We start from the raw sequence: 57,149 nt of genomic DNA on the forward strand, positions 1-57,149 counted from the left end.
GCCCAGCGGCTCGGCGCTGTCCAGCAGGCGCAGGCCCTCAGGGCGCAGCAGCCAGTGCTCGATGAACTCGGCCGCCACCTCGCGCTGCGCACTGGCGCGGTTGATCAGGAAGCCGCGCACGCCGATGAACGGTGCGGCGCGGTGACCGGCCACCGCCGGGATGCGGCTGACGCCGAAATCGATGCCGGCGCGCTGCAGGTTCACCCAGGACCAGGCGCCGTTGATCATCATCGCCGCGCGGCCCTGGGCCATCGCGGCCTCCATCTCGGCGTAGCCCGAGCCGGGCGGCATCACGCCCTCGGCCACCAGGCGCGCCAGCAGCTCGGCGCCGCGCAGCGCGCCGGGGTTGGCCACGCCCACGTCGTTCGGGTCGTAGCTGCCGTCCTCGCGCTGCCGGAAGGCATAGCCGCCGCCGGCTGCCAGCAGCGGCCAGGTGAAGTAGTTGTTGGTGTAGTCCCAGACGATGGCGTGCCGACCCTGGCGCGACAGCCGCGCCTCGATCTCGAACACCTCGTCGAAGCTGACCGGCGGCCGCGGCACCAGCGCCTTGTTGTAGATCAGCGTGACCGCGTCGATCGCGTACGGGTAGCCCCAGTCCCGGCCGCGCCAGCGCATCGCGCGCCAGGCCAGCGGGTCAATGTCGGCCAGCAGCGCGCGCGACGGGCTCACCGCATGCACCAGGCCGCCGGCCACGTACTCGCCAATGCGGTCGTGCGGGAAGGTGCAGATGTCCGGCCCCTTGCCGCCCGAGGCCGCCTGCTGGAAGCGCGCCGGAATGCCGTCGGGGGTCTCCACCACCACCGGCACACCGGTGGCGGCGGTGAAGGCCTCGCCGATGCGGCGCACGGCCTTGGCGCCTTCGACGCTGTACCAGATCACCAGCGGGCGGCGGTCGGCGGCGCGGACAGGCGCGACCACCCCCGCGGCCAACAAGAGGCTGGACCAAGCCACATGGCGACGTCGAATCATCAGATGTGGAGTGTAGTTTTGCTACATTTTACTCAGATAGGCCCAGCAATCGAGATCGCACTTCATAGGTAGAAACCCGCCGATCGCGACGCGTTTCAGCCAGCCATTCGCAAGTATCTTTACTACATTCGAAGGCAACAAGTGCCGTCAGTCACAGCTTGCGTAGCAGGCAGGAGACAAGATGCCAAACCAACCGCAGCAACTATCGCTTACGGGTACCAGTACCCAACCCGAAAGCAATTGGTTTCAGTTAAATTCGCGTTCGCCAATCAAAACATGCTTGGCGCAAATCAACTAGGGAAAAAATGAGATTTTTAAAAGTTATAGCGATTCTGGGGTCTGTATTTTTTCTTGGCAACACGGCAGTTGCCCAAAACTATACGTTCACAGAAAAATGGCCAGCCAACATCAAGATTGTACCGACCAATGCTGTCTCAGAGTATCTAAAGGCAAATTTTGGACGCATCGGCGAAGTCGCCGCAGGATCGCTTGACAACTGCCTTGCCGACCCAAAATGCAGAGCAAAGATGTCGCGATTCGGGGCAGATCAGATGTACAGGATTTTCACCAGTACAAATAAATCCAATGATCAAAAGGCGAGTGAACTCTTGTCGCTGATTGAGAATGACCTTGGGGGATACTCCAGCACGAAGACTGCCACTCTCGGCTTGGTGGCCAGCTATGCCCCGAGTTACTCGGTCGCTCGCCTCACCTGGGAACGGCGGACTCAACGGCTAGCCTGCCAGAAAACCACCTGCACCTGTCCGCCGTACGGAACCAAGGTTCTTCCAGGGACTATGTGTTCGTGGACCGAGATCATCGGAGGAGTTCGATATGATCGGAACGCACCAGCATCGTGCACCATCAGCACCGATACGGTTGATAACGAAGCCGGCTACCGGATTTACCGAGGCGACAAGCTTCTAAAGGTTTTCGAGTCCACCAGTCAAGTGGTCTCAGGAACCGGAGGAATTCCGTTCAGCTTTGACTTCCTGAAACTGCAACTGAAGTTGGGGATTCCCGCTTTGTCGGACCTTCCGACGGGTGTTGGCGGCCCATTTTACGACTATGATCCGCAGTTCGTTCCCCTTGGGAAACCGCTGACCTACCGCGTCGAAGCTTTCAGCGATGGATGCGGAATGGCGTATAATAATTCATGGACTGGATTGCTTGCTGCCACCGACACAATCACAGTCGACGGTGATGGCGACGGGCGAGCTGATTTCTTTCCTAAGACGGCCTGGGACAAGAAGCTTTCAACCCTTCCGGGAGGTTTCGTCCCCGGAGAGGGAATGCTCAGCGTGTCAGGTTATGGCGGACCAGGCTATATCAATTTCCAAGTAAAGAATACCGGATCTGGAACAATCAGCGGCCTTGCGGTGGCCTGCACGGCAGGCCCAGCAAACATAGTGGCTTTCCCCGCGAGTACGCTTGCTCCAGGCGCAACTACCTCCGTAGGCGTTTGGCGTTCTGATGGCGCCTTCTGCAAGCCTAGGTTTTCTGGCACCAACATGACCAACTCGCCACTCCTAATCACCGCAGACTAAAGAGCTACCGAGGGTCAGGAAAGCGCGGCGCTCATCGCGCCGCGCAGTTCTCTGCGATGTAACGGTTGTGGCTCGGCATCACTTCCACACAGGCCGCGATGACACCTGACACCTCATCCAGATAGTCCGCGATCTCCTTTTCATCCAGCAGGTCCGTAAGCGGGTGGTAGGCCTGAGGCCGGATGCGCTGGCCGTGCATCACCTGCAGCCAGCTGACCTTGGTGAACAGCTCGTTGCCCTCGCGGAAGACGCGGCCGTGGGTGCGGAACAGGTCGATCCGGTGCTGCAACGAGGCCGGAATGTCCATCGTGCGGCAGTAGTCCCAGAACGGCGTGTCGTTGCGCTCGGTGGCCTTGTAGTGGAGGATGATGAAGTCGCGCACCCACTCGTACTCCAGTTGCATCGTCCGGTTGTACTCGTCGATGTCGGGCTGCGAGAAACCCGTTGCGGGAAAGTAGGTGAGCAGGTGGGCGATGCCCATCTGTACCAGGTGGATGCTGGTGGATTCGAGGGGCTCGATGAAGCCGCTGGCCAGACCGATTGACACCACGTTGCGATCCCAGGTCTTGCGCCGCCGCCCTGGCACGAAGCGGATGGCCCGGGGCTCGGCCAGGGGCGCGCCGTCCAGGTTGCCCAGCAGCACGCCACGCGCCTCGTCGTCGCTCATGAAGCGACTGGCATAGACCAGGCCGTTGCCCGTGCGGTGCTGCAGGGGGATGCGCCACTGCCAGCCGGCGTCGCGCGCGGTCGATCGGGTGTAAGGCGTGATCTCGGGCACCGAGGCGCAGGGCACCGCCAGCGCGCGGTCGCAGGGCAACCAATGCGACCAGTCCTCATAGCCGGCCTGCAGCGTCTGCTCGATCAGCAGGGCGCGCATGCCTGAGCAGTCGATGAACAGATCGCCCTCGATGCGTTGCCCATTCTTCAAGGTGACGGCCTCGATGTGCCCGTCGGCGGGGCGCACGGAGACATCAGTGATGATCCCCTCCACGCGGCGCACACCGCGCTGCTCGCTGTATTGCCTCAAGAAGCGCGCATACAGGGAAGCGTCAAAGTGGAAGGCGTAGGCAATCTGGGACAGCGGTGAATTGGGCATGTCCGCCCGCGCCCGCATGAACTTGTTGTGCCGACAGGCCAGCGTGTTGATCGAGTAATGCTCGAGTTCCTTGGCCTTGCCGGCCAGGTATTGCTTGAGCCAGTACTGATGGAAGTCGACCGTCCAGTTGTCCTGCCCGATGACACCGAACCCGTGGATGTAGCGGTCTCCCAGGCGGCCCCAGTTGACGAACTCGATGCCGAGCTTGAACGAGGCCTGGGTCTGCCGCACAAACTCGTTCTCATCAATCTCGAGCATCCGGTTGAACACCGAGATCATCGGGATCGTGGCCTCGCCGACCCCGATGGTGCTGATCTCCTCGGACTCGATCAGGGTGATCTCGTAGCGGCCCTTGAGGACCTTGGACAGCGCCGCGGCGGTCATCCAGCCGGATGTGCCACCGCCAACGATGACGATGTTGCGCAGGGGGGTATGGTCCATGATGTCAGCAGGAGTGATGCAAGCCGTCAGAGCCGATTGTCAACCAGCGCCGCCATGAAGAAGCCCCTTGCCGGGCAAGCCGGACAAGGGGCTGGTTCAAGACGCCCGGTCGGGGATCAGAACTTGTAGTTGACCTTCAACGAGAGCGAAGCACCAGTCTTGGTCTCGGTGTCGACGGTCTTGCCATCAGCCTTGAGCTGACGGTAGACCGGCTTGTTCAGGTTGTTGCCCTCCAGGCGCAGACCCAGACCCTTCAGCGGCCCCTCCTGCATCTCGTAGCCCACCTGCGCAGACACCCAGGACGAGCCCTCGATGTAGCGCAGCGTCGGGTAGCCGCCCACGGCGTCGTTGGCCACGCTGCCGATGTAGGTCGAGCGGTAGTTCTGCGCGACAAAGGCACTGAAGCCGGCCTTCTCATAGTAGAGCATCAGCTTGGCGTTCTTGCGAGACAGACCCGGCAGCGGAATCTCGCCATCGGCCTTCGACACCTGCTGGTTCGGGTTCTTGCCGAGCACGTTGGGCAGCTTCACCGAGCTCTGGGTGTCGGCGTAGCTGATGCTGCCACCGAAGCCATCCAGGAAGGCCGCCGCCAGGTTGAACGGCACCGAGGCCGTCAGCTCGACGCCATACAGGTTGCCGCCGTTGCCGTTGACCGAAGTGGTCAGCGTTCCGATCGGGCCGGCAGGCGGGATCGTCAGACCCAGGGCTTGTGCGTACTTCGTGAAGTCGTAATTGACCAGCGTCTGCGGCGTGATGTAGGTGTCCAGCTTCTTGTAGAAGGCCGCGGCACTCAGGTAGCCCTTCTTGCCGAAGTACTTCTCGTAGGACAGGTCCAGCGCCTTGGCCTTGAACGGCTTGAGTTCCGGGTTGCCCGCGGAGCCCACAAACTTGCCGAACGTCGAGTTGGCCGCATTGGTGTCCACCGACGCCGCGAACGAATTGCGCATGTCGGTCATGGTCGGCCGCGCAATCTGCTGCGACACCGACAGACGCACCTGGTTGCCATCGCCCAGATCGCCGGTCAGGTTCAAGGAGGGCAGCACATCCAGGTAGGTGGTACCGGCCGTGCTCAAGCCCTTGGCGGGGTTGTTCAGCACCACGCCAGAGCCGACCTCGGCGCGGTAGCCCTTGGAGCTTTGATCCGTGTTGACCAGCTGCAGGCCCACATTGCCGCGCACCGGGATGCCCGACAGCTCGGTGTCAACGTTGAGCTTGGCGTAGGCCGTGGTGACCTTCTCCTCGACGCCCCAGGTCTTGGACAGGATGTCGTCGTTGTACTTGCGCAGCAGCTTCGCACCGGCCCACAGACCCGCTTGCGGATCAAAGGTCAGCATGTCGAGACCGGTGCCGCCAACGTTCTTCTCGATGTAGGAGCCCGCGGGGAAGGGAATGCGGTCACGACCCACGCCGCTGGCGGAGACGATCAGGCCTTCATCGCTGGTGCGGTCCTTCGTGCGGACCGTGTAGTTGGCACCAAACTGCACGTCGGTGAACATGCCGCCAGACAGATCCTTGGTGAAGTCCACGCGGATGGCGTTGACCTTGTCCTCGATCGTCGGGCCCTTGGTGTAGCCCGCCTGCGGCACCGGCGTGCCGTCCGGGTAGTTCACACCGCTCCAGCCGGTCTGATCACGCACGGCGATCGTGTTGGCATTGGTGTAGTTCAGCGGGCTGCCCAGCGTCAGGCGAGGCGTGCCGCCGCCGGTGTGGTCAAAGGTCAGGGTATCGGTGGTCAGCGTGCCGGCGTAGGCTTCGACATCGCGCTCGATGCGCTTGGCGGAGTTGTGGCTCAGGTCCACCGACGCCTTCCAGCCGTTCTGCAGCTTGAGCGTGTTCCGCCAGCCTGCCGACATCACCTCGTCGTTGTCGCTGATGCCCTCGATGTAGTCGACCAGCGACACATTGCTGTAGGTGCCCTTGGTGGCCACACCGTTGACCACCGTGGCGTTGGTGATCGGACCTCCGAGGCCGCCCTTGACGAACTGCTTCTTGGTGTAGGTCTTGATCTTCGAGTAGAACAAGTCCAGCTGGCTGTTGAAATCCTTGTTCGGACGGTAGGCCAGGATGGCGGCCACACCGTCACGGTCGTCCTTGACGCGCTGGCTGCTGAAGTCCAGACCCGCACCCCAGGGGGCCGGGATCTTGACGCCATTGACCACCTGGCCATTGGTCAGCGTGGCATCGACCGTGGCCTCACCCCAGCCGCCGGTGCCCAGCTGGTTGGTCGTGCCATCGGAATGGACGAAGCCCAGAGCCAGACCGATGGTGCGATCGGCGAACTGGTCGATGTAGGACAGGCTGTAGCGCTTGCCACTGCCTTCGTTGGGCAGGCCCCGGCCGGTGCTGTCTTTCTGCACACTGCCGTAGATCACCCGGTTGGGGAAGTCCAGCGGATTGATCAGGCGCGTGTCGATCGTGCCGGCCAGGCCGGCGGTCATCAAGGACGCGTCACTGGTCTTGTAGACGGTGGCGCCGCTGATGAGTTCGGCAGGGTAGACGCTGAGGTCAACACCGCGGCTGTCGCCGATGCTGGTCTGCTCGCGCCCGTTCAACAGGTAGCCGTTGAAGTCGGGACCCAGGCCACGGATGCTGATGCTGGAAGCGCGGCCGTCCTTGGTGCGTTGGGTGGTCAGACCCGGCAGCCGGGACAGGGACTCGGCGATCGTGGTGTCGGGCAGCTTGCCGATGTCCTCGGCACTGATGGCTTCGACGACACCATCGGCATTGCGCTTCACCGAGATCGCGTCTTCGATGCCCTTGCGGATGCCGGTGACGGTGATGGTCTGGGTGTCCTGGGCCTGGGCGGCGAACGCCGAGACCAGCAGGGCGGCGCCCACCGCGGTGGCGGTCAGCGGGGTGGGACAGTGGCGGCGCGAGCGCGGGTGGGACTGGGGCTTCACCGGGGTACTCCTTCTCTGGACGAAAGGTCTCTTGGCGGGGGCGGGCGCCGACTGTGGTGGCGCCCGGACAGGGCACGACACAGATCGCGCCAACGATTGGAACGACGCATTTGTACCAAAACTAGCTGAGCGTCAAACTTTGTGAAAACCCTAAGAGTGGCCGTCCAGCGACACGGAAAAGCCCCATCTTCCTCGGTAGAACAGGTAGGATTCCACACAGACGGCGGTTCTCCAGCAGAGAAAGCGCCGTCGATATGTAGCCCAACTACATCTTCACGTGCGTCCCATGAAACTCCTTGTCTGGACCCTGCTCGCCACCCTGGGCGCGGCCACGCCGGCCACTGCGGCCCCCGTCGACTGGCGCGACCAGGTGCTGTACTTCGTGCTGACCGACCGCTTTGACGACGGCAACCCGCGCAACAACGACCAGGGCCGTGGAGAGTTCCGCCCGGGCAGCCTGGAGCATTACCAGGGCGGCGATTTCGCCGGCCTGCAGCGCCGGCTGGACTACGTGCGGGGGTTGGGCGCCACCGGGGTGTGGATCACGCCGCCGGTGGCCAACCAGTGGCTGGACCCGTCGGGCCACAGCGCGGGCTACCACGGCTACTGGGCCGAGCACTTCATGAAGGTGGACCCCCACCTGGGCACGCTGGCCGACTACCGCGCACTGGCGCGTGCGCTGCACGGCCGCGGCATGACGCTGGTGCAGGACATCGTGGTCAACCACACCGGCAACTACTTCGGCTACCGGCCCGCCGAATGGCGCGCCGACGACCCCACGGCCGGCTACTGGCCCCACCCGGACAGCCCGCCGGTGGCCCGGCCCAGCCAATGGCCGTTCTCGCTGAACGACCCGCGGCGTGCGGCCGACCGCCGCGCCGGGGTCTACCACTGGACACCGGACGTCAGCGACTACGCCGACCGCCAGCAGGTGCTGAACCGGCAGATGTCCTCGCTCGATGACCTGAACACCGAGAACCCGCTGGTGCGGCAGGCGCTGCGCCGCTCCTACGGCTACTGGGTGCGCGAGGTGGGTGTCGACGCCTTCCGGGTGGACACCGCCCTCTACGTGCCCCCCGAGTACTTCACCGATTTCATGCACGCCCGCGACCCGCAGGCGCCCGGCATCGCCCGGGTGGCCCGCGCCGCCGGCAAGCCCAGCTTCTTCACCTTCGGCGAAGGCTTTGGCATCGACGGGCCGGGGCAGGACACGCAGACCCGGCTGATCGAGTCCTACGCCGGCCCCGACAAGCTGGGCGGCATGCTGAACTTCCCGCTCTATGGCGCGCTGGGCGCGGTGTTCGCCAGCGGCCGCCCCCCGGCCGAACTGGGCGAGCGCATCCAGACGATGATGCGCCTGCACCGCGACCCCTGGCGCCTGCCCAGCTTCGTCGACAACCACGATGTCGACCGCTTCCTGGCCGGTGGCAGCGAAGCCGGCCTGAAGCAGGCCCTGCTGGCGATCTACACGCTGCCCGGCATCCCGGTCATCTACTACGGCACCGAGCAGGGCTTCACCGTGCCGCGTGCCAGCATGTTCGCGGCCGGCGCCGGCTCCGGCGGGCGCGACCGTTTCGACACCCACACCCCGGTGTACCGGCTGCTGGGCGAGCTGGCCGCGCTGCGCGCCGGTGATGGCCGCGTGTTCTCGCGCGGCACACCCACGGTGCTGCTGGCCCAGGCCGAAGGCGCCGGCGCCGTGGCCTGGCGCACCGACCACGGCGGCCAGCGCGCGCTGGTGGTGATGAACACCGCCGAGCACGAGCTGCTGCTGGATGCGTTGGACACCGGCCTGCCGCCCGGCACCCGGCTCCGGGGCCGCTTCGGCCTGCACGGCCAGCCCGGTGACCTGCAGGTGGACGCCCAGGGTCGGCTGAGCCTGCGGCTGCCGCCGCGCGCCGGCATGGTCTGGCGGGTGGCGGGCCCGGCCGCGTCAGTGGCGGCGCGCAGCGCCGCGCTGAGCATTGACGCCCTGCCGGACAGCATCCAGCAGGACAGCGTGCTGCTGAGCGGCTGCGCCGACAGCGCGGCACCCTTCCAGTTGGTGGCCGACGGCCGCCTGGACCGCGCCGTGACGGTGCAGCCCGGCCCGGACGGCCGCTGGCAGCAGCGCTGGGACGCTGGCGACTGGACCGACCCCGACGCCCGCCACCGCCTGGTGGCCTGGCGCGCCAGCGATGGCGCGCTGTCCGCCCCGGTGACACTTCGCCTGTGGCAGCCCTGGCTGCCCGCGGCCGAGCACGCCGACCCCGCCGAGGACGACCGCGGCCCCAGCGGCCGCTACCGCTATCCGCTGGATGCCAGCTTCGGCACGACCCGCCCCGGCGACGTACGCGCCCTGCGCGCCTGGCGCGCCGGTGGCGCCTTGCAGGTGGAGGTGGAAATGGCCTCGATCAGCCGCGCCTGGAACCCATCGCAGGGATTCGACCACGTGGCCTTCACGCTGTTCGTCGAGTTGCCCGGTCAACCTGGCGGCGCCCGCGTGATGCCAGGCCAGGATGCCACGCTGCCCGAGGGCATGGTCTGGCACCGCCGGCTGCGTGTGCACGGCTGGTCCAACGCGCTGTTCAGCCCGGCGGGCGCCGACGCACGGCAGGAAGGCACGCCGGTGGCGCCCTCAGCCCGGGTGCAGGTGGACGCCGCGCGGCGCCTGGTGCGCTTCACGCTGGACGCCGATGCGCTGGGCCGCCCGGCCAGCCTGCAGGGCGCCCGGCTCTACCTCAGCACCTGGGACTACGACGGCGGCTTTCGCGCGCTGGCGCCCGAGCCGCTGGCCTGGTCGTTCGGCGGCGGCGAGCCGGGGGCGCCGAAGGTGATGGACGACACGCCGGTGCTGACGCTGCGCTAGGGGCGTCCCAGCTCAGGCGGCCGGCCGCAGGCGCCGATGCGTGGCCCGCGCATACGGCACCCAGCGCAGCCGCACCCAGCGCCGCCACATCAGCAGGCCGCGCAGCCACTCGTCGGCCGCGTAGGCCACCCACAGGCCGGGCAGGCCCCAACCCAGGCCGATGCCCAGCGCCCAGCTGCCGCCGGCCAGCACCACCAGCATCGACGCGGTGCCGGCCATCACCGGGTAGCGCGCGTCACCGGTGGCACGCAGTGCATTGATCACCACCAGGTTGAAGGTGCGGCCGGATTCGACGGCCACCGTCAGCCACAGCAGGCGCACGCCCATGGCGATGATCGCCTCGTCGCGGGTGAACAGCCGCATCAGCCACGGTCCGGCCAGCGCCACCGCCAAGGCCAGCCCGGTGCTGACCGCCAGGCCCACGCCCATGGCCCGGCGCAGCAGGCGGTCGGCCTCGCGCAGCCGGCCGGCCCCCACCAGGTGGCCGACCACGATCTCCACCGCGATGCCGGTGGCCGCGCCGAACAGCAGCACGCCCATCATCACCTGCATCACGTAGGCATGGGTGGCCAGCGCCGCCGCGCCCAGCAGGCCCACCACCGCCAGGCTGGCCATGAAGCACAGCCGCCAGGCGATGTTCTCGGCCGCGCCAGGCAGGCCGATGTGCAGCACCGCGGCCAGCTCGGCGCGCGGCAGGCGCCACCAGTCGGCGGCCCGCGGGCGCAGCTGCAGACGCCGGCCCCACAGCAGCAGGTGCAGGCCCACGCCCAGCGCCCGCGACACCAGCAAGGCCAGCGCAAAGCCGCTCAGCCCCCAGGCCGGCAGCGGTCCCCAGCCCAGCATCAGCGGCAGACTCAGCGCCAGGTGCGTGGCATGCATCGCCACGATCACCATCAGGGTGTCGCGCGCCCGCAGGTGCGAGCGCATCACCGCCGCCATCGACGCGTTCCAGGCGTCCAGCAGCAGTGAGGCGCCCAGCAGGCGAAGGAACGGGGCAGCGAGCGGCAGCACCTCGGGCGGCGTGTTCAGAAGCGTCAGCAAGGGGTGTGCGAAGAGCACACAGGCCAGACCCGTGCCTCCACCCAGCCAGGTGCTGGCGCCCAGCGTGGCCAGCGCCACCGCATCGGCCTGGTCGCGCTGTCCGGCGCCCAGGCGCTGGGTCAGCACCACGCTGGCACCGGCGCCAATGATGCGAAACAGCACGAAGAGCATGGCCGCCAGCTGGTGGGCGATCGCGAAGGCGCCGCCGGCCGCGTCGCCGCCGCGCGCCGCCAGCGCGGTGCCGACGATGCCCACGGCCACGCCCAGCCACAGCTCCAGGTACAACGGCCAGATCAGCGGCAGCAGCCGCGGCCGCGGCGCTGCGCCTGGGCCGCTCAAACGCCGTCCTGCTCGATCGCGAAGGCGGCTCCGGTGAGCGCGGCCAGCGTGTCGGTGATCAGCGCGGTCGGGATGGCGTGCAGGTAGCCGCGGAAGCGCCCCTTGGCCTCGAAGCGCTCGCGGAAGCGCGACTGGAAGAAGCGCTCGCCCAGGCGCGGCACGATGCCGCCGCCCACATACACGCCGCCGCGCGCGCCCAGCGTGAGCGCCACGCTGCCGGCGAAGCCGCCGAGCATCGCGCAGAAGGTGTCCAGGGTGCGCTCGCACAGCGCATCGGCGCCGGCCACGCCGCGCTCGACGATCTGTTCGGCCGGCAACAGCTCGACCGCCTGCCCCATGGCCTCGGCCACCGAGGCATGCAGCACCGGCAGGCCGATGCCCGAGAGCAGCCGCTCGGCCGAGACATGATCGAAGCGGGTGCGTGCGGCGGCCAGCACCGCGCTCTCGAACTCGTCGGCCGGCGCAAGCGTGGCATGGCCACCTTCGCCCGGCAACGCCACCCAGCCGTGGCGGGTGCGGGTGACGCCACCCACGCCCAGACCGGTGCCCGGGCCGATGACGGCCAGCGTGCCCTCGGGCCGCGGCAGGCCGGGGCCGATGGCGCGCAGCTGTCCGGCCCCCAGCCGCGGCAGCGACAGGGCCAGCGCCTCGAAGTCATTGAGCACCTGCAGGCGCTCCAGGCCCAGCGTCTGCTGCAGCGCACGGGCGGAGAAGCGCCAGTGGCTGTTGGTGAAGGCCACCTCGTCGTGTCCCACGGCGGTGGCCACGGCCAGCGCGGCGCGACGCGGCACCGCGGGGCCGTCGACCAGCGGCCCGACCTGGTCCAGGTAGGCCCGCACTGCATCGTGCGGGTGCGCATGGCCCAGCACCGGCAAGGTGCGCACGTGGCGGATATCGCCACCGGGGCCTTCGACCCAGCCCAGGCGTGCGTTGGTGCCGCCGATGTCGGCAACCAGCCAGGGGCCGTGCGGGGCGGCCATGTCAACAGAGGCGAGGTGCGCCGGACTCATGAAGCAACTTTAGCAAAACTACACCCGTTTGAACCCGGTGTGTCGGCAGCACTTTCCGGTAAGCTGGTCGGTAATGTAGTGAAGCTACCAACAAAATCCATCCCCGACAACCCCAGTGCGATGCGCCGGCCGGCCCCTGGCCGGCTGGTGGACAATCGGGCGAACCCAGCCCCCGCGGCCGCCGTCCCATGACGCCCTTCGAGCACCCTCGCCTGATCGCCGACATCGGCGGCACCTACGCCCGCTTCGCGCCTGGAAACCGCGCCAGGCCGATTCGACCACGCCGCGTCGCTGCGCTGCGCCGACCACGCCGATTTTCACGCCGCGATCAGCGCCTTCCTGGGCGGGCTGCCCAGCACCACGATCCGCCACGCCGCGGTGGCGATCGCCAACCCGGTGGATGGCGACCTGGTGCGGATGACCAACTACCACTGGCAGTTCTCGATCGAGCAGATGCGCGAACGCCTGGGCTTCGAGACCCTGGTGGTGGTCAACGACTTCACGGCCCTGGCGATGGCCCTGCCGCGCCTGAGCGTGGAGCAGCGCCGGCAGGTGGGCAGCGGTGCGCCGCGCGAGCCCAGCGTGATCGGCCTGCTCGGTTCCGGCTCGGGCCTGGGCGTGTCGGGCCTGATCCCGGCCGCCGACGGCTGGGTGGCACTGGGCACCGAAGGCGGCCACACCAGCTTCGCGCCGCACGACGAGCGCGAGATCGCCATCCTGCGCTTCGCCTGGAAGCAGTTTTCGCATGTGTCCTTCGAGCGCCTGTTGTCGGGGTCGGGCCTGGAGCTGATGTACCGCGCGCTGGCCGAGCACTCCGGCGTGAAGGCCGAAGCACTTTCCGCGCCAGACATCACCCAGCGCGCGCTGGCCGGCGCCGACCGTGTCTGCATGGACACGCTCGAGGTCTTCTGCGGCCTGCTGGGCACCGCGGCCAGCAACCTGGCGGTCACCCTGGGTGCGTTCGGTGGCATCTACATCGGCGGCGGCATCGTGCCACGCCTGGGCGAGTACTTCGACCGCTCGCCCTTCCGCGCCCGCTTCGAGGACAAGGGCCGCTTCACCGACTACGTCAAGGCCATCCCCACCTACGTGATCACCGCGCCCAACGCCACGTTCGTGGGCGCCTCGGCCATCCTCGAGGCACAGCTGCGCTCGCTGGAGACCGGCAGCGGCAGCGCCATCCTCGACCAGATCCGCCGCGCCATCCCGGGGCTGTCGCCGGCCGAGAAGCGCGTGGCCGAGCACGTGCTGGCCCAGCCGCGCACGGTGCTGGGCGACCCGATCGCCGAGATCGCCCGCGCCGCCGAGGTGAGCCAGCCCACCGTCATCCGCTTCTGCCGCTCGCTGGGCTGCGAGGGCCTGTCGGACTTCAAGCTGCGCCTGGCCTCGGGCCTGACCGGCACCATCCCGGTCAGCCACGTGCAGGTGCAGCAGAGCGACTCGATGAACGAGCTGGGCGCCAAGGTGCTGGGCAACACCGCCTCGGCCATCCTGCAGGTGCGTGATCAGCTCAACCGCGAGTCGATCGAGCGGGCCATCGAGCTGCTCAACGGTGCTCAGCGCATCGAGTTCCACGCCAGCGGCCACTACGGCGTGGTGGCCCAGGACGCGCAGTTCAAGTTCCTGCGTTTCGGCATTGGGTGCAATGCCTGCACCGACCCGCGGCTGCAGGTGCTGGCCGCCGGCGTGCTGGGGCCGCGCGACGTGGTGGTGGTGATCAGCAGCTCCGGCAAGGTGCCCGAGCTGCTGGAGGTGGTCGACATCGCCCACGCCCGCGGCGCCGCGGTGGTGGCCATCACCGCCAGCCAGAGCCCGCTGGCGCGCAAGGCCGATGCGGTGCTGATCGTCGACCACGACGAGGACGTGGCCACCCATGTGCCCATGGTCAGCCGCATCCTGCACCTGCTGGTCATCGACATCCTGGCGGTGGGCGTGGCCATGCGCCGCCAGGCCCCCAACGAAGACGGCACGCAACCCGCCGTGCCAGCGCCGGGCCGCCGCCGCGTGGCGCCGGGGGTCAGCGCGTCGACGCCGCTGGCCAGGTTGACCTCGCATTCACGCTGAGCGAATCACCCGACCACGGCCGCCGACAGCAAACTGCCCAGAGCAGCCAGTCGAATGGATTGACTGCAGAGTTGGTGGCGCAGACAAGGCCCGAGCGGCCAGGGCCTGTCGTCGCAGACGGTGGCGGTCGGCTGCGCCGACTCCCCTGCGGTGCTCGAACTGCAGGGCGGCCCACAAACTCGCTCCGCTCGCCTGCGGCTCGCTGTGCTCAAACAGTGTGGGCCAGTCAGATGGGATTGCCCTGCAGCCCTGCGCTCCTCGGCGCCCCCGACAGCGCCACCAGTCCCTGGCCGCTCGGTCCTTGTCTGGGGCAGCCGTTGCGGGACTGCTCGCGTGGGCAGTCTCAAGACGGTAGCCAGCGAGGTGGGGGAAAGGGGTCGAACGAAGTCAAGGAGGAGGCCGCAGGCCGGGGGACATGAGAGAGACCCCTTTCCCCCACCTCACGCCCACCACATCTGCGGGCAGTGACTGCCACGGGCAGAAGTCAGTGCATCGCGGCTTCGTCCAGCCGCTGCTGGATCTGCTGCTGCAACGCAGCCGCCAGCGCCCGCCGCTCAGCATGCGCGCTGGCCTGCGGCGGCAGGAAATCGACGTCGACGCTCAGGCCCTGCGCGGCCAGCACGCGCCACAGGCTCTGCAGCAGCGTGGTGTCGCCGATGTACTGCGCCGCCACCGAGAAGGGTTGACCGGGCTCGGCGAAGCGCAGGGCCACTGGCTGGATCGGTGCGGCCACCGCGATCGCGGCCTGCAGCAGGTTGGCGTGGAAGGGCAGCACGGTGGCGCCGGCGCCGGTGGTGCCTTCGGGGAACACTGCCACGGTCTCGCCGCGTTGCAGCGCGGCAGCCATCTCGTGGACCATGCGCATCGCGTCGCGCTTGCGCTCGCGTTCGATGAACAGCGTGCCGGCGCCGGCGATCAGCCAGCCCAGCAGCGGCCAGCGCTTGACGTCGGCCTTGCTGACGAAGCGCGCCTGCGGGCAGGCGGCGTGGATGGCGGCGATGTCCAGCCAGCTGACGTGGTTGGCCACCAGCAGCGCACCACCGGGGCGTGGGGCGCCGCGCACGGTCAGCGTGAGCCCGGCGCGGCGCAGCAGCTTGGCGCTCCACCACTGAATGCGCTGCTGCCGGCCCGACTCGTCCAGGCGCCGCCACAGCAGCGCCATCAGCAGCATGCCGTGCAGCACGTGAAGCACCAGGCCGACGCTGCGGCCCAGCGCACGCAGCGCCGGCATCAGGCCTGGTAGGCCACGGTACCGGCCACCACGGTGGCGCGCACCCGGCCCGGCAGCGCGGTGCCGCTGGTGGTGAAGTCGAAGGGCGTGTGCTTGCCCTGGCTGCGCAGGCCGGCGGGCTCGACCTGCCAGATGGCGGCGGGGTCGAACACGCACAGGTCGGCCACGCCGCCCTCGGCCAGGCGGCCAGCGCTTTCGGCCAGCGAACCCAGCGCCTCGCCCAGCACCGCCACCGGGCGGCTGGTGATGCGCGACAAGGTCTCGCCCAGGCCCAGGCCACTGTCCTGGCCCCATTTCAGCGCCATGCTCAGCAGCAGTTCCAGCCCGGTGGCGCCGGGCTCGGCCTCGCCGAAGGGCAGGTTCTTCGCGTCGGCCTCCACCGGCGTGTGGTCGGAAACCAGCGCGTCGATCGTGCCGTCGGCCAGCGCGGCGCGCAGTGCGGCGCGGTCGGCCTGCTGGCGCAGCGGGGGGTTCAGGCGCATCGCCGGGTTGAAGTAGCCGATGTCGACGTCGGTCAGGTGCAGCGAATTGATGCTGACGTCGGCCGTGACCTTCAGGCCCTCGGCCTTGGCGCGGCGCAGCAGCTCAACCCCGGCGGCGCTGGACAGGCGGCACAGGTGCACCCGCGCGCCGGTCACCCGCATCAGCTCGAAGATGGTGTGCAGCGCGATCGTCTCGGCCGCCACCGGCACGCCCGACAGGCCCATGCGGGTGGCCACGGCGCCGCTGGCGGCCACGCCCTTGCCCAGCCAGCTGTCCTGGGGACGCAGCCACACGGTGTAGCCGTAGGTGGCGGCGTACTGCAGCGCGCGCTGCAGCACCAGGGTGTCACGGATCGGCACCTCGGCCTGCGAGAAGCCGACGCAGCCGCTCTCGGTGAGCTCGGCCATCTCAGTGATCGCCTCGCCCTTCAGGCCACGCGTCAGCGCACCCAGCGGGAACAAGCGGCACAGGCTGAGCTTGCGGGCGCGGAACTTCAGCATGTCGACCAGGCCGGGCTCGTCCAGTGCGGGGTCGGTGTCGGGCGGGCAGACCAGGCTGGTCACGCCGCCGGCGGCGGCCGCGTTGAGCTCACTCTCGAGCATGCCCTCGTGTTCATGGCCCGGCTCGCGCAGGCGCGCCGCCAGGTCGACCAGACCGGGCGCGACGATGCAGCCGCTGGCGTCGATCACGCGGGCGGCGTCGAAGCCGGTAGGGGTCTGGCCGATCGCCACGATGCGGCCGGCCGCCACCGCCACGTCGGCGGGCTCGTCGCGGCCGGTGGCCGGGTCGATCACCCGGCCGCCTTTGATCAGGATCTTCATGCTTCGTTACCTGCAATGATCGACATGACCGCCATGCGCACCGCGATGCCGAAGGTCACCTGCGGCAGGATCACGCTGTGGGTGCCGTCGGCCACGGCCGAGTCGATCTCGACGCCGCGGTTGATCGGGCCCGGGTGCATCACGATGCAGTCGGGCTTGGCCAGCGCCAGCTTGTCGGGCGTCAGGCCGTAGTGCTTGAAGTACTCGCCGGCACTGGGCAGCATCGCGCCGCTCATGCGCTCGTTCTGCAGGCGCAGCATGATGATCACGTCGGCGCCGCGGATGCCCTCGGCCATGTCGTGGCACACGCGCACGCCCATCTCGCGCAGGTCGCCCGGCACCAGGGTCTTGGGACCCACCGCGCGGATGTCGGGCACGCCCAGCGTGGTCAACGCGTGGATGTCCGAGCGGGCCACGCGCGAGTGCACGATGTCGCCGACGATGGCCACGCTGAGCTGGGTGAAGTCCTTCTTGAAGTGCCGGATCGTGTACATGTCCAGCAGGCCCTGCGTGGGGTGCGCATGGCGGCCGTCACCGGCATTGACCACATGCACGTGCGGCGCGCAGTGCTGGGCGATCAGGTAGGGCGCGCCGCTCTCGGAGTGGCGCACCACGAACATGTCGGCATGCATCGCGCTGAGGTTGGCGATGGTGTCGAGCAGGCTCTCGCCCTTGGACGCGCTGGACTTGGCGATGTCCAGGTTGATGACGTCGGCCGACAGCCGCTTGGCGGCGATCTCGAAGGTGGTGCGGGTGCGCGTGCTGTTCTCGAAGAACAGGTTGAACACGCTCTTGCCGCGCAGCAGCGGCACTTTCTTGACCTCGCGGTCGTTGACCGACAGGAAGGTGCCGGCGGTGTCGAGGATGTGGGTCAGCACCGCGCGCGGCAGGCCCTCGATCGACAGCAGGTGGATCAGCTCGCCGTGGCTGTTGAGCTGCGGATTGCGTTTGGAGAGCATCAGGTCACGCCTCCCGGTCGTTCACGGTGAAGGTCAGCGCACCCTCGGCGGTGCGGGCCAGTTGCAGGCTCTGGCTGACCGGCAGCGCGACACGGGCAGCCGCGAAGGCGGGCTGGATCGGCAGCTGGCGCCCGCCGCGGTCGACCAGCACCGCCAGCTGCACGCTGGCCGGGCGGCCGAAATCGAACAGCTCGTTGATCACCGCGCGGATCGTGCGGCCGGTGTAGAGCACGTCATCGATCAGCAGGATGTGGCGGCCGTCGATGGCAAACGGCAGGTGGGTGGCATCGGTGGTGGCGGCCAGGCCGCGCTCGCCGAAGTCGTCGCGGTGCAGCGCGCTGCTGATCACGCCGTGGGCGCCGGGCAGGCCCAGGTCGGCCTGCAGGCGCTGGGCCAGCCAGGCGCCGCCCGACCAGATGCCGACCAGCGAGGTGTCGGGGCGGAGCAGCGGGCGCACGCCGGCCAGCAACTCGGCGTAGAGCGCGTCGGCGTCCAGGTTCAGGGTACTCATGCGCAGTGTTCCCGCAGGAATTGGGACAGGATGATCGCGGCCGAGGCCGCGTCGGCATCGGCCGCGCCGGCGGCCAGGGCCTCGGTGGTGGTGTAGCGCTCGTCGACCTCGTGCACCGGCAGGCCGAAGCGGCCGTGCAGCTGGCGGGCGAAGCGGCGCGCACGGCGGGTATTGTCGTGCTCGGCGCCATCGGGGTGGAAGGGCACGCCCACCACCAGCGCGTCGGGCTCCCACTCGCGGATCAGCAGCCCGATGGCGGCAAAGCGGGCATCGCCTTCGGCGGCGATGGTGCGCAGCGGCTGGCCTTCGCCGAGCAGGCGGTTGCCGCTGGCCACGCCGACCCGCTTGAGGCCGAAATCGAAGGCGAGAAAGCGGGAGCCTGGCGGGGGGACGGTGGCGCGGGCGGCGGCGCTCGGCGCGCTCACGCGTGCCCCGCTTCCTGCGACAGCATGCGCGGATCCACGCCCAGCAGCTGCATCGCCCGCTGGTAGCGCTGCTCGATGGGGGTGTCGAACACCAGCGCGGCATCGGCCGGCACGGTGAGCCAGCCGTTGCGGCCGATCTCGTCCTCGAGCTGGCCAGCGCCCCAGCCGCTGTAGCCCAGCGTGACCAGCAGGCGCTGCGGCCCGTGGCCGGCGGCAACAGACTCCAGCACGTCCTTGCTGGTGGTCATCGCCAGTCCGTCGGGCACCGCCAGGGTGCTGGCGAAGCCGGGGGTGTCGGCGCCCATGGGTTCGTGCAGCACGAAGCCGCGCTCGGTCTGGACCGGGCCACCGAAGAACACCGGCTGGGCGGCCAGCGCCTCGTCCGGCAGGCTCAGGTCAACCTTCTCGAACAAGGAACCGAGCGTGATGTCGGTGGGCTTGTTGATCACCAGGCCCATCGCCCCCTGGGCGTTGTGCTCGCAGAGGTAGACCACCGAACCGGCGAAGTGGCCGTCCAGCATGCCCGGCATGGCGATCAGGAACTGGTGGGTGAGGTTGATGCCGTCCGAGGCCATGCCCACGATTCTATTTCACCCCGCCTGCCAGGGCTGGCCGATCCGGGCGACACTCGGCCGATGCACAAGGCCCTGGACCATGCGCTGGTCTGGTTCCGACGCGACCTGCGCGCCGAGGACCACGCCGCCCTCTACGCCGCCTGCCGCTCGGCGCGGCAGGTGCATGGCGTGTTCATCTTCGACACCGCCATCCTCGACGCCCTGCCCCGGCGCGACCGCCGCGTGGCCTTCATCCGCGCCAGCCTGGTCGACCTGGACAGCCAGTTGCAGGCGCTGGGCCGAAGCCACGGCGTGGAGCGGGTGCACCTGATCGTGCGGCACGGCGACGCGCGCGCACAGATCCCGCAGCTGGCCAGCCAACTGGGCGTGCAGGCGGTCTATGCCAGCCACGACGACGAGCCCGACGCACTGGCCCGCGACGCCGCGGTGCGCGGGCGCCTGGCCGACCTGGGCGTGGTGCTGCACACGATGAAGGACCACGTGGTCTTCGAGCGCAGCGAGGTGCTGACCGGCAGCGGCACCGCCTACAGCGTGTTCACGCCCTACAAGAACGCCTGGCTGCGCCAGCTCACCGACTTCTACCTCAAGGCCTGGCCGGTCGCCCACCACGCGGGGGCGCTGGCGCCCTGGCCCGATGCGCTGGGCGAGCCCGGCGTGCCCACGCTGGCCGAGATCGGCTTCGAGCCGCCGTCCGCCGATGAGCCGCACCTGCCCGCCGGCAGCGCCGGCGGCGCCGAGCTGCTGGCCGACTTCCTGGGCCGCATCGACCGCTACGACCGGGCGCGCGACTTCCCGGCCGTCAAGGGCCCGAGCTACCTGAGCACCCACCTGCGCTTCGGCACGCTGTCGGTGCGGCGGCTGGCGCGCGAGGCCTGGCACCGGATGCAGGGCGGCTCGCGCGGCGCCGAGGTCTGGCTGTCCGAGCTGGTCTGGCGCGACTTCTACCACCAGATCCTGCACCACCACCCGCGGGTGGTGGGCCACGCCTTCAAGCCCGAGTACGACGCCATCCATTGGGAGCACGGCAAGCATGCCGACGCGCTGTTCGCCGCCTGGTGCGAGGGCCGCACCGGCTACCCGCTGGTGGATGCCGCGATGCTGCAACTGGCCCGCACCGGCTACATGCACAACCGGTTGCGCATGGTCACCGCCAGCTTCCTGACCAAGGACCTGGGGATCGACTGGCGGCGCGGCGAGGCCTGGTTTGCGCTGCACCTGAACGATTTCGACCTGGCCGCCAACAACGGCGGCTGGCAGTGGGCGGCCAGCACCGGCTGCGACGCCCAGCCCTACTTCCGCATCTTCAACCCGGTCAGCCAGAGCGAGAAGTTCGACCCCGAGGGCAAGTTCATCCGCCGCTACCTGCCGCAACTGGCCGGCCTGCCGGCCCGGTCCATCCATGCGCCCTGGCTGGCCAAGCCGCTGGAGCTGGCCGAGGCCGGCCTGCGCCTGGGGGTGGATTACCCGGAGCCGGTGGTGAACCACGACGAGGCCCGGCAGCGCACGCTGGAGCGCTTCGCCGTGGCGCGTGGCGCCAAGGCCTGATCAGAAGAACTCGACGTCGCTGGTCTGCACCAGGTCGCTGAGCTCGCCTTCGCGCACCAGCGCGGCGTGCGAGCGGACCTGGTTGCGGCCGTGGCGCTTGGCGTAGTAGACCGCCATGTCGGCGCGCTCGACCGCCGCCGGGGGCGTGTCGCCGGAGCGCACATCGGTGTAGCCCACGCTGACCGTGACGTGCTGCACCCGCGGGAAGACGAAGGCCTCGACCTGGGCGCGAAAACGCTGCAGCGCGGCCATGGCTTCGTCCTCGCCCGGGCAGCGCAGCAGCACCACGAATTCCTCGCCGCCGAAGCGGTAGAGCTTGTCCAGCGCGCGAAAGCTCTGGCGCATCACCCGCGACAGCAGCAGCAGCACCTCGTCGCCGATCAGGTGGCCGTGCTGGTCGTTGACCTGCTTGAAGTGGTCGATGTCGACCACGCCCAGCCAGTAGCGCTGCTCACGCACCACGCGCCGCTCGGGCTCGTCGCCCATCTGGCTCAGGGGCAGCGCCGAAGCCCGGTAGAAGGTGTCGTCGAAGCTCTTGCGGTTGAGCAGGCCGGTCAGGGTGTCGCACTCGGTGTAGTCGAGCAGGCTGACCAGGTTGCGGTAGATGTCCAGCAGGCCGCGCACATCGGCCAGCGCGGCCTCGTCCGGCGCCACTGCCGTGCGCGCCTCGACCACGCCCAGCACCCCGGCACTGCCACGCAGCGGCAGCAGCGTCACGCCGGGTGTGGGTGCCGGCGGCTCGGGGGCGCGCATGCAGTCACGCCAGTCGGGGTGCTGGTCCAGAGGCGGCAGGTCGAGCAGTTCGACCCAGGATGGATCGGCGCAACTGGCCTGTTCGGCCGGCCCGACCTGGGCGCCCACCAGCCAGCGCTCGTCGCCCGCGTCGCCCAGCAGGCGGGCGATGCGCACCTCGTCGGCCGCCAGCCGCAGGCGGATGGCCTGCGCCAGGCACAGGTCCATCTCCTCGCGGTTGCGCAGCGCAGTCAGCTGGGTGAGTTGCTCGATCAGGCCGGACATGGGCGTTCAGGCAGGCGCCAGCACGGACTGGCGCACCAGCGCCAGCAGCGTGTCCTCATCGTAAGGCTTGCCGAGATAATGGTCCACGCCCAATTCACGTGCATGATCCCGGTGTTTCTGGGCGATGCGCGAGGTGATCATGATCACCGGCAGGTCGGCCCAGCGCGGCTCGCCGCGCACGTTGCGCACCAGGTCGAAGCCGTCCATGCGCGGCATTTCGATGTCGCTGAGCATCAGCGCCGGGCGCTCGGCGGCCAGCATCTCCAGCGCCTCCAGGCCGTCGCGGGCCAGCGCCACGCGGTAGCCTTCGCGCAACAGCAGGCGCTGGGTGACCCGCCGCACGGTCAGTGAATCGTCGACCACCAACACCAGCGGCGCCGAGGGTTCGGTCTGGGCGTCGGCCACCGGGCTGTGCTGCGGCACCGCGGTGCTGGCCTGGGTCAGGCGGGCGCGGGCCTGCTCGCCGTAGACCGCGGCCAGTGCCACCGGGTTGTAGATCAGCACCGTCTGGCCGTTGGGCAGCAGCGACATGCCGGCCAGGCCAGGCAGGCGCGCCAGCTGCGGGCCAAGGTTCTTGACCACCACTTCCTGGTTGCCCTGCACCTCGCGCACATGCACCACCACCCGCTGCGCCGCCGAGCGGATCACCAGCACCTGGGCGGTGCGGCCCTCGACCTGGCCGCGCTCGGCCAGCTGCAGCAGCCCGCCCAGCCAGAAGAAGGGCAGATCGCGGCCGTTGTGGGCCAGCACGCCGCTGGTGTAGGCGGCCTCCAGTTCGGCCAGGGTGATGCGCCGCACCTGCTCGACCAGGATCGACGGCACCGCCACCACCTGGCCGCCCACGTCCAGCGGCACCACCTGGGTGACGGCGGTGGTCAGCGGCAGGATCAGCCGGAACGAGGTGCCCTGGCCGGTGGCCGACGAGGTCTCGACGCGGCCGCCCATGGCGGTCACCTCGGAGCGCACCACGTCCATGCCGATGCCGCGGCCGGCCAGCTCGGTCACCTCGTCGGCGGTGGTGAAGCCGGGGCGGAAGATCAGCTGCGCCAGCTCGGTCTCGGTGGGCCGGTCCTCGGCGCCCAGCAGGCCGGCGGCGCGGGCGCGCTCGGCGATGCGGGCCAGATCCAGGCCGGCGCCGTCGTCGCGCACCTCGATGCGCACCTCGTTGCCCGAGGGGCGGACCGCCACCTCGATCGCGCCGGTGGCCGATTTGCCGGTGGCCTCGCGCAGACCCGGCGGCTCGATGCCGTGGACCACGGCATTGCGCAGCAGGTGCTCGAAGGCTGGCGTCATGCGGTCCAGCACGCTGCGGTCCAGTTCGGCGCTGCCGCCCGACAGGTCCAGCCGGACCTGCTTGCCCGTCTCCTTGGCCGCCTGGCGCACCACGCGGTAGAGGCGGTCGGAGACGGTGTCGAACTCCACCATGCGGGCGCGCAGCAGGTCGTCCTGCAGCTCGCGCGTCATGCGCGACTGCGCGGCCAGCTGGTCCTCGGCCGTCTGCAGCGACTGCTGCAGGCCGCGCTGCACCGTGCCCACGTCGCCGACCGACTCGGTCAGCATGCGGGTCAGTTCCTGCACGCGGGTGAAGCGGTCCATCTCCAGCGGGTCGAAGGCCTGGTTGGACTGCCGCGCGGCCTCCATGCGGGAGGTCATCTGGGTTTCGGCCTGCAGGTCGAGGTCGCGCAGCTGGCGGCGCAGGCGCTCGAGGTTGTCGGTCAGCTCGCGCAGCTGGCCGCGCATCTGGCCGACCTCGGCGTCGATGCGCGCCCGCGCGGTGCCCACCTCGCCGGCATGGCTGACCAGCCGATCCAGCAGGCCGGCGCGCACCCGCACCTGGGCCTGGCCGGCCGGCGCCGCATCGGCCAGCACGGCCCAGGCCGGCGGATCGACCGGCTGGGCAAAGGCGCTCCAGTCGATGCGGGGCTGGTCCTCGCCCCAGACGGGGGCCTGCGTGGCCGCGGGCGCGGCAGCCAGCGCGCTGGTCGCAGGGGCCGCGGGCTCGGCAGGCTCCGCCTGGGCGACCGGCTGTAGGGTCTCGGGCGGCTGCTCGGACACCTGGGGCGCCGGGGCCGCCACCGGCTCCAGCGGCATCGGCCGGCTGGCGGCCTCGTCCAGCGCCATCGGCCGGCTGGCGGTGTCGACGGCCGGACGGTCCAGCAGGCGCTGCAGCTCCTCGGCCAGGGCGTCGACGCTGGCGTGCAGCTGGGCAAAGGCGGCGGCGTCGGGCGCGCCGCGCGCGGTCAGCGGCTCGACCGCGGTTTCCAGGCGGTGGGCCATCTCGCCCAGTCGCATCGCGCCGGCCAGCCGGGCACCGCCCTTCAGGGTGTGCAGCGAGCGCATCGCGGCGATGCCGCGGCCGGGCTCGTGGGGTTCGGCGTCCCACTGCCGGACCTGCTCGGCCAGGCGCGGCAACAGCTCGCGGGCCTCGTCGACGAAGATCTCGAACAGCTCCTCGTCCAGCGCGTCCACCGCGTCGACATCCGACACCGACAGCGCCGGGGCGTGGGCCAGACTGGACGCTGCGGCCGGCGGGGACGGTGGCTCCGCCGGCCGGGTCGGGGTCAGCGGGGTGTACTGGACCGTGCCCAGCGCGGTGTCCTCGAAGCCCATCGCGGCGCTGGGTGCGGCGTCCTGCGCTTCGGGCTCGGGGTGCAGGCGCTGGGCGCCCGCCTGCTGCTCATGGGCGTCCAGCCGGGCCAGCAGTTCAGCCGGCACCGGCTTCAGGAAGCCCGCGGCGAACTGGTGCAGCAGGCGGCGGATCTCCTCGGCCACGTCCAGGAACAGCAGCGCCTCGGCCGGGTGGCCCTGGCCGCGCTGCTGCGCGTGCTCCAGCTGGTGTTCCAGGCGGCGTGCCAGCGCCGACAGCTCGTGGTAGCCGACCGTGGCTGAATTGCCGGCCAGCGAGTGCGCCAGGGCCACCGCGGTGTCGCTGACCGGCCGCTCGAGCTCGTGCTGCCACTCGGCCAGGTCGGTGGACAGGCGGCGCGACTGCTCGTCGGCCTCGTTGAGGTAGATGTTGAACAGCGCGATCGGCACGCGCAGCGCGCCGACCTGCTTAAAGGCATCGGGGTCGGGTTCGGGGGCCGGGGCGGGGCCGCTGCGGCTGGCATCGTGCACCAGGGTCAGCACCGGCGCCGACGGGGCCGGCGCGGGGCTGCCGTCCAGGGCGTCCAGGTCCAGCTCGAAGTCGACCGGTGCGGCCTCGGACGCGGCGGCGGCCTCGGGCGCTGCCGCGGCGGCATCGGGCTCCGGCTCGGACGCGGGCGGTGCCGATGCAGCCTCCGCCGTTTCGCCAAGGTCGAGATCCAGCGTCAGGTCCAGATCCAGGTCCAGACCGGGCATCGGCGGCAGCTCAGGGAGCGGCATCGGCTCGGTGGGCAGATCGAAGCCGTCCAGCGGCGGCGCGGGCTCCACCACCTCCAGGTCTTTCGGCAGCTCAGCCAGTGCCGCCAGCTCAACGGCCCCGGTCTCCGGGGCCGGATCGGCCACCTCGGCCAGCGGCTCGGCGGGCGGCTCGGGCAGCGTCTGCGGCGCCAGGTCCGGCCCGGCGGCGGGCTCGGGGGCCGACGGTGCCAGCGCCGGCTCGTCGCCCAGGCCCATCGGCGCCTGAGCGCGCAGCGCATCGGCGCGGGCGATCAGCGCGCGGCCATCGTGCGGACCGTCGTGGCCCAGCGCGCGCAGCGCACCGGTCCAGTCCCGGAAGGTGTCCAGCGCCTCGGTGGTGAACTGGCGCAGCTCGGCGTCGACCGCCGCTTCGGCCTGGGCCAGCCGGGTGTTGTAGAGGCGCTCGCAGGCCCAGGCGGCCTCGCCGAAGGCCGGCAGCTGGACCATGCGCGAGCTGCCCTTGAGGGTGTGGAAGGCCCGCCGGACGGTGGTCATGGCCTCCAGATCGGCCGGCCGCTGGGCCAGGGCCTGCAGGGCGTCGCGGGCCTGCGCGACCACCTCGTCGGCTTCCTCGAAGAAGACCGAGCGCATGTCCTCGTCGTCGTCGACGGCGGCCGCTGCCGGCGCGCTGACCGGCGCGGCAGGGGCCTCATCGCGCAGCGACTGCAGGGCCTGGGCCACGTCGGCGCGCGCCGCTTCGGCCGACTCGGCCTGCTGCAGCGCCTCGCGGGCCTGGGCGGTGGCCTGGGCCAGCGCCGGGTCCTCGGCGGCCACGGCGTGGTGGGACAGCAGCTCCAGGCGGTGCGCCAGGTCGGCCGGACTGATCGCCTGCTGATCCAGGTCGCCGGCCAGCGCCTGGGCGCGTTCGCGCAGCGCCGGCTCGGCGGCCGCTGCGGCCGGCGCGGTGCTGGCATGGCTGCGGCCCATCACCGCGCTGAAGCGGCCGGTGTCGGCATCGAAGCGGAACAGCGTGCGCGCCAGCTGGGGCTGCACGCCCAGCAGGTCGATCAGGAAGGACATCACGCCCAGGTTGTCGGCCAGACGGGCGGCGGCATCGCCGGTGTCATCGCCGGCCAGCAACTGGTCAACGTCCTGACGCATGCGCTGCACCGCCTGCGAGGCCGGGCCCAGGCCCAGCACGCCCAGCACGCCGCGCATCGTGGCCAGCTGGGCCGGCACCGGGATCAGCAGCTCGCGCTCCTGCGGGTGGCGGTGGTAGCGGTCGAGCTGCTGCTCGACCTCGGCCAGTGCGGCGCGCAGCTCCTGCACCACGCTGCCCATGGTCTGGCGGTCGGAGACTTCGCGGTAGAGCGCCTCCATCCAGGGCTCGATCGGCTCGGCGCCCTGCCCGCTCAGCAGTCCCTGCAGACGCTGCGACAGGCGCTGGATGCGCCCCCCCAGGTCGGCCTGACCGAGGTCGTCGAGCGAGGCATCCAGGCACAGCAGCGCGGTCGCCATTTCCATCGACAGCTCGGCGCCCGGCGCCTTCTGCGCCCCGGCGCAGTGCTGCACCGCGTCGACCAGCGCCCGCGCCAGCGCGTCACCGCCTGGGTAGAGCTGGCGCACCGACTCGGCCACCAGCGCCACCTGCTCGCTGCAGGCGGGCAGCACGCCGTCGTCGCCCGAGGCGGCCACGGCCCAGATGTCCTTGAAGGCGGCAAAGCGCCGACGCGCCTGCGGCACCAGGGCCGGGTCGAAGCGGCCCAGCGGACTGTCGTCGTAGTCGACCCGGTCCAGCGCCGGCAGGGCCAGCTGCTGGCGCACCGCGTTCAGGCGCGGCGCGGCCTCCGGGCCGCCCGAGCGCGCACGGGCACAGAAGAAACTCAGGTCCTGCAGCAGGCGCTGCGGCACGATGTCGGCGCCCTTGGCACTGGCCCGCAGCTGCGACAGCAGGCGCGAGCCCAGGCGCTGCACATGCACGTCCGGGTTCAGCAGGCGCCAGGCCTGGGCTTCGTAGAAGGCGCTGGCCAGGCGCCACAGCACCGCATGGCTGGCATCCGGCGCACCGCTGGCCATGCCGGCGAAGATGCGACTCAGCCGGGCCTGGGCGTCGACCTGGCCGCGCATCGCCGGCAGCAGCGAGCCCTCGATCGCGGCGCCCACCCGCGGGTCGTCGGCCAGCAGTGGCGCGGCATCGGCCGCCAGGCCGGCCAGGGACTCGGCGGCCGGCGCCTGCCACAGGTCGGCGGGGTGGATGCGCTCGGCGCCGGCCATGCCCATGACCGTGCGGTAGACCGGGAACAGCGCCAGCGAGGACACCTCCTGGCCGTTGAGCCGCCGCCCCAGGTAGTCCAGCAGCGCGAAGGACAGGCGCTCCAGCGCCGCCACCTGGTCGGCCCGCAGGGCCGAGCCCTCGGTCCCCAGGCGCTGCAGCAGTTGCTCGCTGGCCGACAGGCAGGTGGCCGCCACCGGCTGGCCGATCATCGACAGCACGCCGCAGCCCTGATGCACCAGGCTGCGCGCCTGCTGCAGCGCGGGCGTGGCGACCAGGCCTTCGCCCTGGCTGCCGCCGCGCAGGTCCTGGTCGCGCAGCAGCCGGCGCAGCGCCTTGTGGGTGGTGTCCAGGCTGCGCCGCAGCTCGTCCAGCACCCAGGCCAGCGCGGTCAGGTCGCCGTCGGCGGGCGGGGTGTCCGGGGTCAGGGCCGGGTCGTGCATGCGGCGCGCTCGTCAGGCGATCTTGAAGCGGTCGACCGACTGGCGCAGCTCGCGCGCGCTGCGCGAGAGCTCGTGCACCATCTGGGCGGTGGAGCGCGTGCCCTCGCCGGTCTGCTCGGTCACGGCGAAGATGTGCTGGATGTTGACCGCCACCACGTTGGCGCTCTCGGCCTCGCGGCGGGCCTGCTCGGAGATGCGGCCGATCAGGCTGGAGAGTTCGCGCGTCACGCGGTCGATGTCGGCCAGCGCCGAGCCGGCGGCGTCGGACAGCGAGGCCCCGCGCACCACGCCCTGCGTCGAGTGTTCCATGGCCGCCACCGCGTCCTGGGTGTCGGTCTGAATCGTCTTCACCAGCGCCGCGATCTGGCGCGTCGCGTCGGCCGAGCGTTCGGCCAGCCGCTGCACTTCCTCGGCCACCACCGAGAAGCCGCGGCCGGCTTCACCGGCCGAGGCCGCCTGGATGGCGGCGTTGAGCGCCAGCACGTTGGTCTGCTCGGTGATGTCCGAGATCAGCTCGGTGATTTCGCCGATCTCCTGCGAGGACTCGCCCAGCCGCTTGATGCGCTTGGAGGTCTCCTGGATCTGCTCGCGGATCGCGTTCATGCCGCCGATCGTGTCCTGCACCGCCTGGCGGCCGTTGAGCGCGGCTTCCAGCGACTGGCGCGCCACGTCCACCGTCTGCTGCGCCTCGGCCGACACCTGGTTGATGCGCGCCGCCATCTGCAGCACCGACTCGCCGGTCTCGCGGATCTCGCGCAGCTGCTCGGACGAGGCCGCCAGCAGCTCGGTCGAGGTGGACTCGACCTGCTGCGTGGTCTGCGCCACCCGCTCGGTCGTGCCCTGCACCTGGGCCACCAGGTTGCGCAGTTCCTCCACCGTGTAGTTCACCGAGTCGGCGATCGCGCCGGTGATGTCCTCGGTCACGGTGGCCTGCTGGGTCAGGTCGCCCTCGGCCACCGACTGCAGCTCGTTCATCAGCCGCAGAATCGCCGCCTGGTTGGCGTCGTTGACACGCTTGGCCTCGCGTTCCTGCTCCTCGGCCGCCAGGCGCTGCTGCTCGGCCTGCACCGCACGCTGGGCCTGTTCACGCACATACAGGCGCAGGATGCCGACACCGCCGGCCAGCATCGCCGCCAGCGACACCACCAGCAGCAGCACATGCAGGCCGCGCAGGCCGCCCTGCGATTCCAGCGCCGACTGCACGGCCTCCAGGCCGGTGCGCAGCTTCTCGCTGTCGCCGACGATGGCCGACTGCGCCTCGCGCGCCGACACCAGGCCCTGCAGGTTGCCCAGGATCGAGCTGGCCTGCGTGCGGGTCTGCTCGTACTGGGCGATCAGCTGCTCCAGCCGCTCGCGCGTGGCCGCGTCCTTGGTGCCGGGCAGGCGCAGGTCGACGCTGCCCTTGAGCAGGCCGTCGGCGATCTCGCGGAAGGTGTTCAGGTCCTTGCCCAGCAGGAACACCGCCTCGGGGCTGACGCCTTCGAGCGTGAGGAATTCGTTGGCGGACTTGCCGATGCGCTGCGTCAGCATCACCAGCTGACCCACGCCCGACAGCTCGGCCGGCGTGGCATTGGACTGCAGCTTCAGCGAGGAGACCGTCTCGGCCAGCTCCAGCATGTCCGACGACTGGCGGTTGATCGTGCGCAGCGCCTGGCCGACCTGGGTCAGCGTGGCCTGCTGGCCCAGCACCACAGTGGCGTTCTTCTCGGCGCGCTCGACCAGCGGCAGCAGCTCGGTCACGCCCTCAGCGGCGGCGCCGTCGACCGACTCGACCTGCTCATTGCCGTTGGCCAGGCCACGCACGCCGGCAGCCAGCACCTGCGAGCTCTCGCGCACCTCGGGGAAGGCCGAGGCCGCGCCCACCAGCGCCTGCGACACCGACTTGGCCAGCCGCTGCGACTGCATCAGCACCTGGCCGGTGGTGCCCAGCTGCTTGGCCTGGCGGCCCGAGGCACCCAGCGCCAGCACCGCAGTCAGCGCGAACACCACGGCACCCACCGCGATCAGGGTGAACAGCACGCGCTGCTGCTGCGCCGCCGACTGGTGGCCGATCAGCGGCAGCGCGGCCTGGGTGGCCGGGCCGTCCGGGCCATCCGGGCCGTCGGCCAGGCGCGAGGGCAGCGCCTCCAGCGGCGCGGCGGCGCTGGTGGCCGTCCCATCGCCCAGCGGCTGCGCCTGCGATTGCGCGGCCAGGCGCTGGTCGATCTCGCTGAGCAGGGCCTCGACGTCCGAGTCGCTGGCGGTGTCGCGCGGCGCGGCCTGCGCGTCGGCCGCAGCGGCGTCAGAACGGCGGGGCCATCGGTTCTTCAGCTGGTCGAACAGACTCATCGGATCCTCGGGAAAAACGCGCCGGTGCGGCCGGCGCTTGTCATGTGGGTTGGGCCTCGGCCACATCCAGGAAACGTGCATCGGCGGCCAGGGCCGCCAGGTCCAGGGCCTGCCAGACGCGGCCCTGCTCATCACGCCAGCGGGCCCCGGCGAACGCAGGCTGCGGCTCGCCGGAGGCACCTTGCAGCTGCATCCGCGCCGCGTCGCGCAGGCCCATCAGCCGGTCGACGCGCAGCGCGCAGTTCAGCCGAAGCTGCGGGTTCAGGGCCACCAGCTGCGCACCGGCAGGCGCCTGGGCTTCATCGCGCAGGCCCAGGAAGCGGGCCAGGTCGACCACCGCATGCAGCTGGCCGCGCAGGTTGGCCACGCCCACCAGCCAGGGGCGCGCATGGGGCACCACCGTCAGCTGCCGGGCGTTGTGGATCTCGCCAGCCTGGCCCAGCGGCAGCAGCACGCCGACACCGGCCACCTCGACCGCCAGCCAGCCGGCCTCGCGCGGCTGGTCCCGGACCGCCTGCAGGCGCTCGGCCAGCCGGACCTGGAGTTCCTTCAGCGCGTCCTTCTTGGCCATGACTGGCGATCAGCCCAGGGCCTCGATCTTGGCCATCAGATCGTTCGGGTCGACCGGCTTGACGATGTAGTCGCGTGCGCCCTGGCGCATGCCCCAGACGCGGTCGGTGTCCTGGCCCTTGCTGGTGCACATGATCACCGGGATGCCGGCGTAGCGCGGGTCGCGGGTGATGGTGCGGGTGAGCTGGAAGCCGTTGGTGCCGGGCATCACCACGTCCATCAGGATCAGGTCGGGGCGCTGTTCGTGCAGGCGCCGCATCGCCTCGTCGCCGCCCTCGGCGGTGGCCACGGTGAAGCCGCGCTTGGTGAGCAGGTCGGAGAGGTAGTGCAACTCGGTCTTCGAGTCGTCCACCAGGAGGATGTGCTGGATGGCCATGGGCGTTGTCCTCGGCCAGGTCTCGGCCGCTTGGGTGTCTTCGAATTGCTGCGTATCGTCCCACGACATCGTTGTTTACCCCGGCTGCGGGCAGAACTGCGCCACGGCGCGCAGCAGCTGCTCCTTGGTGAAGGGTTTGGTCAGGTACTCGTCCGAGCCGACCATGCGGCCGCGCGCCTTGTCGAACACACCATCCCGCGAGGACAGCATGACGACCGGCACGGCCGAGAAACGGGGGTTGCGCTTGATGATCGCGCAGGTCTGGTAGCCATCCAGGCGCGGCATCAGGATGTCGCAGAAGATCAGGTCGGGCTCGGTGTCGTTGACCTTGGCCAGCGCCTCGAAGCCGTCCTCGGCCAGCAGGACCTCGTAGCCGCCCTGGCGCAGGAAGATCTCCGCGCTGCGACGGATGGTGTTGCTGTCATCGATGACCAGCACCCGGGGCGTGCCTGACGCGGGCCCGCTCGTCTGCGCTTCACTCACCTCGTGCCCCCTAACGACATGTGGCGATCGGTGCCGCCGTGTTCCGGCCCGGATCCTCGGGTCAGCCGACCGCTCAGATCTGGACCATCTCGAAATCTTCCTTGCGAGCGCCGCACTCCGGGCAGGTCCAGTTCATCGGAACGTCGGCCCAGGCCGTGCCGGCAGCGATGCCGTGCTCCGGGTCACCGGCGGCTTCGTCATAGATCCAGCCGCAGATCAGGCACATCCAGGTTCTGGTTTCGCTCACGGTGGTGGAGTCACTCACTACAATCGTGCGGAGTATAGCGACGACGCCTGAGGAAAAATCAAGGGCTCGTCGGCACATACGCAACATAGCTCAAGCTTTTCCGTAGTTTTCCAGCGCCCGGCCCGAGCCCCCGGTCGCCGACCCTGCGCCCCCCTCCGACGGGCCTGACCGATGACCACCGAACATTCCCCCGACGACGCCGCCCCGGCCGTCGACCCCCTGGCCGAGTCACCCCCGCCCGCCTGCGTGATGTGCTTCAACGCCAACGACGCCAGCGGCGCCGGCGGCGTGGGTGGCGATGTCGCCACCATGGCCGCGATGGGCGCCCACGCGCTGCCGGTGGTGGCCACGCTGCTGGTGCGCGACACCGCCGAGATCTTCGACCAGCACACCATCGACGGCGACGCCATCGTCGAGCAGGCCCGCCACCTGCTGGAGGACGCCAGCGTCTCCGGCTTCAAGGTGGGCTTCCTGGGCAGCGCCGAGAACATCAGCGCGGTGGCCGAAATCCTGTCCGACTACGCCGAGCTGCCGCTGGTCTCCTACCTGCCCAACCTGTCCTGGATGGACGACGAGGATCAGCGTCAGAGCTACCTCGACGCCTTCCGCGAGCTGATCCTGCCCGCCACCGAGGTGCTGGTGGGCAGCCACCAGACCCTGACCGACTTCCTGCTGCCCGAATGGGACAACGAGCGGCCGGCCTCGGCGCGCGAGCTGGCGGTGGCGGCGGCCGAGCACGGCACCCGCTTCGTGCTGGTCACCGGCATCCTGCTGCCGGCGGCCAAGGGCCAGCCGCAGTTCATCGACAACGTGCTGGCCTCGGCCCAGGGCGCGCTGACCGGCGAGAAGTTCGAGCTCTTCGAGGTCTCCTTCGTCGGTGCCGGCGACACGCTGTCGGCCTCGATGGCCGCGCTGCTGGCGGTGGGCTCCGAGGTCCAGGCCGCCACCGGCGAGGCGCTGCAGTTCCTCGACCAGAGCCTGGACGCGGGCTTCCGCCCCGGCATGGGCCATGTGGTGCCCGACCGCTTCTTCTGGGCCCTGCCCCCGGAAGGCGAAGAGGGCGAGGAGCCCGGGGCCGCCGGGCCTGACGATTTCAACAACCCCGATCAACCGATTCCCCCCGGAGGCTCGCGCCGTGTCCACTAATGCCCAGCTGTTCGAACGCGCGCAGCAGTCCATCCCTGGCGGCGTCAACTCGCCGGTGCGTGCCTTCCGCGCCGTTGGCGGCACGCCGCGCTTCATCGCCCGCGCCGAGGGCGCCTTCATGTGGGACGCCGAAGGAAAGCGTTACGTCGATTACATCGGCTCCTGGGGCCCGATGATCCTGGGCCATGGCCACCCGGCCGTGCTGGAGGCGGTGATGCAGGCCGCGCGCGACGGCTTCAGCTTCGGCGCGCCCACCGAGCGCGAGGTGGAGCTGGCCGAGGAGATCATCCGCCACGTGCCCAGCATCGAGCAGGTGCGCCTGGTCAGCTCGGGCACCGAGGCCGGCATGAGCGCGATCCGCCTGGCCCGCGGCGCCACCGGCCGCAGCAAGATCATCAAGTTCGAGGGCTGCTACCACGGCCACGCCGACGCCCTGCTGGTCAAGGCCGGCTCGGGCCTGGCCACCTTCGGCCACCCCACCAGCGCCGGCGTGCCGGCCGAGGTGGTGCAGCACACGCTGGTGCTGGAGTACAACAACCTCGAGCAGATCGAGGAGGCCTTCAAAACCCAGGGCCACGAGATCGCCTGCGTGATGATCGAGCCGATCGCCGGCAACATGAACTTCGTGCGCGCCCAGGTGCCCTTCGTCAAGCGCATCCGCGAGCTGTGCGACCAGCATGGCGCGCTGTTCGTGTTCGACGAGGTGATGACGGGGTTCCGGGTCGCGCTGGGTTCGGCGCAAAGCGTCTACGCCAAGCTCATCCCCGGCTTCCGGCCCGACATCAGCGTGTTCGGCAAGGTGATCGGCGGCGGCATGCCGCTGGCGGCCTTCGGCACCACCCGCCAGATCATGCAGCAGCTGGCGCCGCTGGGCCCGGTCTACCAGGCCGGCACGCTCAGCGGCAACCCGGTGGCCACCGCCTGCGGCCTGGCCACGCTGAAGGAAATCGCCAAGCCCGGCTTCTATGAGGCGCTGGGCGCGAAGACCCAGGCGCTGGTGGCCGGCCTGACCCAGGCCGCGCAGGCCGCTGGCGTGCCCTTCGTGGGCGACAGCGAAGGCGGCATGTTCGGCTTCTTCTTCACCCATGCGCTGCCGCAGAACTACAACGTGGTGATGGCCACCGACAAGGAGCGCTTCAACCGCTTCTTCCACGGCATGCTCGACCGTGGCGTCTACCTGGCGCCGGCCCTGTACGAAGCCGGCTTCGTCAGCGCCGCCCACACCGACGCCGACATCGCCGCCACCGTGGCGGCTGCTGCCGAGGTGCTGAAGGCCGAATGAACGCGCCCACTGTCGCCCTGAGCGAGTTCCAGGGGCAGCCAGCGCTGCAACTGCGCGCCCCCGATGGCGCCCAGGCCACGGTGCTGGTGCATGGCGCCCACCTGGTGTCGTGGATCCCGGCCGGTGGCGAGGAGCAGCTCTACCTGTCGCCCGCCGCGAAGTACGGTCTGGGGGCGTCGGTGCGCGGCGGCGTGCCGGTGATCTTCCCGCAGTTCAATGAGCGCGGCCCGCTGCCGCGCCACGGCCTGGTGCGCACCCGCCCCTGGCAGCCGGTGGAGTCGGTGCGTCGCGGCGGTGCCGCGATCGGCGTGCTGCGCTTCACCGACGACATCGCCACGCGGGTGCACTGGAAGCAGGGCTTCGAGGCCGAGCTGACCGTGGTGGTGGGCGGCCACACGCTGGAGATCGAGCTGGCCATTACCAACACCGGCGAAACCCCCTTCGAGTTCACCGCGGCACTGCACACCTACCTGCGCTGCAATGAACTGCTGCGCGCCCAGCTCGAAGGCCTGCAGGGCCGCTCCTATGAAGACTTCCTGCTGAAGACCGACGGCCAGCAGTGGGGCGATGTGCTGACCTTCGTCGGTGCGATCGACCGCATCTACCACAGCGCCACGCAGCCGCTGGTGCTGCGCGAGCTGGGCCGGCGCCTGCACATCGGCATGAGCGGCTTCGAGGACGTCGTGGTCTGGAACCCCGGCGACGACGGCGTGCAGCAGCTCAGCGACATGCCCGACGAGGACTGGCGCCACATGCTGTGCGTCGAAGCCGCGCTGATCCGCCAACCCGCCCGCCTCGCCCCGGGCGACGAATGGGCCGGGATGCAAACCCTCTCCGTCTGACCCGCGCGCCGCCCCGCGGCGCGGCTTTTCCCCATGCACATCCACATCCTCGGCATCTGCGGCACCTTCATGGGCGGCATTGCCGCGCTGGCGCGCGAGGCCGGCCACACCGTCACCGGCTGCGACGCCAACGTCTACCCGCCGATGAGCGACCAGCTGCGCGCACTCGGCATCGACCTGATCGACGGCTTCGGCGCCGACCAGCTGGCGCTGAAGCCCGATGTCTTCGTCGTGGGCAACGTGGTCACCCGCGGCAACCCGCTGATGGAGGCCATCCTCGACGCGGGTGCCCCCTACACCAGCGGCCCGCAGTGGCTGGCCGAGAACGTGCTGCAGGGTCGCCATGTGCTGGCGGTGGCGGGCACCCACGGCAAGACCACCACCACCTCGATGCTGGCCTGGGTGCTGGAGCACGCCGGGCTTCAGCCGGGCTTCCTGGTCGGCGGCGTGCCGCAGAACTTCGGCATCAGTGCGCGGCTGGGCGGCGGCCGGTACTTCGCCATCGAGGCCGACGAGTACGACACCGCCTTCTTCGACAAACGCAGCAAGTTCGTGCACTACCGGCCGCGCACCGCGGTGCTGAACAACCTGGAGTTCGACCACGCCGACATCTTTGCCGACCTGGCCGCGATCGAGACCCAGTTCCACCACCTGGTGCGCACCGTGCCGGCCAGCGGCCGGCTGGTGGTGAACGCCCGTGAAGAATCGCTGCAGCGTGTGCTGGCGCGCGGCTGCTGGAGCGAGGTGGTGCGCTTCGGCCCGATGAAGGAAGAGCCGGGCGCGCTGCGCGCCCGCGGCGAGCCGCATGCCTTCGATGTGCTGCGCGGCGCGATGAAGGTGGCCCGTGTCGACTGGGCGCTGCTGGGCGAGCACAACCAGCTCAACGCCCTGGCCACGATCGCCGCGGCCGAGCATGTGGGCGTGGCGCCCGAGGTGGCGGCGGCCGGCCTGGCCACGTTCCAGAACGTCAAGCGCCGTCTGGAGAAGCGCGGCGAGGCCGCCGGCGTCACCGTCTACGACGACTTCGCCCACCACCCTACCGCGATCCGCACCACCGTCAACGGCCTGCGTCGCAAAGTGGGGGCGGCGCGCATCCTGGCCGCTTTCGAGCCGCGCAGCAACACCATGAAGCTGGGCACGATGAAGGCCCAGCTGCCCTGGGCGCTGGAAGAGGCCGACCTGTCCTTCTGCCACAGCGGCAACCTGGGCTGGGACGCCGCCGAGGCACTGGCGCCGATGGGCGAACAGGCCGTGGTGCTGGACTCGATCGACAAGATGGTGGCGGCCATCGTCAAGGCCGCGCGCCCGGGCGACCAGGTGCTGTGCATGAGCAACGGCGGCTTCGGCGGCATCCACGCCAAGCTGCTGGCCGCGCTGGCCGCCAAGGCCTGAGGCAGGCCGACGTGCCGCCGATCAGCCACATCCTCTACCTGCACGGTTTCAGGTCCTCGCCGCTGTCAACCAAGGCGCGCATGACCCACGCCTGGGTGCAGGCCCACCGGCCCGACCTGCACTGGTGGTGCCCGCAGCTGCCCGGCTCGCCCGCCGAGGCGCTGCAACTGGTGATGGACGGCATCGCCGCTTGGCCGACCGGGCGCATGGCGGTGATCGGCAGCTCGCTGGGCGGCTTCTACGCCACCGCGGTGGCCGAGCGCACCGGTTGCCGCGCCGTGCTGCTCAACCCCGCGGTCGACCCGGCGCGCGACCTGGTCAAGTACCTGGGCGAGCAGCCCGCCTGGCACGACCCCTCGCAGGTCGTCGAGGTGCGGCTGGAACACATGGACGAGCTGCGCGCGATCGCCCCCGCTGCCATCACCCACCCCGAGCGCTACTTCGTCGTCATCGCCAAGGGCGACGAGGTGCTGGACTGGCGCGAGATGCACGCCCGCTACGCCGGCTGCTCCATCCGCCTGCTGGAGGGCAGCGACCACGCGCTGTCCGACTACGACCAGGACCTGCCCCACCTCACCCGTTTCCTGAACCTCTGAAGAAGAAGTCACCCACCATGCGTCTGAAGGACAAGGTCAGCATCATCACCGGCGCCGCCCAGGGCATTGGCCTGGCCACCGCACTGAAGTTCGCCCGCGAGGGCGCCACCGTCATCGTCTGCGACATGAAGGCCGCTGCGGTGGACGAGGCCGTGGCCGAGTGCCGTCGTCTGGGCGCGCAGGCCGCCGGCTTCGTGGTCAACGTCACCGACCGCGCCCAGGTCGATGCCATGGTGGCCGCGGTGAAAACGCAGTTCGGCCGCATCGACGTGCTGGTCAACAACGCCGGCATCACCCAGGACGCGCGGCTGCAGAAGATGACGCTGGCGCAGTTCGACGCGGTGATCGACGTCAACCTGCGCGGCGTCTTCCACTGCGCGCAGGCGGTGGTCGACACCATGGTGGACCAGCGCGCCGGCGTGATCCTCAATGCCTCCAGCGTGGTCGGGATCTATGGCAACTTCGGCCAGACGAACTACGCCGCCAGCAAGTTCGGCGTGATCGGCTTCACCAAGACCTGGAGCCGCGAACTGGGGCCCAAGGGCGTGCGCGTCAACGCGGTGGCGCCGGGCTTCATCGAGACCCCCATCCTGGCCAGCATGCCCGACAAGGTGCTCGACCACATGCGCGAACAGGTGCCCCTCAAGCGCCTGGGGCACGCCGACGAGATCGCCAACGCCTATGCCTTTCTGGCCAGCGACGAGGCCAGCTACGTCAACGGCGCGGTGCTGGAGGTCTCGGGCGGCATGACGGTCTGAGCCTTCGTTCAAGGGGGGTGTGACCGGCCGGCGCCGGTGATGCCCTAAGATGGTGCCGACGAGTGCGGGCAGGGCGCTCGCCCCTCATTCACTTTGATGGAGTGCGCCATGCCCGCTCGCCCTGCCCCGACGCTGTCATCGGGTCTGCTGATCCTCGGCAGCCTCGTCCTCTCCCCCCTGACCCACGCGCAGACGCTGGCGATCGAGTTCATCGACACCGCCGCCAGCGGCCAGGCCATGAACGGCGCCGGCCAGGTGCTGGGCACCCGCCAGGTCTGGCCCTGCGGCAACCCCGCCAATTGCGCCCCGGTGTTCGAGACCTCGGTCTGGCGCGCCGGCCAGCGCCTGGTGCTGGGTGCGCCCGTCGGGCGCATCGCCGATCCCCACGCCCTGGGCGCGGACGGATCAGTGGTTGGCACGGTCACCGACTTCAACGTGAACTTCGCCGCCTCACGCTGGGTGTTCGACGGTACGAGCTACCAGCGCCAGGACCTGGGGGCCCTGCCCGGAACCACGCAGTCCGTGGCCACCGGCATCGACGACAGCGGCCGGGTCGTGGGTTGGTCGATCACACCATTCATCAGCCAGAAGGCGTTTGTCTGGACCTCGACCGGGGGCCTGGTCGACCTGGCCACGCTGGGCGGGCCGAGTGACCCGCCACGCGGCATCAGCCCCGGTGGCCGGGTGATCACCAACACGCTGCACTACACCCTGGACCAGCCTGCCAGCACCACCGCGCTGCCGGCACCGCCCCCGGGCTTCCGCGGGCCGAACGGCTGGGAGTTCCGCATCAATGATCAAGGTGACCTGGGCGGCTTCCTGGGCGACACCACCGGCTCGGCACCACGGTATCTGTTCCGCTGGCGCGCCGGACTGGGCCAGTGGCAGCAGCTCTCGCCGCTGTCCAACAGCACCAGCACGTCCAACTGGGGCGTGGGCCGCATCGATGCCGCGGGCGGCATCAGCGCCACCGTGCGCGGTGCCGGTCTGTTCGCCGCCGGACCCGATGGTCTGGCCGACAGCCTCAGCGCGCGCCTGTCGGTGGCCTACCCCGGCAGCAGCGTCCTGCGCGCCGCGGACCACGTGGGTGACAGTGTCCTGGCCCAGGTGGGCATCGGCCGCGCCGCACGCCTGGTGCGCCTGGTGCCCGCGGCCGCCTGCACCAGCGGCTGCGCCAAGGTGCAGACGCTCACGATGGTCGGCCGCTTCATCAACGACCCGAATGCCCCGGGCAGCTGCACGCCCAAGGCGAAGAACAAGGTCAGCGCCACGCTGAGCGTGGTCGACGAGAACGGCGCGGCGTTGCCCAACGTCCGCGTGCAGGCACGCTACCTGGACGATTACGACCTGAGCACCGCGGTCTCGGGCCGCACCGACGCCGCCGGACAGGTGGTTTTCAAGCATGCCGGGCCGGCCTGCCGGGGCGCGATCACGCTGCTGGTGGAATCGGTCAAGGCCAGCGGCCGCCGCTTCGACCGCACCCAGGGCACGCTCAGCGGGTATGTGATCCCGCTGCCGGCTCAGTAGCCGGCGGCCGGCGCCGCGGGCGCCGCCTTGAAGCGCCGCGCCATCTCGCTGGCGGCCTTGACCAGCATCGCCGTGTCCAGACCGACGGCCACGAACAGCGCCCCGGCGTCCAGGTACTGCTGCGCCAGTGTCGGGTCGGTGGCCAGGATGCCCGGCGCCTTGCCGGCCGCGCGCACGGTGGCGATGCCCTCCTGGATCACCCGCTGCACCTCGGGGTGGCCGGGCTGGCCGCGGTAGCCCATGCTGGCCGACAGGTCGGCCGGGCCGAAGAAGACGCCGTCGACACCGGGCGTCCCGGCGATCGCCGCCAGGTGCCGCACCGCGGTGACCGTTTCGGCCTGCACCAGCAGGCACATCTCGTCGTTGGCGCGGTGCACATACTGCTCGACCTGGTTCCAGCGCGAGGCCCGCGCCAGCGCCGCGCCCATGCCCCGGATGCCTTCGGGCGGGTAGCGCATCGCCTGCACCAGCAGCGCCGCCTGCTCGGGGGTGTCGACCATCGGCACCAGCAGCGTCTGCGCGCCCACGTCCAGGTACTGCTTGATCAGCGCCACATCGCCGATCACCGGCCGCACGATGGCCTGCGTGGGGTAAGGCGCCATCGCCCGCAGCTGGGCCAGCACCGTGCGCGGGTCGTTCGGCGCGTGCTCGCCATCGAGCAGCAGCCAGTCGTAGCCGCAGGTGGCCAGCGCCTCGGCGACATTCGGGTCGGCGAAACCCACCCAGCAGCCGATCTGGGCGCGGCCCTCGCGCAGCGCGTTGCGGAAGTGGTTGGCGGGGATCTGCATCATGCGGTGTCCTTCGGGTAGAGGCCCCTCTCGCGGGCCATCAGCCGGGTCAGGCCCAGCAGCGCATCCATGTTCGGCGTGGCCAGGCCCAGGTGCTGGCCGATTTCGCGCACCGTGCCGACCAGCGCGTCCAGCTCGATCGGTCGGCCGGCTTCCACGTCCTGCAGCATCGAGGTCTTGAACGAACCCAGGCTGCGGGTGATCGCGTGGCGGTCCTCGGGCTGCTGGTCGATGCCGCAGCCGATGCGCGCGCCGATCGCCTGGGCCTCGGTCATCACCGCACTGCAGAAGCTGCGCACCAGCGGATCGTCCAGGATGCGGTCACAGGGCGCGCCGGTCAGCGCCGAGACCGGGTTCATCGTCATGTTGCCCCACAGCTTGAACCAGATCTCCTGCTGGATGCGCGGCGTCTGTTTGACCGCGAAGCCGGCGGCCTCCAGCAGCGACGCCACCGCCTGCACCCGCGGGCTGAGGCCGCCGGCCGGCTCGCCGATGATCAACTGGTTGTTCTTGATGCGCTCGATGCGGCCTGGCCGCGGCGCTGCAGCGCTGACATGCACCACGCAGCCCAGCACCTGCGCGGTGGGCAGCGCGGCGGCGGTGCGGCCGCCCGGGTCCACCGTCTGCAATTGCAGACCCGCGCACTCGCCGCCCAGGCCGTCGAAGAACCACCAGGGCACGCCGTTCATCGCCACCAGCAACACCGTGTGGGCGGCCAGCAGCGGGCGGATCTGCTCGGCCACCGCGGGCATGGCCGGCCCCTTGACAGAGACGATCACCAGGTCCTGCGGGCCCAGCGCGGCAGCGTCATCGCTGGCGGCCAGGGTGATGCACCGCTCGCCGCCATCGCCATCGACCCAGCACAGACCGTCGGCCTGCAGCGTGCGCAGCGTCTGGCCGCGTGCCAGCGCGCTCAGCGCGATCTGTCCGGCCGGCAGGCGCGAGCCCAGCCAGGCCGCGAACACGCCCCCGATGGCGCCGACACCGACGACGCAGACCCTGTGCAGTGGAAGACTCATGCGCGGTAGCCGGGGTCGATGCGGTCGATCAGGCGCTGCATCGCAGCGAAGCTGTCCTCACCGGCCCCGAAATTCGGGTTGAAGTTCAGCGAGTCTCGCACGCAGGCCTGCAGCGCGGCCTCGCTGATCGGCTGCAGCGCCCCCATCGGCTGTGACGCCATCTGCACCTCGCAGGCGCGCTGCACCAGCCACATCCGGTTGAAGGCCTGCGCCAGCGTGGGGCCGATCACCACCGGCCCGTGGTTGCGCAGCAGCAGCACCGGCTTGCCCTGGCTGGAGGCCAGGATGCGTGCGCCCTCCTCGAGGTGCACGGTGATGCCTTCGAAGTCGTGGTACGCCACCTGGCCGTACAGCTGCGCCGCATAGAAGTTGGTGAAGGACAGCCCGTCCTGCAGGCAGCACACCGCCATCGTCGGCGTGGTGTGCACGTGCATCACGCAGTGCGCGTCGGGCAGCGTGGCGTGGATCGCACCGTGGAAGGTGAAGCCGGCCGGGTTGATCGGCCAGTCGCTGTGGCCCACGATGTGCCCGTCGATGTCCACCTTGACCAGGTTGCTGGCGGTGACCTCGGTGTAGTGCAGGCCGAAGGGGTTGATGAGGAAGTGAGGATCCGGCCCTGGCACACGCAGCGAAATGTGGTTGTAGATCAGCTCGGCCCAGCCCAGGTGGGCGAAGATGCGGTAGCAGGCGGCCAGCTTCACGCGGGCCGCCCACTCGGCCTCACTGAAACGCTCGGGACGGGGAAATGCAGTCATCGTCAGCCCTTCAGACAAAGCGGAAGTTCAGGCGCCCCAGCGGACCGTAGTCCGCCTCGAACCGGTCGCCCGCCTTCGCCGCCACCGGCCGCGTGAACGAGCCGGCCAGCACGATGTGGCCCGGCTGCAGCGTCTCGCCCCAGGGCGCCAGCTTGTTGGCCAGCCAGGCGATGCCGATGGCCGGGTCGCCCTGCACGCCGGCGGCCAGGCCGGTTTCCTCGACCACGCCGTTCTGGCGCAGGATGGCGCCGCACCAGGCGCGGTCCACCGCGCGCGCGCCGACGCGCTGGCCGCCCAGCACGATGCCGGCGTTGGCGGCGTTGTCGCTGATCGTGTCGAAGACCTTGCGCATCGCCTTGGTGTGGCGGTCGAACTGCTCGATGCGGGCATCAATGATCTCGATCGCCGGGGTGATGAACTCGGTCGCGTCCAGCACCTGTTCCACCGTCACGTCGGGCCCCTGCAGCGGCGCCTTCAGGATGAAGGCCAGCTCCACCTCCACACGCGGGGCGATGAAGCGGTTCAGCGGGATGTCGAGCAGCGCCTCGCCCTCGCAGCGGTAGAGCATGTGGTCCAGCAGTGTGCCGTAGTCGGGCTCGGTGATCTGGCTGCTGATCTGCATCGCGCGGCTGGTCAGGCCGATCTTGTGGCCGATCACGCGCGCGCCACCGGCGATCTGCGCCGCCACCCAGGCGCGGCTGACGCGGTAGCCGTCCTCGATCGTCATGCCGGGGAAGCGCTTGCTGAAGTGCTCCACCGGCACACGGGTCTGCTCGGAGGTCTGCAGTTCGGCGGCGAGCTGGGCGATGGTGGTGTCGTCAAGCATGGTTCAAGGCTTTCGGAACAAGGGGTGCAGCGAGCTGTTCTTGGCGTCGAAGACCTCGGGGCCTTCGTCGATCTGCAGCGTCACGCCGATCGGCCGGGTGGCCAGCAGCGGCGCGAAGTGGGCCTGGGCCGTGGCCTCCAGCGCCTGGCCCACCGCCGCATGCACCGCAGCGCTGCGGCCGCGGCCCATGCGCAGGTTCAGGTAGACGAAGCCGTAGTCCCCGCGACCGTCGGCCACCGCGCTGTGCGCCGCCGGGTAGGCCAGCACGCGCACGCCGCCAGGGGGGAAGACCGCCAAACCGGCTTCATCGCGTGCGGCCAGCATGGTGTCGGCCAGCGCGCGGCACAGCGCCGTCATGTCGCTGCCACCCTGGCCCACGGGGCGGTCCAGGTCGGGGGTGTAGAGGATCACCAGGTGGGGCATGTCGGGGTCCTCACAGGCGGGTGCTGATCGCGGTGTAGCCATCCGCCGCCGAGGCCTGGGCCGCCGGAATCGCGCGGCCGCTGACGGGCGTCACCGGGAACTGCGCGTTGATCTGGCCGGTGCCGCTGGCGCCGAAGTAGGGTGTGATGATCTCGGCGGGGCCGGCATACTCGCTCCAGCCCAGCGCGCCCAGCATCATCGCGGTGTCGTGCATGAAGCCTTCGCCATGGCCCTTGCTGGCGTACTCGGGCAGCATGGCGCAGAAGTCGGCCCACTGGCCCTGCTGCCACATCTCGACCACCCGCCGGTCCAGTTGTTCCAGGAAGGGGCTCCAGATCTTGAACGCGTACTCCGGCGCCAGGCCGTTCTGCGCGAAGCGGTGGCTCAAGCTGCCGCTGGCCAGGAAGGCCACGGTGCCGTCATAGTGGTCTTCCACGGCCTTGCGCAGGGCCCAGCCCAGGCGCGCCGAATCGTTGAGGTAGTGCACGGTGCACAGCGCCGACACCGAGATCACCTTGAAGTGCTGGTCGGCGTTCATGTAGCGCATCGGCACCAGGGTGCCGTATTCCGGGTCCAGCGTGGTCTCGGCGTGGGCCAGGGTCTCGACGCCCATCTCGGTGGCCACCTTCGCCATCAGCCGACCCAGCTCGGGGTTGCCGGGGCACTCGAAGGGCAGGTTCTTGATGAAGTGCGGCAGCTCGTTGCTGGTGTAGGTGCCCTGGAAGTGCGGCGCGCAGTTCAGGTGGTAGTTGGCGTTGACCAGCCAGTGGGTGTCGAACACCACGATGGTGTCCACGCCCAGTGCACGGCAGCGCCGGCCGATCTCGATGTGGCCGTCGATCGCGTCCTGGCGCGTGCCCTTGCGGGGGCCGTCCAGCTCCGAGAGGTACATCGACGGGACGTGGGTGATTTTTCCGACAAGAGCGAGTGTGCCCATGGTGTATCTCCTGGTTCGGCAAAGAACGTCAACGGCAGCGGCTGGCGCGTACGGCAGCGACAGGTGGCCGCTTCCGCTCATGTCCCCCGGGCCGGTCTTCGACCCGCCCTCCTCCTTGACTTCGCTCCAGCGGCCACCTGCCGCTGCCTGTTCCATCGTGGTCTGACTGCATCGCGGGGCACTTCGGTGGATGGCGGGGGGGCTGGGGTGCTTGGCGGAGCGAAGTCAAGGAGGAGGACCCGGCCCAGCCGGGTCCGGGGGACATGAGCGCAGCCAAGCACCCCAGCTCCCCGCCCGGCCACCACCGCAGCAGTGAAAGCCGTCAGACCCCCCAATGCGGAATGTGGTGCGAGCCCAGCGACACCGCCACGTTCTTGGGCTCCAGGAAGACCTCGTAGCTCCAGGTGCCACCCTCGCGGCCGGTGCCGCTGGCCTTGGTGCCGCCGAAGGGCTGTCGCAGGTCGCGCACGTTCTGGCTGTTGACGAAGCACATGCCGGCCTCGATGGCCGCGGCCACTCGGTGCGCCCGGCCCAGGTTCTCGGTCCAGACGTAGCTGGACAGGCCGTAGGCGGTGTCGTTGGCGATTGCGATGGCGTCGGCCTCGTCCTCGAACGCGATCAGGCAGGCGACCGGGCCGAAGATCTCGTCCTGGGCGATCTTCATCCGGTTGTCCACATCGGCGAAGACCGTGGGCTTCACGAAATTGCCTTGGGCCAGGTGGGCCGGCAGCTCCGGCGCGTCCAGGCCGCCGCACAGCAGCGTGGCGCCCTCCTTCGGACCCAGTTCGATGTAGTGGCGCACCTTGGCCAGATGGCCCGGGGAGATCATCGGGCCGATGAGGGTGGCCTCGTCCAGCGGGTCGCCCACGGTGATGCGCCTGGCGCGCTCGGCAAACTTCGCGGCGAAGTCCGCGTAGATGCTCTTTTGCACCAGGATGCGGCTGCCGGCGGTGCAGCGCTCGCCGTTGTTGCTGAAGATCATGAACACCGCGGCGTCCAGCGCGCGGTCCAGGTCGGCGTCGGCAAACACCACGAAGGGGCTCTTGCCGCCCAGTTCCATGCTGAACTTCTTCAGGCCCGCCGCCTGCACGATGCGGTTCCCGGTGGCGGTGGAGCCCGTGAAGCTGATCGCCCGCACGTCGGGGTGGGCGCACAGCGGCTCGCCGGCGTCCCGGCCATAGCCGTGCACGATGTTCAGCACGCCCGCCGGAATGCCGGCCTCCAGCGCCAGCTCGCCCAGGCGCGCCGCGGTCATCGGGCTGAGCTCGCTCATCTTCAGCACCGCGGTGTTGCCGAAGGCCAGGCAGGGTGCGACCTTCCACGTGGCGGTCATGAAGGGCACGTTCCAGGGGCTGATCAGCGCGCACACGCCCACCGGGTGGAACAGCGTGTAGTTCAGGTGCGTGGGCGTGGGGTAGGTGTGGCCGTCCACGCGCACGCACATCTCGGCGAAGTAGTGGAAGTTGTCGGCGGCGCGGGGCACCAGTTGCTTGCCTGTCTGGCTGATGCTCTGGCCGGTGTCCTGGGTCTCGGTGCGGGCCAGGTCGGGCACGTGCTTCGTGATCAGGTCACCCAGCGCGCGGATCTTCTTCGCCCGCTCGGGCGCCGGCAGGCCGGCCCAGGCCGGGAAGGCCGCCTTCGCGGCCTGCACCGCGGCGTCCACCTCGGCGGCGCCACCGGCGGCCACCTCGGCCAGCACCTGCTGGGTGGCGGGGTTGACGGTCTCGAAGTACTGGCGGCCGCCAACCGGCTGGCCGTTGATGAGGTGGTCAATGCGCATGGACAGTCTCTGGTGGGTGTCAGCGGCCGAACACGCCGTCGCCGACGATCGTGTTGACCTGGCGGCCGATGCCGTCGATCTCGCAGACGACCTCGTCGCCCTCGTTGACGTTGACGACGCCCTCGGGCGTGCCGGTGAGGATGACGTCGCCGGCCTGCAGCGTCATGAAGCTGCTCAGGTACTCGATCAACGCCGGGATGGTGTTGACCATGTTCGCGGTGCTGCCCTGCTGCACGAGCTGGCCATTGACCCGGGTGCGCAGCGCCAGCGCGTGCGGGTCGGGCACGTCGGCCGCCGGCACGAACCAGGGGCCCAGCACGGTGGCGCCGTCGCGGTTCTTGACGCGCAGGTTGGGCCGGTACCAGTTCTCGAGATAGTCGCGGATCGCGTAGTCGTTGCAGACGGTGTAGCCGGCCACATGGGCCATCGCGTCCTGCGCGGCCACGTGGCGCGCCATGCGACCGATCACCACCGCCAGCTCGCACTCATAGTGCATGAACTGCACGCCGGCCGGGCGGCGCGTGACGCCGCGGTGGCCCAGCAGCGCGCCGGGCCCCTTCAGGAAGACCAGCGGCTCGTCCTTGGCGCTGACGGTCAGCTCCTTGCTGAGTTCCTTCAGGTGGTCGGCGTAGTTCAGGCCCAGCGCCAGGATCGTGCCCACCTCGAACGGGGGCAGCCACTGCACCTGGTCTTCGGCCAGCACGCGGCCGTCGGCCAGTTGCAGGCCGTGCGGGTGCGGCTTCGCGACGTGCACCGCACCGGCGTAGGCCACCCGTGCCACCGCGCCGCGCGGCGGCAAGTCGGTGCCGTCGGTGGCCGGGCGCTCGTCGGCGCTGGCGGGGACGTTGCGTTCCTCGCACAGCGAGAACGACATGGTGCCCAGCGCCTCGATGCCCACCGCCACCGAATCGCCCGCGCGTGCCAGCGGTGCCGGCGTGTCAGCGCCCAGCAGCAGCAGGTCGCCGGGCTGCAGCGTCATGAACTCGGTCACCGCGGCGATCAGTTCGGCCACGCCGCGCACGCGCTGGCCGGTGTGGCCGGCGTGGCGCAGCACGCCGCCCACCAGCACCTGCAAGGCCAGCGCGTCAGGGTCGTCGACTTCGCTGGCCGGCACCACCGGGCCGACCACGGTGAAGCCGTCGCGCGCCTTGAAGCGCACCGCCGGCCGGTAATGGCTGTCGAGCGGCAGGCCCAGTTCGGCCACCACCGCATAGCCGGCGATCACGCCGGGCGCGTCGTCCACCGACACGCGGCAGGCGGTGCGGCCGATGACGATGCCCAGCGACGCCCCCACCTCCACCGCAGCCGGCACCGCCACCACCGAGTCCGGCCCGCACAGCGTGTGGCGCGGCCGCACCTGCAGCACCGGATGCGCTGGCGGCGCCTTGTAGGGCGCCGCGTGGACGGCCTCACCCAGCGCCGCCAGCTGCGGCGCGTGGTTTACCAGGGCGCCATAGACGACGCCGCTCAGGCGCCAGGGCGCCACGGCGAACGAGGCAGGCAGCGGGGTCAGGTTCATCGGACAGACCAGGGCAGAAATTCACTCACACATGAGCAATGTATTCGCTAAGATGTGAGCATGTCAACCAAGGGCCTTCCCCGATCGAAGCGCGACCAGGCGGCGCGGGCCGCGGGCTTTCGCCACCGCAACCTGCCGCTGCTGCTGCTGCATGCGCGCGAGGGCGTGATCGGCCAGTTCCGGCCCATCCTCAACGCCCACGGCGTGACCGAGCAGCAGTGGCGCATCATCCGCGCGCTGCTGGAGCGCGGGCCGATGGAGCCGCGCGAGATCGGCGCCGTCTGCCGCTTCTCCAGCCCCGCCACCACCGGGATGCTGGCGCGCATGGACGACCTGGGACTGCTCACCCGTGAACGCCAGGCGCAGGACGCGCGCCGGGTGACCGTGACCCTCACGCCCAAGGCGCGCGCGCTGGCGGCCGAGCTGGCACCGCAGATCGAGGCCATCTACCAGCGCATCGAGGACCACATCGGCCCCGAGTTCACCGAGCGCTTCTACGCCACGCTGGACGAGGTGATCGCGCTGCTGGGCGAGCTGCCGGCGGTGGACGGCGAGTGAGGGCCGCTGCTGGCGTCACCAGACAAGTATCAAGTTTGCCGCCTCGGCTGTTCCTAGAATGCGCCGCATGACCGGACGCCGCCGCCACCGCTGGGCCGCCTGGACCGCCGCGCTGGCGCTCCTGTGGGCGGCCCTGGCGCCGGCGTTCGCGGACCGCGTGCCCACCGGCACCCCTGCCGAGATGCTGCAGGTCTGCAGCGTGATGGGCACGATGACGGTGCCGCTGGACGACGGTTCATCGTCCGGGCACGGCGCCGCGTCGGGTGCCGGCCATTGCCCCTGGTGCTCGCTGCAGGCGCACACGCCGGCCATGCCGGTGTCCGGACCACTGGCGCTGGCGTTGCCCACGCTCCGGCAGGACAGGCCGGCTGAGCCGCCGGTGTCCGTCGTGCTGAGGCGGCCATGGGCGCAGGCGCTGACCCGGGGGCCTCCGCCCCGGGCCTGAACGATGGGCGCGCCCCGGCGCGCTGACCCCGTCTGGCCGCTGCCCACGCCTGTGGGCGCGTGCCGCACCCGCTGGCCGGGTGCCCGTTCCCGTCCCACGAACCGGATCCCACACCATGCATCTTCATGTTGCCGTGGCGGCTGCGCTGTCTGTCGCCGCGCTGGCCCCCGCCCTGTCCCACGCCTCCTGCGGCTCGACCAGCTGCAGCCTGATGACCGACCGCTTTGCCCAGTCCGCCACCGGCGCCCACACCGGATGGAGCCTGGACCTGCGCCTGGAGTCGCTGACCCAGGACCGCCTGCGCGAGGGCACCACCACGGTGGCGCCCGCCGATGTGACCAACGAGGAAGCGCTGGAGCGCCACACCCGCAACACCAGCCTGATCACCACCATCGGCTATGCGCCGGACGCCGACTGGTCCTTTGCGCTGCGCGTGCCGCTGCTGCGCCGCGACCACCTGCACACCCTGTTCGACGAGGACACCGGCGCGCTGGCCGCCGACGAGCGCTGGCGCTTCACCCGCCTGGGCGATGTGCAGTTGGTGGCCCGGCGGCAGTTCACCACCGCGGATGCCGACACCTCGTGGGCTTTCTTCGGCGGCCTGAAGCTGCCCACCGGCAGCAGCACCGTGGCCAATGCCAACGGCGACCGCGCCGAGCGCGCGCTGCAGCCCGGCACCGGCACCACCGATGTGGTGCTGGGCGGAGCGTGGCGCCGCGCCATGGGCCCGACCGACGCGCTCTTCGGCCAGGCCAGCTGGAGCGGCGCGCTGGCCGCCCACCGCGACTTCAAGCCCGGTCAGCGGATCGAGGCCGCGCTGGGCTGGTCGCACGCCTTCTCGCCCACACTGGGCAGCGTGGTGCAGCTCAATGCCCGTCGCCGTGGCCGCGACAGCGGCGCCGAAGCCGAGCCCGATCTGTCGGGCTCGACCACGGTTGACTTCAGCCCCGGCCTGACGCTGGCGGTCGGCCCGCAGGCCACGCTGTACGCCTACCTGCAGCTGCCGGTCTACCAGCAGGTCAACGGCCTGCAGCTGGTGCCGCGCCGTGCGCTGGCGGTGGGCTGGACGATGGACTTCTGAGCGGCCGGGCCGGGTCTGCGATCATCGGACGATGCGCCGCCGCCCCATCGCCCTGCTGCTCGGTTGCCTGGCCGGCTTGCCGGCCCAGGCCCACGGCACGCGCGCTGGCGACCTGCTGATCGAGCATCCCTACGCCCTTCTCAGCGCCGCCGGCCAGGACCAGGGCCAGGTGCAATTGCGCCGGCTGCACAACCGCGGCGCCCAGGCCGATCGCCTGCTCGGCGCCCGCACGCCCGTGGCCGCGTCGGTGCTGCTTCAGCGGCGCGGGCAGACCATTCAGGCCCTGGATCTGCCCGCTGGCGCCGACCTGTCACTGAAGCACGACGGCGAGTTGCGCCTGCTGCTGCAGGGCCTGAAGGCGCCGCTGGTGAATGGGCAGCGCTTTTCGCTGGTGCTGCGCTTCGAGCGCGCAGGCGAGCAGGAGGTCATGGTGTGGGTGCAGATACCCCGCGCCGCGGCAAGCTCCCACCACTGAAGGAGCCCACTCGATGCAACGCCGCACCCTTGTGCGCGCCAGCGGCCCCCAAGGGCCAACCGGCCCCAGCCGGCTTCGTCTCCGCCTACCAGGCCTGCGTGGCCGCCGCCAACGCCTGCATCGCCCACTGCCAGGTGCTGCTGGCCCAGGGCGACAAGTCACTGGGCGCCTGCCTGCGCACCGCGCTGGACACCGAGCTGACCTGCGGCGCCACGCTGCGCGCTGCCACGCTGCAGTCGGCCTACCTGGGTGCGCTGGCCAAGACCTCGGTGGCGGCAATGCAGGCCTGCATCGAGGCCTGCAAGCCGCATGCGGAGCACCACGCCGAATGCAAGCGCTGCCATGACGCCTGCGTGGCCGCGGTCCAGGCGGCCAATGCGCTGGGCTGATCAGTTCGGCGATGTCGATGTTGGTGGCGCGCGGCTCGCCAGCTTGGCCAGGCACCCATTGACGACCGCGACGCCCAGCATGAGCCCCAGAATCAACATGAAGGGGTTGCCTACTACCTCCAGTTCCTGGACCAGGACGATGTACACCATCGCAATCATGAAACTGATGCCGAATGGGGCGCCAAGCGCAAAGAGCATGCCGATGACGGCCAGGATCAAGAACTGAGCCTTCAGTGCACGACCGAACCCGGCCAGGAAAGGGTAGGTCGTCTTGCTTTTGGCAGCATTCAGCCAAGGATCATCTTGCGCCGAGAGCTCGCGCCCGAGCTTGCGCTCCAGGGAAGCGCGCTCCTCGGCCGTTTCAGGCACGGCGTGCCAATGGGCTGTGAGGCTGAGAACCGCTTGACACCTGGGGCACTGCTGGGCGTCCCAGTGAAGCGGATTAGAGCAGTTCGGGCACTTCGCCATGTCCGCCTGTACGCCGAGCGTTTGTCAGGCGCGCTGGCCGACCAGCGAGCTTACGGCACGAAGCCGAGATGGAGGGGCTGTTCTGAGCTGGATCATCGTGCCGTCCCTGGCCACGAGGGCCTGCATGGCGGCTCTGGGGCCGGATCAGATATCGCCCCACGTCGCAGTGTCCGGCGATTGTGATGCCGGGCTGGTTGGCGCTGTATCCCCCTTGAGGGGGGCCCCGGCCCGGCCCTTGGACGTTCAGAAGCTCAGCGCCAGCGTCAGTCGCAGGCTGCGCGGCTCGGCCGGGTGCACGATTCGGTCTTCCACCGGCGCGGCCTCGCCGGGCAACTGCGACTCGTACCAGTACTGGATGTCATCCACCCTCCGGTTGGTCAGGTTGAAGACGTCCAGCGTCAGCGTGGTCGGGCGGCCAATCCAGGCGCCCAGGTCCCGCGAGAGCCGCAGGTTCAGCGTTGAGGCTGGCCGCGAGCGCTGGCTGTTGTCCTCGATCAGCGCGCCGCTGCCCAGGTAGCGCCACTGCAGGCTGGCCGACCAGGCGCCCCAATCCTTGAGTGTGGCCGCCACCGAGGCCACGCGGTCCACCGCGTTGGGGATACGGTCGCCGTTGTCGAAGCGGGCGTGAGTCCAGGCGAAGTCGGCGTCGAGCAGCCAGTGGCGGCTGGGCGTCCAGCGGTTGTTGAACTCGATGCCGCGGCGGGTGCTGGCCTCGCTGGCCTCGGTGGCGCCGGCATCGCCCACATAGACCAGCTCCGACGCCGAGCGCAGCTGCCACAGTGCCAGCGAGCTCTGCAGGCCCGGCAGCGCCTCGGTGCGCAGGCCCAGTTCCCAGCCGCGCTGCGGCACCAGGCCAGGCACCGGATCGACCGGGTCACCGATCTTCGGATCGCGGTGGGCGGTGGTGCCGCGCGCATCGTTGCTGTGCAGGCCGCGGCCGGCGTTGACGAAGAGCTCGGTCTTCGCCCAGGGGCCCAGCACCAGGCTCAGCTTGGGCGAGAGCTGCTGGTCGCTGGCGCGGCCCGAGTTGGCCGCCGCGATCGCATCGCCCTTCAGGCTGTCAACGCGAAAGCGCGCGTGGTCGGCACGCAGGCCGGCGATGGCCTTGAGCCAGGGCGTGGCCTGCCAGGCGGCCTGGGCGTAGAGCGCGGCCTGGGTCTGCACCACATCGTCCTCGCGGGTGGTGGCCAGGATGCGGCGCGCCTGGGTGTCGAACAGGCCCACGCGGATGCGGTCGTGGCGCAGCTGGGCGCCCAGCTCGATGCGCAACGTGTCGCTCAGCTGCCAGGCCCGCGCGGCCCGCAGGCCGTAGACGCTGCGCGCATCCTGCTGCGAGAACTGGTCGCCGGTGGCCGGGCGCTCCAGCGCGTAGGTGAAGTTGGAGAACAGCTTCAGACGGTAGCGCATCGCGTAGGCCGAGACGCGGGTCTCGCCGGCGTCGTCGGTACGGTGCCATTCGCCCGACAGGCTGGCGCGCGAGGTGCTGCCGCCGTCGCTGGGGTCCAGCGAGTCGTAGGCGCCAAACGGCCGGCCCTGGTAGGTGCCGGCGTCGATCAGGCGCTGCGGCACCTGGTCGGTGCTGGTCCAGCGCGCGTCATACGCCATGGCGCTGGCCGACCAGCCCTGGGCCCGCGAGCCCTGGCTGAGGCTGAGCACGCCGTTGCGGCGCCGCAGGTTCTCAGGCACGGTCCAGGGGCCGTCGTTGACCATCCCTTCGACAACACCGAGCAGCGTGGTGTCGGGGGCCAGTTCGGTCGAGCCGCCGCCCACCGCGCTGCGGTAGCCGTGCTCGCCCAGTGTGAGCTGCACGAAGGGCGCGTCCAGCCGCATGCGGTAGGCGATGTCGGCGGCACCCGCCGACGCGAAATCACCATGCGTGGCGAAGTACGGCCCCTTGCGATAGGTGATGCGGTCGACCAGCTCGGGGATCAGGAAGTTCAGGTCCGAATAGCCCTGGCCATGGCCGTGGGTGGGCATGTTGACTGGCATGCCCGACACGGTGGTGGCGAAGTCGGTGCCATGGTCCAGGTTGAAGCCGCGCAGGAAGTACTGGTTGGCCTTGCCGTCGCCCGAGTGCTGGGTGACGATGACGCCGGGCACGAACTCCAGCACCTCACCCGGGCGCTGCGCCGGCCGGCTTTTCAGCAGCTCGGCGCGGATCACGCCCTCGGAGGCGGCGTCGCTACTGCCCACGGCGTTGTCGTAATGGCGGCCGCTGACCTCGACGGTCTGTGGGGCGTCTTCGGCGTGGCTCAGGCTGGCGCAAGCGGCCACAGCCGCCCCCGCCAGCGCCTTCAGGCGCAGCGTGTGCATGGGTATCTCCTCGTCAGGGGGTGGTCATGGGCCGTGCGCGTCGCGCCAGCCAGAGCGCCAGGCCGTAGCCCAGCGCGATCACCATCAGCACCGTGGTGCCGAAGGCGAGTTCATGGCCCTCGGTCCAGGCCTCGAAGGCCGGCGAGGTCCAGCGGGCCACGCCCAGCGCAGCCACCAGCAGGCTCACGCCTGCCACCGCCGCGCCCATCACCCGCGAGGCGACCACCGCGATCTGGTCGGCCCGGGCGATCAGCCGGGCGATCCACCAGCCGTTCAGGCCGTCGGTGACCAGCATGCCGGTGACGAACAGGCCGCCCAGCACCAGCGCGCGACCCACGCCGCCGAACTGCGTGGCGGTGGCGGCAAACAGCGCCGACTGGCTGAGGGTGTCAAAGGACAGCGCGAACAGCGCGCCCACGCCGGCCACGCCCAGCGGGCTGCGCGCCTGTGCCAGCCGGCCCAGCCAGCGGCCCTTCAGGCCCACCGGCGCCACCAGCTCGCCCGGCGCCGCCGCCAGCACCGCTCGCAGATTGACCACGCCCAGGCCCAGCAGAAAGGCAATCGACACGCCAGTGCCAAAGCCATCCATCCACTCGGGCGGCACCCACTGGGCGCTGGCCGAGCCCACCAGCGCGGCGATCAGCAACACCACGGCGCCATGGCCCAGCGAAAACAGCGCGCCACACCAGCGCGCGAACGCACCGCCGCGACGCCGGGTCAGGCGCGTCAGGCCGTCGATGGTGGCCAGGTGGTCTGCGTCAAAGCCGTGGCGCATCCCGAGCAGGAAGACCAGGGCGCAGAGGGCGGTCCAGTCAGTGGGCAGGTCGTGCATGGCGTCAGCGTATGAAGAATTTCAGCATCTTCATACAAGTTGCGTGCCAAGCGATTACGCCCTCATCGCTGCCTTGGATGCAGCCGCCGACCCTGGGGAGAACCCTCGGTCAGTGTGTTGCCGATCTGGACGCCAGCCCGGTCAGGGCTCGATCAGCGGTGGACGTGCCCGCTGGCCGGCACCAGGTGGGCGTGGCCGTGGCCGTGCTGCTCGACCATCGGCACCAGGTGCAGCTGGCCGTGGCTGACGCCGGGCTGGGCGATCACCGCATCGGCAAAGGCCTGCACCGCACGCGCCGCGCCGCGCAGGATCACCACCTCCACACAGTGTTCGTGGTCCAGGTGGGCGTGGGTGGTGGACACGGTCAGCTCGTGGTGGTCGTGCTGCAGATCGGTCAGGCGCGCTGCCAACTGTCGCTGGTGGTGGTTGTAGACGTAGCTGAGCGTGGCGATGCAGGGACCGTCCGGGTGCGCCGCCTGGTGCGTGCGACCCAGCTCGGTGCGCAGCAGGTCACGGAACGCCTCGCTGCGGTTGGCGTAACCGCGCTCGCGGATCACCGCCTCGAAGGCCTCGGCCAGCTCGTCGTCGACCGAGATCGTCAGGCGCTGCATGTTCAGCCGATGCGGTCCAGCGCCGCCGCCAGCGAGGCCACGCTGCGCTCCACATTCGCCAGCTTGTCCAGGCCGAACAGGCCCAGGCGGAAGGTCTTGAAATCGGCGCCTTCGTCGCACTGCAGCGGCACGCCGGCCGCCGTCTGCAGGCCCTGGGCGATGAACTTGCTTCCGTTCTGGATGCCGGGGTCCTCGGTGTAGCTGACGACCACGCCCGGGGCCTGGTAGCCGGGGGCGGCCACCGAGCGGATGCCGCGGCCCTCCAGCATCGCGCGCACCGCGCGGCCCAGCGCCCACTGCTGTTCCTTCAGCACGCCAAAGCCGCGCTGCTCCATCTCGGCCATCGCATCGCGCAGGCGCGTCAGCGCGCCGGTGGGCATGGTCGTGTGGTACGCGTGGCCGCCGGCCAGGAAGGCCTGCATGATCTGGTGCCACTTCTTCAGGTCGGCGGCAAAGCTGGTGCTGGTGGTCTCGTCCAGGCGCTTCAGTCCACCCTGGCCCAGCATCACCAGCGCGCAGCCGGGCTCGGCGCTCCAGCCCTTTTGCGGCGCACTGACCAGCACGTCGATACCCAAGGCCGCCATGTCCACCCACACGGTGCCGCTGGCAATGCAGTCCAGCACGAAGATCCCGCCCACCGCATGCACCGCATCGGCCACGGCCTTCAGGTAGTCGTCGGGCAGGATCATGCCGCTGGCGGTTTCCACGTGCGGCGCGAAGACCACCGCCGGCTTCTGGTCGGCGATCGCGGCGCGCACCTCCTCCAGCGAGGCGGGCGCCCAGGGCTGCTGTGCGCCCGGGCCCACCGGGCGCGCCTTGAGCACGCGCTGCTCGGACGGGATGGCGCCCATGTCCAGGATCTGCGTCCAGCGGAAGCTGAACCAGCCATTGCGCAGCACCAGCACCTTCTGGCCGGTGGCGAACTGGCGCGCCACCGCTTCCATGCCGAAGCTGCCGCTGCCGGGAATGACCACCGCGGCCTCGGCACCGTAGACGGCCTTCAGGGTGCGCGAGATGTCACCCATCACGCCCTGGAACTTCTTCGACATGTGGTTCAGGGCGCGGTCGGTGTAGACCACCGAGTATTCGAGCAGGCCGTCGGGGTCGACGTCGGGCAGCAGTCCGGGCATGGGGCGTCTCCAGGGTTCTTGTGAGGGCAGGTTGAGCGGGATCAGCCGGTCAGCTTAGCACCGCCACGCCAAGCCCCTGCGCGCTACGATGGTCTCATCCCCACTGTCAGGAGATCCCATGCGCTACCTGCTCCCCGTCGACGGCAGCCCGGCCGCTCTGGCCGCGGTGCGCCACGCGATCGGCCTGAAGCTGGCCGGTCTGTCGATCACCGTGGTGCTGGCCAATGCCCAGGAGCCGCCGCATCTCTACGAGGTGGTGTTGGCGCCTGACCCGGCACTGCTGGACCGCGCCAGCGAGGGCGCCGGCCACCACGCACTGGAAGCGGCCGGCCAGATGCTGCGGGGCGCCGGCGTGCCCTACACCGAGCTGGTGGTGCACGGCGAGCCGGCCACCGTGCTGCGCGACCTCGCCGAATCCGAGGATTGCGACGGCGTGATCGTCGGCGCTGGTCAGCCCGGTCTGATCGACAGCGGCCGGCTGGGCAGCGTGGCCCAGGCGCTGCTGCACCACGCCGGCGTGCCGGTTACGGTGGTGCATGCGCCGGATGAGGAAGGCTGAGCGCCTCAGCCCACGCGCTCCCAGTCCATCGACCAGTTCAGCGCCCAGCTGCGCCCGCCATCGTGCGAGCTGCCCTGCTGCCAGCGGCAGCTACGCGGCGTGATGCGGTCCCACACGCCGCGGTAGATCACCGGTCGGCCCTGCTCCTCGTCCTGGCTGTCGAAGATCCCGGCGCCGTCCTCGAAGCTGCCAGGCTGGCCGGGGCCCGCCAGCACGCCGCTGGCCGCGCCCACCCAGACGTCATGCCACAGGGATTGCTGCACATCCAGCAGCCGCAGGCCCATGCCCGAGAAGCGCCGCGCCGGGATGCGCAATTCCTCCACCGAGGCCAGCCCTCCCAGGACGCTGAAGCAGCTGGCCTCGCCCTCGAAGCCGTCCCAGCCCAGGCCGGCGCGCAGGCGCTGATGCCGGATGCGCCAGTGGCCGTCCAGAAAGCCGAACTGCCCCGGACGGCCCGGACTGCGCTGGCGCAGCGGCGCGCGCAGCATGGCCGGCCCGGGCTCGGGTGCGTCGGTGGGGACAAAGGGCAGCGGCTCGGCGGCCGGCGCAGCCGTGGCGGCAGGCGCGGCGCTGGCCAGTGCGATCGTCGCCAGGGTCTGCAGCAGGTCTCGGCGGTCGGGATCATCGGTGCTCATCCAGGCTCCTTGGGTCGCAATGGTCGGCATGCTGCCGGCCTATTCATGACAGCTCATGTCATGATGATTCCCGATGCGTGCCAGTCGCCTGCTGTCTATCCTGATCCTGCTGCAGCTGCGCCAGCGGCTCACGGCCGAGCAGCTGGCGGCCGAGTTCGAGGTATCGCCGCGCACCATCCACCGCGACATCGAGGCCCT

At 70.3% G+C, this 57,149-nt stretch carries 49 protein-coding genes and 2 pseudogenes (2 of these 51 cut by a window edge); 18 read left to right on the forward strand and 33 right to left on the reverse strand.

The features are described 5' to 3' along the window. Positions 1-969: the 5' portion of a maltose/maltodextrin ABC transporter substrate-binding protein MalE gene (gene malE / locus KAK03_RS08200; RefSeq protein WP_247661017.1), read on the reverse strand. The gene continues 231 nt to the left of window position 1, outside the view; only the first 969 of its 1,200 coding nucleotides appear in the window; it begins with the start codon at positions 967-969; the stop codon falls past the left edge of the window. A 305-nt stretch (positions 970-1,274) separates the two neighbouring features. On the opposite strand from malE, the gene KAK03_RS08205 reads away from it, so the two are divergent. Next, a complete protein-coding gene (locus KAK03_RS08205; protein ID WP_210853236.1) occupies positions 1,275-2,516 on the forward strand; it encodes a hypothetical protein in 1,242 nt (413 codons plus the stop codon). Between the two features lie 31 nt (positions 2,517-2,547). Here KAK03_RS08205 and KAK03_RS08210 read toward each other — a convergent pair whose 3' ends face one another. Together KAK03_RS08210 and KAK03_RS08215 are read right to left on the reverse strand one after the other, a co-directional pair. Further along, positions 2,548-4,053, reverse strand: a complete 1,506-nt coding sequence (locus KAK03_RS08210) for a tryptophan halogenase family protein (RefSeq protein ID WP_210853238.1) — start codon at positions 4,051-4,053, stop codon at positions 2,548-2,550. Positions 4,054-4,169: 116 nt separating this feature from the next. After that, on the reverse strand, positions 4,170-6,953 hold the full coding sequence (locus KAK03_RS08215) for a TonB-dependent receptor (RefSeq protein ID WP_210853240.1): 2,784 nt from the start codon (positions 6,951-6,953) through the stop codon (positions 4,170-4,172). A 286-nt stretch (positions 6,954-7,239) separates the two neighbouring features. Here KAK03_RS08215 and KAK03_RS08220 point away from each other — a divergent pair, with 286 nt between their 5' ends. Further along, a complete protein-coding gene (locus KAK03_RS08220; RefSeq protein ID WP_210853242.1) occupies positions 7,240-9,801 on the forward strand; it encodes an alpha-amylase family glycosyl hydrolase in 2,562 nt (853 codons plus the stop codon). A gap of 12 nt (positions 9,802-9,813) precedes the next feature. On the opposite strand, the gene KAK03_RS08225 is transcribed toward KAK03_RS08220, so the two are convergent. Both KAK03_RS08225 and glk read right to left on the reverse strand, forming a co-directional pair. Next, positions 9,814-11,181: an MATE family efflux transporter gene (locus KAK03_RS08225; protein WP_247661019.1), complete on the reverse strand. Its 1,368-nt coding sequence runs from the start codon at positions 11,179-11,181 to the stop codon at positions 9,814-9,816. Next, complete coding sequence (gene glk / locus KAK03_RS08230) at positions 11,178-12,161, reverse strand: glucokinase (protein ID WP_247661020.1); 984 nt, start codon at positions 12,159-12,161, stop codon at positions 11,178-11,180. The genes KAK03_RS08225 and glk overlap by 4 nt, the downstream gene beginning before the upstream one ends. Positions 12,162-12,379: 218 nt before the next feature. Between glk and KAK03_RS08235 the strand changes: the two are divergent. Then, positions 12,380-14,255: pseudogene (locus KAK03_RS08235) on the forward strand (glucokinase). Between the two features lie 484 nt (positions 14,256-14,739). Here the strand turns inward: KAK03_RS08235 and KAK03_RS08240 are convergent. From KAK03_RS08240 to KAK03_RS08265, 6 genes are read right to left on the reverse strand one after another with little or no spacing between them, the layout of a single operon-like run. Continuing rightward, positions 14,740-15,486, reverse strand: coding sequence for a lysophospholipid acyltransferase family protein (locus tag KAK03_RS08240; RefSeq protein ID WP_210853246.1), 747 nt, complete (start codon positions 15,484-15,486; stop codon positions 14,740-14,742). Next, positions 15,486-16,790 (reverse strand): dihydroorotase, encoded by a 1,305-nt coding sequence (locus KAK03_RS08245; protein WP_210853248.1) that lies wholly within the window; start codon positions 16,788-16,790, stop codon positions 15,486-15,488. Before KAK03_RS08245 ends, KAK03_RS08240 begins: the two co-directional genes overlap by 1 nt. Further along, positions 16,787-17,749 (reverse strand): aspartate carbamoyltransferase catalytic subunit, encoded by a 963-nt coding sequence (locus KAK03_RS08250; protein ID WP_210853250.1) that lies wholly within the window; start codon positions 17,747-17,749, stop codon positions 16,787-16,789. The genes KAK03_RS08245 and KAK03_RS08250 overlap by 4 nt, the downstream gene beginning before the upstream one ends. Before the next feature lie 4 nt (positions 17,750-17,753). Then, positions 17,754-18,260: a bifunctional pyr operon transcriptional regulator/uracil phosphoribosyltransferase PyrR gene (pyrR, locus tag KAK03_RS08255; protein ID WP_210853252.1), complete on the reverse strand. Its 507-nt coding sequence runs from the start codon at positions 18,258-18,260 to the stop codon at positions 17,754-17,756. Next, on the reverse strand, positions 18,257-18,685 hold the full coding sequence (gene ruvX, locus KAK03_RS08260; RefSeq protein WP_210853254.1) for a Holliday junction resolvase RuvX: 429 nt from the start codon (positions 18,683-18,685) through the stop codon (positions 18,257-18,259). The genes pyrR and ruvX overlap by 4 nt, the downstream gene beginning before the upstream one ends. Then, complete coding sequence (locus KAK03_RS08265) at positions 18,682-19,260, reverse strand: YqgE/AlgH family protein (protein WP_210853255.1); 579 nt, start codon at positions 19,258-19,260, stop codon at positions 18,682-18,684. The genes ruvX and KAK03_RS08265 overlap by 4 nt, the downstream gene beginning before the upstream one ends. A 60-nt stretch (positions 19,261-19,320) precedes the next feature. Here KAK03_RS08265 and KAK03_RS08270 point away from each other — a divergent pair, with 60 nt between their 5' ends. After that, positions 19,321-20,805 carry a cryptochrome/photolyase family protein gene (locus KAK03_RS08270; RefSeq protein WP_210853257.1) on the forward strand — a complete coding sequence of 495 codons (1,485 nt, stop codon included), beginning with the start codon at positions 19,321-19,323 and terminating at the stop codon, positions 20,803-20,805. On the opposite strand, the gene KAK03_RS08275 is transcribed toward KAK03_RS08270, so the two are convergent. The 7 genes from KAK03_RS08275 to KAK03_RS08305 all read right to left on the reverse strand — a co-directional run bounded on the left by KAK03_RS08275 (position 20,806) and on the right by KAK03_RS08305 (position 31,844). Further along, a complete protein-coding gene (locus KAK03_RS08275) occupies positions 20,806-21,822 on the reverse strand; it encodes a GGDEF domain-containing protein (RefSeq protein WP_210853259.1) in 1,017 nt (338 codons plus the stop codon). It abuts the gene before it with no gap. 6 nt (positions 21,823-21,828) lie between these two features. Then, a complete protein-coding gene (locus KAK03_RS08280) occupies positions 21,829-27,861 on the reverse strand; it encodes a hybrid sensor histidine kinase/response regulator (RefSeq protein WP_210853261.1) in 6,033 nt (2,010 codons plus the stop codon). A 12-nt stretch (positions 27,862-27,873) separates the two neighbouring features. Beyond that, on the reverse strand, positions 27,874-30,189 hold the full coding sequence (locus tag KAK03_RS08285; protein ID WP_210853263.1) for a methyl-accepting chemotaxis protein: 2,316 nt from the start codon (positions 30,187-30,189) through the stop codon (positions 27,874-27,876). A gap of 40 nt (positions 30,190-30,229) precedes the next feature. Next, positions 30,230-30,760, reverse strand: a complete 531-nt coding sequence (locus KAK03_RS08290) for a chemotaxis protein CheW (RefSeq protein WP_210853265.1) — start codon at positions 30,758-30,760, stop codon at positions 30,230-30,232. A gap of 9 nt (positions 30,761-30,769) precedes the next feature. Next, positions 30,770-31,135, reverse strand: a complete 366-nt coding sequence (locus KAK03_RS08295) for a response regulator (protein ID WP_210853267.1) — start codon at positions 31,133-31,135, stop codon at positions 30,770-30,772. A 75-nt stretch (positions 31,136-31,210) separates the two neighbouring features. After that, complete coding sequence (locus tag KAK03_RS08300) at positions 31,211-31,618, reverse strand: response regulator (RefSeq protein ID WP_210853269.1); 408 nt, start codon at positions 31,616-31,618, stop codon at positions 31,211-31,213. Positions 31,619-31,691: 73 nt separating this feature from the next. Continuing rightward, complete coding sequence (locus KAK03_RS08305) at positions 31,692-31,844, reverse strand: rubredoxin (protein WP_210802892.1); 153 nt, start codon at positions 31,842-31,844, stop codon at positions 31,692-31,694. A gap of 192 nt (positions 31,845-32,036) precedes the next feature. Between KAK03_RS08305 and thiD the strand changes: the two genes are divergently transcribed. The 7 genes from thiD to KAK03_RS08340 all read left to right on the forward strand — a co-directional run bounded on the left by thiD (position 32,037) and on the right by KAK03_RS08340 (position 39,408). Beyond that, positions 32,037-33,011, forward strand: coding sequence for a bifunctional hydroxymethylpyrimidine kinase/phosphomethylpyrimidine kinase (gene thiD / locus KAK03_RS08310; RefSeq protein WP_375140973.1), 975 nt, complete (start codon positions 32,037-32,039; stop codon positions 33,009-33,011). Next, on the forward strand, positions 33,001-34,293 hold the full coding sequence (hemL, locus tag KAK03_RS08315) for a glutamate-1-semialdehyde 2,1-aminomutase (protein ID WP_310738510.1): 1,293 nt from the start codon (positions 33,001-33,003) through the stop codon (positions 34,291-34,293). Before thiD ends, hemL begins: the two co-directional genes overlap by 11 nt. After that, positions 34,290-35,135 (forward strand): D-hexose-6-phosphate mutarotase, encoded by an 846-nt coding sequence (locus KAK03_RS08320; protein WP_210853273.1) that lies wholly within the window; start codon positions 34,290-34,292, stop codon positions 35,133-35,135. Before hemL ends, KAK03_RS08320 begins: the two co-directional genes overlap by 4 nt. A gap of 33 nt (positions 35,136-35,168) precedes the next feature. Beyond that, the gene (gene mpl / locus KAK03_RS08325) at positions 35,169-36,527 is read left to right on the forward strand and encodes a UDP-N-acetylmuramate:L-alanyl-gamma-D-glutamyl-meso-diaminopimelate ligase (RefSeq protein ID WP_210853275.1); all 1,359 of its coding nucleotides are present in this window, start codon (positions 35,169-35,171) and stop codon (positions 36,525-36,527) included. 11 nt (positions 36,528-36,538) lie between these two features. Then, complete coding sequence (locus KAK03_RS08330) at positions 36,539-37,123, forward strand: YqiA/YcfP family alpha/beta fold hydrolase (RefSeq protein WP_210853277.1); 585 nt, start codon at positions 36,539-36,541, stop codon at positions 37,121-37,123. Positions 37,124-37,140: 17 nt separating this feature from the next. Further along, positions 37,141-37,881, forward strand: a complete 741-nt coding sequence (gene fabG, locus KAK03_RS08335; RefSeq protein WP_210853279.1) for a 3-oxoacyl-[acyl-carrier-protein] reductase — start codon at positions 37,141-37,143, stop codon at positions 37,879-37,881. 108 nt (positions 37,882-37,989) lie between these two features. Next, positions 37,990-39,408: a hypothetical protein gene (locus KAK03_RS08340; RefSeq protein ID WP_210853281.1), complete on the forward strand. Its 1,419-nt coding sequence runs from the start codon at positions 37,990-37,992 to the stop codon at positions 39,406-39,408. Here the strand turns inward: KAK03_RS08340 and hpaI are convergent. The 9 genes and pseudogenes from hpaI to KAK03_RS08385 all read right to left on the reverse strand — a co-directional run. After that, positions 39,402-40,196, reverse strand: coding sequence for a 4-hydroxy-2-oxoheptanedioate aldolase (hpaI, locus tag KAK03_RS08345; protein ID WP_210853517.1), 795 nt, complete (start codon positions 40,194-40,196; stop codon positions 39,402-39,404). The genes KAK03_RS08340 and hpaI overlap by 7 nt on opposite strands. Next, positions 40,196-41,203 (reverse strand): 2-dehydropantoate 2-reductase, encoded by a 1,008-nt coding sequence (locus KAK03_RS08350; RefSeq protein ID WP_210853519.1) that lies wholly within the window; start codon positions 41,201-41,203, stop codon positions 40,196-40,198. The genes hpaI and KAK03_RS08350 overlap by 1 nt, the downstream gene beginning before the upstream one ends. An 8-nt stretch (positions 41,204-41,211) precedes the next feature. Continuing rightward, positions 41,212-41,970 (reverse strand): class II aldolase/adducin family protein, encoded by a 759-nt coding sequence (locus tag KAK03_RS08355; protein WP_210853284.1) that lies wholly within the window; start codon positions 41,968-41,970, stop codon positions 41,212-41,214. A gap of 10 nt (positions 41,971-41,980) precedes the next feature. Beyond that, positions 41,981-42,796 carry a 2-oxo-hept-4-ene-1,7-dioate hydratase gene (gene hpaH / locus KAK03_RS08360; RefSeq protein WP_210853287.1) on the reverse strand — a complete coding sequence of 272 codons (816 nt, stop codon included), beginning with the start codon at positions 42,794-42,796 and terminating at the stop codon, positions 41,981-41,983. 3 nt (positions 42,797-42,799) lie between these two features. Next, positions 42,800-43,219 (reverse strand): 5-carboxymethyl-2-hydroxymuconate Delta-isomerase, encoded by a 420-nt coding sequence (locus KAK03_RS08365; RefSeq protein WP_210853289.1) that lies wholly within the window; start codon positions 43,217-43,219, stop codon positions 42,800-42,802. 10 nt (positions 43,220-43,229) lie between these two features. After that, a complete protein-coding gene (hpaD, locus tag KAK03_RS08370; RefSeq protein WP_210853291.1) occupies positions 43,230-44,156 on the reverse strand; it encodes a 3,4-dihydroxyphenylacetate 2,3-dioxygenase in 927 nt (308 codons plus the stop codon). Between the two features lie 322 nt (positions 44,157-44,478). Next, positions 44,479-45,936, reverse strand: a complete 1,458-nt coding sequence (gene hpaE, locus KAK03_RS08375; protein WP_210853293.1) for a 5-carboxymethyl-2-hydroxymuconate semialdehyde dehydrogenase — start codon at positions 45,934-45,936, stop codon at positions 44,479-44,481. A gap of 19 nt (positions 45,937-45,955) precedes the next feature. Then, entirely contained in the window at positions 45,956-46,717 is a 762-nt protein-coding gene (locus KAK03_RS08380; protein ID WP_310738531.1) for a fumarylacetoacetate hydrolase family protein, read from the reverse strand. 99 nt (positions 46,718-46,816) lie between these two features. Further along, positions 46,817-47,455, reverse strand: a pseudogene (locus KAK03_RS08385) (fumarylacetoacetate hydrolase family protein); the annotation flags it as partial. A 60-nt stretch (positions 47,456-47,515) separates the two neighbouring features. Between KAK03_RS08385 and hpaR the strand changes: the two are divergent. The 5 genes from hpaR to KAK03_RS08410 all read left to right on the forward strand — a co-directional run bounded on the left by hpaR (position 47,516) and on the right by KAK03_RS08410 (position 50,403). Beyond that, on the forward strand, positions 47,516-48,013 hold the full coding sequence (gene hpaR / locus KAK03_RS08390) for a homoprotocatechuate degradation operon regulator HpaR (protein ID WP_210853295.1): 498 nt from the start codon (positions 47,516-47,518) through the stop codon (positions 48,011-48,013). A gap of 67 nt (positions 48,014-48,080) precedes the next feature. Beyond that, positions 48,081-48,458, forward strand: a complete 378-nt coding sequence (locus KAK03_RS08395) for a DUF2946 family protein (protein WP_210853297.1) — start codon at positions 48,081-48,083, stop codon at positions 48,456-48,458. Between the two features lie 115 nt (positions 48,459-48,573). After that, positions 48,574-49,539, forward strand: a complete 966-nt coding sequence (locus tag KAK03_RS08400) for a hypothetical protein (protein ID WP_210853299.1) — start codon at positions 48,574-48,576, stop codon at positions 49,537-49,539. Between the two features lie 31 nt (positions 49,540-49,570). Then, positions 49,571-50,014 (forward strand): copper chaperone PCu(A)C, encoded by a 444-nt coding sequence (locus KAK03_RS08405; protein ID WP_210853301.1) that lies wholly within the window; start codon positions 49,571-49,573, stop codon positions 50,012-50,014. Further along, positions 49,972-50,403, forward strand: a complete 432-nt coding sequence (locus KAK03_RS08410; RefSeq protein WP_510601347.1) for a four-helix bundle copper-binding protein — start codon at positions 49,972-49,974, stop codon at positions 50,401-50,403. The genes KAK03_RS08405 and KAK03_RS08410 overlap by 43 nt, the downstream gene beginning before the upstream one ends. Here KAK03_RS08410 and KAK03_RS08415 read toward each other — a convergent pair whose 3' ends face one another. The 5 genes from KAK03_RS08415 to KAK03_RS08435 form a co-directional block, all read right to left on the reverse strand. Beyond that, positions 50,404-50,772 carry a hypothetical protein gene (locus KAK03_RS08415; RefSeq protein WP_210853305.1) on the reverse strand — a complete coding sequence of 123 codons (369 nt, stop codon included), beginning with the start codon at positions 50,770-50,772 and terminating at the stop codon, positions 50,404-50,406. A gap of 342 nt (positions 50,773-51,114) precedes the next feature. Continuing rightward, positions 51,115-53,184 (reverse strand): TonB-dependent receptor, encoded by a 2,070-nt coding sequence (locus KAK03_RS08420; protein ID WP_210853307.1) that lies wholly within the window; start codon positions 53,182-53,184, stop codon positions 51,115-51,117. Positions 53,185-53,197: 13 nt separating this feature from the next. Further along, complete coding sequence (locus KAK03_RS08425; protein WP_210853309.1) at positions 53,198-54,016, reverse strand: HoxN/HupN/NixA family nickel/cobalt transporter; 819 nt, start codon at positions 54,014-54,016, stop codon at positions 53,198-53,200. A 152-nt stretch (positions 54,017-54,168) separates the two neighbouring features. Beyond that, positions 54,169-54,627 carry a nickel-responsive transcriptional regulator NikR gene (nikR, locus tag KAK03_RS08430; RefSeq protein ID WP_210853310.1) on the reverse strand — a complete coding sequence of 153 codons (459 nt, stop codon included), beginning with the start codon at positions 54,625-54,627 and terminating at the stop codon, positions 54,169-54,171. A 2-nt stretch (positions 54,628-54,629) separates the two neighbouring features. After that, positions 54,630-55,757 carry an aminotransferase class V-fold PLP-dependent enzyme gene (locus tag KAK03_RS08435; protein WP_210853317.1) on the reverse strand — a complete coding sequence of 376 codons (1,128 nt, stop codon included), beginning with the start codon at positions 55,755-55,757 and terminating at the stop codon, positions 54,630-54,632. 118 nt (positions 55,758-55,875) lie between these two features. Between KAK03_RS08435 and KAK03_RS08440 the strand changes: the two genes are divergently transcribed. After that, positions 55,876-56,316 carry a universal stress protein gene (locus KAK03_RS08440; protein WP_210853319.1) on the forward strand — a complete coding sequence of 147 codons (441 nt, stop codon included), beginning with the start codon at positions 55,876-55,878 and terminating at the stop codon, positions 56,314-56,316. 5 nt (positions 56,317-56,321) lie between these two features. Here the strand turns inward: KAK03_RS08440 and KAK03_RS08445 are convergent, their stop codons facing one another. After that, positions 56,322-56,951, reverse strand: coding sequence for a hypothetical protein (locus KAK03_RS08445; protein WP_210853321.1), 630 nt, complete (start codon positions 56,949-56,951; stop codon positions 56,322-56,324). A 73-nt stretch (positions 56,952-57,024) separates the two neighbouring features. Here KAK03_RS08445 and KAK03_RS08450 point away from each other — a divergent pair, with 73 nt between their 5' ends. After that, on the forward strand, positions 57,025-57,149 hold the 5' portion of the coding sequence (locus KAK03_RS08450) for a helix-turn-helix transcriptional regulator (RefSeq protein WP_210853323.1). It continues 847 nt past the right edge of the window; only the first 125 of its 972 coding nucleotides appear in the window; the start codon lies at positions 57,025-57,027; its stop codon lies off the right edge, out of view.

The organism is Ideonella alba, from assembly GCF_018069845.1.
Taxonomy (GTDB): Bacteria; Pseudomonadota; Gammaproteobacteria; order Burkholderiales; family Burkholderiaceae_C; genus Ideonella; species Ideonella alba.

Coding starts and splice junctions, on each gene's coding strand:
- KAK03_RS08205 (WP_210853236.1), top strand. CDS start 1,275: ATGAGATTTTTAAAAGTTATAGCGATTCTGGGGTCTGTATTTTTTCTT.
- KAK03_RS08210 (WP_210853238.1), bottom strand. CDS start 4,053: ATGGACCATACCCCCCTGCGCAACATCGTCATCGTTGGCGGTGGCACA.
- KAK03_RS08220 (WP_210853242.1), top strand. CDS start 7,240: ATGAAACTCCTTGTCTGGACCCTGCTCGCCACCCTGGGCGCGGCCACG.
- glk (WP_247661020.1), bottom strand. CDS start 12,161: ATGGCCGCCCCGCACGGCCCCTGGCTGGTTGCCGACATCGGCGGCACC.
- KAK03_RS08240 (WP_210853246.1), bottom strand. CDS start 15,486: ATGCCGGCGCTGCGTGCGCTGGGCCGCAGCGTCGGCCTGGTGCTTCAC.
- KAK03_RS08245 (WP_210853248.1), bottom strand. CDS start 16,790: ATGAAGATCCTGATCAAAGGCGGCCGGGTGATCGACCCGGCCACCGGC.
- KAK03_RS08250 (WP_210853250.1), bottom strand. CDS start 17,749: ATGCTCTCCAAACGCAATCCGCAGCTCAACAGCCACGGCGAGCTGATC.
- pyrR (WP_210853252.1), bottom strand. CDS start 18,260: ATGAGTACCCTGAACCTGGACGCCGACGCGCTCTACGCCGAGTTGCTG.
- KAK03_RS08265 (WP_210853255.1), bottom strand. CDS start 19,260: ATGGCCTCGGACGGCATCAACCTCACCCACCAGTTCCTGATCGCCATG.
- KAK03_RS08270 (WP_210853257.1), top strand. CDS start 19,321: ATGCACAAGGCCCTGGACCATGCGCTGGTCTGGTTCCGACGCGACCTG.
- KAK03_RS08275 (WP_210853259.1), bottom strand. CDS start 21,822: ATGTCCGGCCTGATCGAGCAACTCACCCAGCTGACTGCGCTGCGCAAC.
- KAK03_RS08280 (WP_210853261.1), bottom strand. CDS start 27,861: ATGCACGACCCGGCCCTGACCCCGGACACCCCGCCCGCCGACGGCGAC.
- KAK03_RS08285 (WP_210853263.1), bottom strand. CDS start 30,189: ATGAGTCTGTTCGACCAGCTGAAGAACCGATGGCCCCGCCGTTCTGAC.
- KAK03_RS08290 (WP_210853265.1), bottom strand. CDS start 30,760: ATGGCCAAGAAGGACGCGCTGAAGGAACTCCAGGTCCGGCTGGCCGAG.
- KAK03_RS08295 (WP_210853267.1), bottom strand. CDS start 31,135: ATGGCCATCCAGCACATCCTCCTGGTGGACGACTCGAAGACCGAGTTG.
- KAK03_RS08305 (WP_210802892.1), bottom strand. CDS start 31,844: ATGTGCCTGATCTGCGGCTGGATCTATGACGAAGCCGCCGGTGACCCG.
- thiD (WP_375140973.1), top strand. CDS start 32,037: ATGACCACCGAACATTCCCCCGACGACGCCGCCCCGGCCGTCGACCCC.
- KAK03_RS08320 (WP_210853273.1), top strand. CDS start 34,290: ATGAACGCGCCCACTGTCGCCCTGAGCGAGTTCCAGGGGCAGCCAGCG.
- mpl (WP_210853275.1), top strand. CDS start 35,169: ATGCACATCCACATCCTCGGCATCTGCGGCACCTTCATGGGCGGCATT.
- fabG (WP_210853279.1), top strand. CDS start 37,141: ATGCGTCTGAAGGACAAGGTCAGCATCATCACCGGCGCCGCCCAGGGC.
- KAK03_RS08340 (WP_210853281.1), top strand. CDS start 37,990: ATGCCCGCTCGCCCTGCCCCGACGCTGTCATCGGGTCTGCTGATCCTC.
- hpaI (WP_210853517.1), bottom strand. CDS start 40,196: ATGCAGATCCCCGCCAACCACTTCCGCAACGCGCTGCGCGAGGGCCGC.
- KAK03_RS08355 (WP_210853284.1), bottom strand. CDS start 41,970: ATGACTGCATTTCCCCGTCCCGAGCGTTTCAGTGAGGCCGAGTGGGCG.
- hpaH (WP_210853287.1), bottom strand. CDS start 42,796: ATGCTTGACGACACCACCATCGCCCAGCTCGCCGCCGAACTGCAGACC.
- KAK03_RS08365 (WP_210853289.1), bottom strand. CDS start 43,219: ATGCCCCACCTGGTGATCCTCTACACCCCCGACCTGGACCGCCCCGTG.
- hpaD (WP_210853291.1), bottom strand. CDS start 44,156: ATGGGCACACTCGCTCTTGTCGGAAAAATCACCCACGTCCCGTCGATG.
- hpaE (WP_210853293.1), bottom strand. CDS start 45,936: ATGCGCATTGACCACCTCATCAACGGCCAGCCGGTTGGCGGCCGCCAG.
- hpaR (WP_210853295.1), top strand. CDS start 47,516: ATGTCAACCAAGGGCCTTCCCCGATCGAAGCGCGACCAGGCGGCGCGG.
- KAK03_RS08395 (WP_210853297.1), top strand. CDS start 48,081: ATGACCGGACGCCGCCGCCACCGCTGGGCCGCCTGGACCGCCGCGCTG.
- KAK03_RS08400 (WP_210853299.1), top strand. CDS start 48,574: ATGCATCTTCATGTTGCCGTGGCGGCTGCGCTGTCTGTCGCCGCGCTG.
- KAK03_RS08405 (WP_210853301.1), top strand. CDS start 49,571: ATGCGCCGCCGCCCCATCGCCCTGCTGCTCGGTTGCCTGGCCGGCTTG.
- KAK03_RS08420 (WP_210853307.1), bottom strand. CDS start 53,184: ATGCACACGCTGCGCCTGAAGGCGCTGGCGGGGGCGGCTGTGGCCGCT.
- KAK03_RS08425 (WP_210853309.1), bottom strand. CDS start 54,016: ATGCACGACCTGCCCACTGACTGGACCGCCCTCTGCGCCCTGGTCTTC.
- nikR (WP_210853310.1), bottom strand. CDS start 54,627: ATGCAGCGCCTGACGATCTCGGTCGACGACGAGCTGGCCGAGGCCTTC.
- KAK03_RS08435 (WP_210853317.1), bottom strand. CDS start 55,757: ATGCCCGGACTGCTGCCCGACGTCGACCCCGACGGCCTGCTCGAATAC.
- KAK03_RS08440 (WP_210853319.1), top strand. CDS start 55,876: ATGCGCTACCTGCTCCCCGTCGACGGCAGCCCGGCCGCTCTGGCCGCG.
- KAK03_RS08445 (WP_210853321.1), bottom strand. CDS start 56,951: ATGAGCACCGATGATCCCGACCGCCGAGACCTGCTGCAGACCCTGGCG.